This is a genomic window from Hymenobacter latericoloratus (genome assembly GCF_014199535.1).
Lineage (GTDB): Bacteria > Bacteroidota > Bacteroidia > Cytophagales > Hymenobacteraceae > Hymenobacter > Hymenobacter latericoloratus.
In genome coordinates this window covers 114683-172353 of record NZ_JACHNV010000002.1, presented here as the reverse complement: position 1 = coordinate 172353, position 57671 = coordinate 114683, and the positions used below count along the sequence as shown (strand labels likewise).

Genomic DNA, 57671 nt, shown 5'->3' with positions numbered 1-57671 from the left:
TTCGGCGTCGCGGCGCAGGCGGGCAATCTGCTTGTCGAGGTTAAGCACAGAGCCTACTTTGTCGCGCAAGTCGCCGCGCACGGCCAGCAGCCCTACCACGTCGCGGACCTGGTGCTTGCGCTGCAGGTTATACAGCACGTTCAGGCGGCCCTGCAGCTCATCGATGCGGGCGGGGTCGCCTTCGGTGCGGCGCTCTACTACCTCTATTTCGTCGGCAATATCGTGGAGCTCTATCAGGCAGCTATCAAGGCGGTGCTTCAGCTCCCGGGCCTGCTCCGAGTAGGCGGCAATCTGCCCCAGCAGGGTGGCCGCTTCCTTCATGGAGCCGGTAGCGCAATACTCGCTTTCCGAGAGGTGCTGCAGGGCCGAGGTCAGCTTGAACTTGATTTCCTCGGCGTGCTCTAGCTCCTTTACTTCCTGCTCCAGATCGTCCTGCTGCTCGTTGTCGAGACGAGCATCTTCCAGCTCATTGAGCAGAAAGCTGTGGTAATCCAGCTCCTTATTGGCCTGAGCCACCTGGTCCTCCAGCGTTTTCAGATCGGCTTCCAGCTTGCGGTACTGGCGGTAGGCATTGCTGTACTGGGCGCGGGTAGGCACCAGCCCAGCGTACAAATCCAGTAGGTTCAGCTGAAACACGGCGTCGCCCAGCAGCAGCGTATCGTGCTGGGAGTGGATATCCATGAGGTTGGCCCCGATGTTACGCAGGGTGTCCAGGGTCACGGGCGTATCGTTCACGAAGGCCCGGGACTTGCCGGCCGGACTAATCTCGCGGCGCAGAATGCACTGGGTGTCGTAATCGAGGTCTTCGGCTTCGAAAATATCCTGCAGCTGGTAGCTGCTGATATCAAACTGGCCTTCAATCACGCACTTCTTCTCCGTATCGAAAAGCATGCGCGAATCGGCGCGGTTGCCGAGCAGCAGGCCAATGGCCCCGAGCATGATGGACTTGCCCGCCCCGGTTTCACCGGTAATGATATTCAGGAGAGCCGAGGGTTGCAGCTGGAGCTGCTCAATCAGGGCGTAGTTTCGGATGCGCAGGTCAACGAGCATAGCAATCCAACGATGAGGGCCGCACAACCGGCCGTAGCTGACAAAAGAGAAATGCTACGGGCCGGTCACAACCGGGTCTAGTAGCTTTAGCAAAGCTACTAGCTCATTTAGTTAATTGCTAACTTATTTTGCTTAATAATTCGTACCGGTTTTCCTTGCCTACGGTTGCCGCAGGATGGCCTGGTACTTGGCTGAGTTGGTGGGGTCGGTTTCCGAAAGCAAGGTGGCCACCGCTACTTTCTGCTCCTGATCGGGGCTGGTGCGGAAGATATTGGCCATTTCGTCGGCCTTGGTTGAGAAAAAAGCGCGGGCCAGCAAGGTGTTTGGCCGCCGCACCACCGCCTCCTGAATACCGCGCAGCGAGGTAGCAATATTGGCGCGGGCCTCTTCGGGCTTGGTGATAAAAATATCCATGCCCTGCCGGTGGTAGGCGTAGAGCGTGGCTCGGAAAGCCTGCAGCTGCGGGTCCTGGAGGTTGTTGAGCAGATTGTAGCGGTTGGCGTTGTTGCTATCCTTCCACCCTTCGTCGGCCTCGGTGGTGACGTTCTGGGAGGCGGCATTGGTGACAATGGTGCGGGCCCGGTCGTAGTAAGGCGAGCCGCTCAGGGGCGCGAAGCTGTCCTGGTCCATCCCGATGATAACGTAGGCGTAGAAAGACAGCAAGGACGATAGGTTGCCAACAAAGGTATTTTCCGAATAGTCAATCGGGTTTTGGGGCGAGTAATTGAAGATCCAGCCCCGATCCGCGAAGCTCAGCAGATTGGTTTCGTAGCCGGTGCCGTACACGGGCCGGGTGCTCACAATGCGCACGGTGGCGCGGTACGTGCCGTTCTGCGGAATCTCCGTGATGCCCACGAAGAAGCGGCACCGGATCCGCTCCTCGGGCCGGTACGCTTGGTTGGTGAAGGTGCGCGTGTTCAGGAACGTCTGCATGTCGTTGCGCATCTGCTGCACCAGCTGCCGGTCCGAAATGGTTACGTTTTCGGTGGTCACGGTTACTTCGGCCTGCAGCTCCTGGCCCCGGGCGGGGCGCGTGAACAGCACGGCGGCAAGCAACAGACAGAACAGCAGCGGAAGATTACGCATGATGAGACAGACGAGCTAGAACAGTGTGCACAATGTCGCGGGCTACTTCCGATTTCGGCTTCAGTTCAAAGATAGTCACGCGGCCATCGGCTTCCAGCAGGGTTATCTTGTTGGTATCGTGGCGGAACCCGGCGCCGGCATCGCGCAGGGAGTTAAGCACTACCAGGTCGAAATTCTTGCGTTGAAGCTTGCTGAGGGCGTGGGCCCGCTCATTTTCCGTCTCCAACGCAAAACCCACGGAAAATTGTTCGGGCCGCTTGGTTTTGCCCAGGGTAGCGGCAATGTCAATATTCTTTACCAGCTCCAGGGTCAGCGTGTCGCCGGCTTTCTTAATCTTGTTTTCCGCTACGTGGGCTGGCTTGTAATCGGCCACGGCCGCCGCGAATACCCAGATATCGGCCGCAGAAGCCAGCGCTTCGGCGGCGGCGTACATCTCATCGGCGGTCTGCACCCGCTGCGTCCGGATACCGGGGTGGCTGGGGTCGGGCAGGCTGGTTGGGCCGCTGATCAGGTGCACCTCGGCGCCGGCCGCCGCAAAGGTTTCGGCCAGCGCGTAGCCCATTTTGCCGGTGCTGTGGTTGCCTATAAAGCGCACCGGATCGAGAGGTTCGTAGGTGGGGCCGGCCGTAATCAGAACACGCATGCCAGAGGAGTTGGAAGAAAGCGAAAAGGCGGAGGGGCTCCCCCCGGTCAGACCTTAAAGGTAAGGGCTGCCGCTTTTCCTACCCCCTTCCCTTTCGTAAACCTGTTTCAGCCGACTGCTTTCGGCCCGGCTCTAGCTGAAGAACCGCTCCAGCTCAGCTACTATTTCCTCAGGCTCCAGCATGCGGCCAGGGCCGCTGAGGCCGCTGGCCAACTCCCCGGCCGGCGACTCCCACACGGTATTTCCGTACTGGCGCAGGCGCCCCAGGTTAGCCTGGGTGGCCGGGTGCTGGTACATGTCCAGGTCCATGGCCGGCGCCACGAACACCGGGCAGCGGGCCGACAGATACACGGCATCCAGCAAAGTGTCGCAGAGGCCGTTGGCGAGGTGAGCCAGCGTATTGGCCGAGGCGGGCGCTACCACCAGCGCATCGGCCCACAGGCCCAGGTGCACGTGGTTGTGCCACTCGCCGGCCCGCTCATCCTTCAGAAAGCCCTGCAACACCGGATTTTTCGAGAGCGTACCCAGCGTGAGGGGGGTAACGAAAGCGGCGGCGGCGGGCGTCAGAACGACCTGCACCTCGGCACCGGCCTTCACCAGCAGCCGCACCAGCACGGCCGACTTATAGGCCGCTATGCTGCCACTGACGCCCAGCAGAATCTTACGGCCTTGCAGGACGGATACAACAGAACTCATGGGGTCTTACAGCTTATCGGGCCGCCTACCCCTCCTTACTCGGGCGGGGGTAGCAAGGTATGTACAAACAAAACGGATTACACAGATCAGCCCAGTGGCTACCCCTGTGTAATCCGTTGCTTTATCTGGCCTGAACCTGAGTACTACTCCGCTTTGGGCTCCTCCTCAGCCAGGGTGCGGAAGTGCACTTTGCCTTCCAGAAATTCTTCTACGGCCAGGTTGGTGGGCTTGGGCAGACGCTCGTAGTGCTTGGAAATTTCGATTTGCTCGCGGTTTTCAAACACTTCTTCGAGGTTGTCCACGGTGGTAGCAAACTCGGCCAGCTTGCCGTTGAGCTCTTCTTTCAGCTTCACGGAAATCTGATTGGCGCGCTTCGAGATGATGGCAATGCTCTCGTACACGTTGCCGGTCTCGTGGGTGAAGTCCGACATGTTGCGGGTCACAATGGAAGCGGGTACGTTATTCGGAGTCTTCATAAACTGATGAGTTGAGAATGTGCAGAAGGTAGGAGTACTGTGAGCAGGCCGGCAACATGGCAAAATACGGTTCGCTGTCTAAACCACATTCAGCACGATGCAAGCTCATTGTTCGCAGTACACGTTATTTGGCGGCCGTCGATTCGGCAGATTTAATTTTGGCTACTTCGTCGCGGGCGTTTTCGTACATGCGCTCCGCTTCCTTCAGATTTTTGCTTTGCGGAAAGGCATCCACAAAGTTCTGGTAGAAAGCAATGGCTTCCAGGTACCGCTCGCGCTGCTTTTCCTCTACGCTTTCCCGGGCCAGGTCGTGCTGGGCGCTGAGCTTGTAGAAGGCCGCCTGCTCGGCCAGGCCCGAGGCCGGGTACTGCTGCTGAAAGCCCGTGAAAGCCGTTACGGCCGACTGGTAGTAGCGCAGATCATAGTAGAGGCGGGCGGCGCGGAAGTCTTTGTTTTCCAGCTTTTTCTGCAGCTCCTGCGACATCCCCTCCGTCTCGGCCCGGAACCGGCTCTCGGGGAAGCGGTTCAGAAAATCCTGAATGACTTCCAGGGCGGCAATGGTATTGGTCTGGTCCAGCTGGTAGTCGGGCGAGTCGCGGAACAACGACTTGGCCTGCATGAACGCCGATTCCTCGGCGTACTGCGAGTTAGGATAGGTTTCGTAGAACGTCTTGAAGTAATAGGCGCTCAGGGTGTAGTTGCGCTGCTGAAAGTTGGTGTTGGCGAAGTAAAACTGGGCTTTTTCGGCCTCAGGACGCCCTTTCAGCAGAGGATTCAGTTCTTCGAGCAGGGTGCCGGCCTTGAAGTAGTCGCCTTTTTCGTAGTACTGGATGGCGGCTTCATACTTCTTGTTCACGTCGGTACTCTTGAGCAGCTTCTGGTAGCCGGAGCAGGAGCCGAGCAGCAACGCGCTCAATAACAGAACAAAAAAGGCAGGGCGAAAAGACAGCATAAGGGCGCAAAGGTAAGAATAATCGGTGAGGCAAATCAGGTGCCCGTTGCGGGTTGTTGGTGGCCAGGACAGGGAGCCCGGAAAACGTGCGGCAACCGGCGTCCTGCCTGGTTTATTTCTGCGCTGGTTTGGCAGTTGATTTCGGTTTGGTGGAGGCCGGTTTTTTCGGGGTAGTTTTGCGGGCAGAAACAGTTTTCTTCTTAACCGGCGCGGCCTTCTTTTTGGGCTTGGCCGGCGGGGCGAAGTGCTTGCCTAACGTCTGGCGGCGGGTGGGGCGTTCCGTAGCCCGCCACCGGAAATCTTTCAGCTTGGCATCTTCGGGCTTGAGCTCATTGGGCGGAATAAAGCTGGCCTCCGGATTGGTCAGAAAGCTAATGGTCTGCAGCTTGCTGTCGGCAAAGCGCAGGGCCATGGTAGCCGAGAGGCTTTTATTGACCCCCGACACGGCCGTGTCGCCCTCAAGAGCATAGTAGAGGCTCTCGGCGTTGCCAAGCACGTCAATTTTTTTTATCGACTTATCCCGGAAGTAGGCCACCATGTAGCGCCCCTTCACCTGGTTGAAGTTGAGCAGGGTATCCTGCCCGATGCTAAAGGCGTGCCCGTAGAGCCGCATCTGGTCGATCTGGCCCCGGCGCTGCTGAATCTGGATGGAGTCGGCGGTGAGCTGGTTGCGCTGGTTCCAGAGCACCGGGTCGTGGCTGAGGTAGATGACCGAATCCTGCCGGTCGTAGGTCAAGGAGTCGCAGCGGCCCTGCAGATCGGCCCGGAAGATGGCCACCTTGCGGTAGGCATAGATAACGCCGGCCTTGTTCTGGGGTGGGCGCCCCTCCACGCTCACCAGCGTATCGGCGGTGAGGTAGAGCGTATCCCGGTCCGAGATATTGCGCATCACGGGGCGGCTGCCGTACACTTTGGCCCGGCCCTGCGTGCGCCAGTAGCGGCCCACATCACCCCGAATTACGAGGTTATCCTTCTTGGAAGTCATCGAGACGTGGCCCGTAGCTACGCCGTACTGCCGGGCTTCGTCGTAGAACAGCTTGTCGCCGCCGAGCAGGTAATTGGGCGTCTCAATTCGGGCGTTGCGGGCGAAGTTGGACACCTTGGTAATGGTGTTGTAGGTGCCGTTTTCGGCGTAGAGGTTGCCCTGCTTGCCCCGGATGCGCGTCGGCCCGAAGAAGTAGGCAATCTTGCTGACCGTGTTGTACTGCAGCGTATCCGTGTCGATGTTGTTTTCCTTGGTCACCAGCTTCACGTTGCGCTTGAAGCTGAACACCTTGCTTTGGGTGTTGTAGTAGCCAAATTGGCTATCCAGCGTATTTTCGGGGTCCTGAAGGTGGCCGCCGGTGCTGTAGTAGGCCAGGTTCTGGTTCAGGTCGTAGTCGAGCAACTGGGTGGTGAGGGTCATGCGCGGGTCGCGCATGGTCACGTTGCCGGTCATGCGGGCCTTGCGGGTGTCGCCGTCGTAGGTACCCCGGTTGCCCGTGATAGTGATGGTGTCGTTCTGAATGATGCGCACGTTGCTGAAGGCCTCCAGGGCGTTGCGCTCGGTGTACTGGTAGGCCGAGTCGCAGTAGAGCAGCGTGGTACCCTGCCGGAAGCTGACGTTGCCGATGATTTTCCGGATTTCAACTCCGTTGAAAGTGCCCCCGACCAGCTTACCGGCACCGGGTAACAACTCAATGCGCTGACCTTGCGGCGGGGTAGCAGGGGTAGCAGGCCGCGCGGCCGGACGTTGCTGGGCCCAGGTGAGGGTAGGCAGCAGCAGCAGAAGGAGAAAAAGAGACTTCGGGAACGACATTTAACTGCAAAGGTAAAGAAGGGCCGTTGCTAACGGTTTTCTTTGTGGAATAGTACGAATGTTCCACAAAGAACAGCAGTAGGGAGCGGGGCTTGCCCCCGCCCGCCGCCCAAACGATACCATGCGGGTAATTTGCCGAGTGGACGATATCGTTCGGACGACGGGCGGGGGCAAGCCCCGCTCCCTACCTCCCAGTGCAAATTTTAGTTTTTCCTACCCCCCATGCTCGACCGAATCCAAGCCTACATACAGGAACACAACCTCTTCTCCCCCACCGATAAGCTGCTGGTGGCCGTCAGCGGCGGCCTCGACTCCGTGGTGCTGGCCCATGTGCTGCACAAGCTGGGGGTAGAGTTTGCCGTAGCCCACTGCCACTTCGGGCTGCGGGCCGAGGAAGCCGACGCCGACGAGCAGTTCGTGCGCAAGCTGGCGAGGCAGTACGAGGTGCCGTACTTCGTAGAGTTTTTCCAGACCAAAAAGTTTGCCGAGCAGGAAGGCGTTTCGACCCAGATGGCGGCCCGGGCCTTGCGCTACGAGTGGTTTGAGCGCATCCGCCAGGCCCAGGGCCTCGACTACATTGCCACGGCCCACCACCAGCGCGACACGGCCGAAACCATGCTGCTCAACCTCACCCACGGCACCGGGCTGGCGGGCCTGCACGGCATCCGGCCCAAAACCGGCCACCTGGTACGTCCTCTGCTGGCCGTGAGCAAGCCCGACCTCTACGACTACGTGGTGGAAAACCGCCTGATCTGGCGCGAAGACGCCTCCAACGACTCGCCGGTGTACCAGCGCAACCGCCTGCGCCTGGAGGTGCTACCCGTGCTGCGCGACATCAACCCCTCCCTCGACCATACAATGAGCATCACGGCCGAGCGGGTGGGCGGGGCCGAAGAAATCGTGCGCCGCTACGTGGAAGAAACCGCCGCCCAGGCCCGCCGCGACGAAGCCACTACCACTTACCTCGACATCCGAACCCTGCAGAATACAGCTGCTACCGCCGTAGTGCTGCACGAGCTGCTGCGGCCCTTCGGCTTTTCTTACCTGGTCGTGAAAGACATCGTGCAGAGCTTCGGGGCCGAGTCAGGCCGCCGGTTTGAGTCGCCGACCCACCTGCTGGTGAAGGATCGGGAGCAGCTGGTCATTACCCCGCGTACCCTCACCAAGTTTGGCACCCATCAGCTGCAGGCCGGGCAGGAAGCCCTCAAGATTGATGGCTTGCACCTGCGTACCGAGCTGCTGGAAGTAACCGAAGACTTCGAGGTACCCCGCGGCAAAGCCGTGGCCGCGCTGGATGCCGACGTGCTGAAGTTTCCGCTCACGGTGCGCGCCTGGCAGGAGGGCGACTGGTTTATGCCCATCGGGATGAAGGGCAAGAAAAAGCTCTCCGACTTTCTCATCGACCAGAAAGTGCCCCTCAATCTCAAGGACAACGTGCAGGTGCTGGTTTCCGCCGACGGCAAGATTGCCTGGGTTATCGGCTTCCGCCCCGACGACCGGTTTAAGGTGACCGAGGAAACCGAGCGGGTGCTGGTGGTGAAGCGGATGTAATGTGAGGAACTCCCAATGTCACAAAATGGCCCGATTTGTCCTTGATTGCACTACTCAATGATACTTATTTAGGGAACCATTTCATATAACCCTCATAGTATCATGAAAAAATTTCTAGTAGTGGCCGCCCTGCTGGGTGGTGTATCGTTCAGCAGCATGGCTGCAGAATCTTTTGCCTCAAGCGAAACAAAAGCTTTAGTCACACAACCAGCGCGTCCGGAGCCAGCCAATAAAGGCGTAGCGCAGCCCTTGGTATTTCAGTGGGAGTGCTACAACGTAGAATTGAGTTGCGGACTTCACGCGGTAGATTGTGGAGAATACGCCGATGTATATCGTCGGGCAGTAGAGGCCCAACGTACACTCTGTAGATAGAAAATCTGTGCTGTTTGCACATTACGAAGAAAAAGGGCCTTACTATAGGCTCTTTTTCCATTTAACCACGGCATGAACGTCCTATCAACTTTGTTGTGAAAAGACATTTTTTATTCATCCTGATTTTACTTGGTAGCATTACAGCGCACGGCCAAAAAGTAGCACAAGGCCAAAATTATCAAAATATTAAGTGCATATACAATCTCACATTTCAACCTGATTCCACTAACTCTTCTATCTTAAGAAGGGAAAAGTATTTCTTGTTCATAAGTAATGGCAAATCAAAATTTCAAGCTATCAATAGCTTTTTATTAGATTCACTTTTATTATCAGCAAGCGAACACCCTCCCGTCAATTCTAACGTTCAGCTTTCAAGTCTACCAGATCCTTATTTCACTTATACTATTATTAAAGAAAATAATAATATAGCTACTTACGACAACATATACACTACTGACTACAAATACACAGAAACTAATCCATTCCAGTGGACGATAACAACGGAACGCCGTACAATAGCCGGGTACACCTGCCAGCGAGCTACCACCTCCTACGCTGGTCGTACGTATGATGCTTGGTTTACGAAGGAAATTCCGGCAAGTGATGGACCTTACAAATTCATGGGCTTACCCGGTTTAATTATCAAGATTCAGGATACAAGAAAGCATTATTCTTTTGAAATGATTACCCTTAACAGAACCAAACAAGATATAAAACTAATTCCCCTCAAAGCAAAAATCACCCCTACTACTAGAGTCAAATTTCTTAACAGCTGGAGGAATTTTCACTATAATGCCATTGACATTATGGCTCAGAATGGATGGAAGTATGGAGACTATGAAAATCAAAAAATAAAATACAAAGAAAGAATAAAGAGAGAAAATAATTTTATTGAACTTAAATATTAGCAACTATCTATCTACAACACATTACATCAACCGGGTCCAATGCTAGGCAAGCTTCTACTGACGGCAGCTGTACTACTGTGGTTCCGCTTGCATTCTGTTGCCCAAACCACGCTTACCGGCACCATCACCGACGCCCAGCGCCAGCCTATTCCGGGGGCGCTGGTGGAAGTGCAGCCCCTCCCCGCCCTCGACGAGTCGGCGGTGGCGGTAACAGATGAGGCCGGCCGCTTCACGGTGCGCCTGGCATTCACCGCCGATTCGGTGCTGCTGAGTGCACGTAGCCTTAGCTTCCAGGAGCAGACGCGGCGGCTGCGCAACCAATCGCAGGCCATTTCCCTGGCGCTACCAGCCAGCACTACCCAGCTCAAGGAAGTCACCATTAAGGCCCCGCCCATCCGGCGCGAGGGCGACACGCTCAGCTACCGCGTGTCGGCGTTTACGGAGCAGAAGGACCGGGTAATTGCCGACGTGCTCAAAAAGCTGCCGGGCGTGGAAGTGGAGGCCGATGGGCGCATTCTGTACGAGGGCCGGCCCATTCAGAAGTTCTACATCAACGGGGCCGATTTGCTGGAGAGCCGCTACAGCCAGGCCAGCAACAACCTGCCCGCCGAGGCCGTGCAGGACGTGCAGGTGCTCAAGCGCCACCAGCCCATTGCGGCCCTGCGGGGGGTGCAGAACACGGAGCAGGCTTCCCTGAACATCAGCCTGAAAAAGAAGGTGACGGCCACCGGGCAGGCCCGCCTGGGGCTGGGCGCGGCCCCGCTGCTCTGGAACGCCAACCTCTCGCCCATGCTGTTTACGCCCCGGCAGCAGCTGCTGGATACCTACCAGACCAACAACACCGGCCAGGACGTAGCCGCTGAGCTGAAGCCCCTGGGCCTCGATGACTTCCAGCGGCTGCGGGAGCCCGGCCTGCGCAAACCCGAGCTGACGGGCATTCAGGGCCTGGGGGCGCCGCCGCTGCCGGCCAGCCGGTGGTTGTTTAACCGGGTGCACCTGCTGAGCGCCAACCATCTGGTGCCCTTCAGCAAAGAGGCCCAGCTGCGCCTCAACGCCTCCTACCTGACGGATGAGCAGACGCGCACCGGCACCACCCGCACCCGCTACACCCTGCCTGATGGTCGCGCCATCACGCTCACGGAGGATAAGCGCAACGAGCTACGCCCCCGCCAGCTCACAATGGACCTGGCCTACATCCGCAACGTGAAGCAGTACTACCTCAAGAACACGCTCAGCCTCGTGCGCAGCTGGGACGAGCAAACCGGCCTGCTCACGCGCGGCCCGGAAGCTGAGCTGCTGCGCCAGCAGGCCCGCAACCCGTTTACCAGCTTCAGCAACCGCCTGGCCCTGGTGCGGCCCGCCGGCGCGGGGCGCATGGTGCAGGTAAACTCCGTCCTGACGCTGGCCGGTAGTCCGCAGCGGCTGCTGGTGGCGCCGGGGCCCCTGCCGGAGGTTCTGGCGGGTGGGCAGCCCTACGCCCAAGCCAGGCAGGAAGCCCGGCAGCACACGCTCTACACCAGCAACTCGGCGGCCCTGCTGTGGGGGCGGGCACACTGGCATTACACGGCCACGGCCGGCTTCACACAGGAAATTCAGGGGCTGACTTCGGAGCTGGGCGTATCGTCGGGGACGGAGGGGGCCGAGGCGCCTACCCCCGATACGCTGCGCAACCGCCTCCGCGCCCACCAGGCCCGCTACTACCTGCAGCCGGCGCTGGAATACAAAACCGCCCGGTGGCATCTGGAGGCCGAAGCCCCTCTGAGCTACCGCACCTTCCGGGCTACCGACGCTCCGCTGGCCGCCGCCCAGCACCGCCGCTGGCTCGCGCTGGAGCCCCAGATTTCGGGGCGCTACGAGCTGAGCGGGCTGTGGAACGCCCGGGCCGGCGCCGAACTGACCAACCAGCCCGGCAGCCCGGAGCAGCTGTACTACGGCTATCTGCTGCGCGACTACCGCACCCTGCAGCGCAACGCGGCCCCGCTCACCCAGGAGCGGGTTATCAGCTCGCGCCTGGGGCTGTACTACGAAAACCCCTTGACCTCGTGGTTTTACCAGGCCACCTACAGCTTCAGCAGCAGCACCCGCAACCAGCTGCTGCGCAGCCTGGTGCGCCCCGATGGCACCCTGACTACCGTGGCCGTGGCCCGGCGCGCTACGGCGCCCCGGCATACCCTGGCGGCCCAGGCCAGCAAATTCATCAGCCCCTGGAAAACCACCCTGACGCTACAGCTCAGCGGCTCGGCCAGCCAGCAGCCCCTGCTCCTGAACGCTACCCCAGCTACCACCCGCAACCAGTCGGGTACGGTGCGGCTGCGGGCCAATGCGGCGGCTTTCAGCTGGGGGAGTCTGGAATACGCGGGGCTGCTGACGGCACTGCGGAGCCGGGTGGACGCGGCCGCCCAGCCCACCACGCGCCTGCAGGAGCACCGCGCCAGCCTGGCTCTTTACCCTACCGAGCGTCACCAGTTGCTCTTCGCCACCGAATACTACCAGAACGCGGGCACCGGTGCCACCGTCCGCACGTTTTTTGCCGATGCCAGCTACCGCTACACCCTGCCCACGGCCCGCAAGCTCGATGTGGAGGTAAGGGCCAGTAATCTGCTCAACAGCCGGGCTTATCAGTATGCCTTTGTGTACGACTTCGTGCTGGTGCAGAACGAGTATGCGCTGCGGCCGCGGCAGCTGCTGGTTTCGGCGCGGGCTTCTTTTTAGGCTGTGTGAAAAGGGAAGAAACAACGGTCATTCCGAGCTGATCGAGAAATCCTGCGTGCCGACGCTGCCAAAGTAGCTTTCCTGTCGAGCTTGCCGAGACATTTTGCGTGCTTTTCCAGAACCTTGTGCTTGAGCTGGCATGACAGTTACCCTGGCAACGGCGGCACGCAAGATGCGTTGGCTACGCCTCTGCATGACGTTCTAGAGCGGCTCACTCTCTTTAGACCAAAGAAGAAACCGGGCGCAGACCCGATACAGGGCCTACCTCCTTCCGTGAGGCGCAACCTTTACCCCAGAACCTAAGACAGTTGCCAGGGCGGGGTGCAGTTTTGTGGCGTCAGGACTTGCCGGAACGGGTTTTCGGTTAGCTTTACAGCCTCATCCCTTCGTTCACACCCAATTCCTCACCCAATGAAAGTTACCGTAGTTGGAGCCGGCAACGTGGGCGCAACCTGCGCCGATGTATTGGCCACCCGCGAAATTGCCAACGAAATTGTTCTGGTTGACATTAAGGAAGGCTTCGCCGAAGGCAAGGCCCTCGACATCTGGCAGAAAGCCCCCATCATCGGCTACGATTCCCGCACCGTAGGCGTAACCGGCGACTACGCCCGCACCGCTGATTCGGATGTAGTAGTAATTACCTCGGGCCTGCCCCGCAAGCCCGGCATGAGCCGCGACGACCTGATTTCGACCAACGCCGGTATCGTGAAAACGGTAACCGAGCAGGTAGTAAAATACTCGCCCAACGCCATCATCATTGTGGTGAGCAACCCCCTGGACGTGATGACCTACCAGGCCCACCTCACCTCGGGGCTGCCCCGCGAGAAGGTGTTTGGCATGGCCGGCATTCTGGACACGGCCCGCTACCGCGCCTTCCTGGCCGAAGCCCTCAACGTAAGCCCCAAAGACATTCAGGCGGTGCTCATGGGCGGCCACGGCGACACGATGGTGCCCCTGCCCCGCTACACCACGGTCGGCGGCATCCCCGTAACCGAGCTCATCGGCAAAGAGGAGCTGGACGCCATTGTGCAGCGCACGGCCGTGGGCGGTGGCGAGCTGGTGAAACTGATGGGTACTTCGGCTTGGTATGCGCCCGGCGCCGCCGCCGCCCAGATGGTCGAAGCCATTGTGCGCGACCAGCGCCGCGTATTCCCGGTGTGCATTGAGTTGCAGGGCGAGTACGGCATCAACGGTGTGTACCTGGGCGCTCCGGTTATCCTGGGCCGCAACGGTATTGAAAAAGTAATTGAGCTGCAGCTGAACGACGAGGAAAAAGCCCTGCTGGAAACCTCACGTGGCCACGTAAAAGAGGTGATGGACGCCCTCGATAACATGAGCAAGGCATCAGCCTAAAAAGCCCAAGCCTACGCGCAGGCTCCTGCCGAATAAAAGAAGCCCGCTGAGCAATCAGCGGGCTTTTTCTTTGAGGTTCAGGGCCAGGACGGGGGTAGCACTTACCGCTGGCTGGCGCGGAACAGCTTCTGCTTTTCATCTTTAGACAGGCTTTCGTAGCCGGAGCGCGAAATCTTGTCCAGAATCACATCAATTTCATCTTGCTCGGGCTTGGCTACTACTCCTTTTTTGGGCGCAGCAGCGGCCGGCGCTGGCGAGGCGCCACCCCGGGTTACGCGCAGGTTGGGACGGCCCGTCACGAGGCGGGTAAACCAGTCGCCGATGGCCTGCACGGGGCGGCCCAGGTCGCGGCCGGCCTGCAGCTGTTTAATGAAGACGTAACCCAGAATAGCCCCCCCAATGTGGGCCAGCCCACCGCCCTCGTTGCCTTGGTTGATGGCAATAAACGACAGTAGAATCACGACGGCCGCAATGTACTTAATGCGCACGGGCCCCAGCAGGAAAAGCATAAACGTGTACTCCGGCAGCAAAGTGGCCGCCGCCATAATAACGGCCGTAACGGCTGCCGAGGCGCCCAGCAACGACACGCCCCCGGGCCGGTCCAGAGCCGGAATCAGGTTGAAGGCCAGCAGAAATACCACCGCCCCAGCCAAGGCCCCCAGAATATACAGGCTCACGAGGCGCCGGTCGCCGAGGTACTCCCGAATCAAGGCACCAAACCAGTACAGGTTCAGCAGGTTAAAGAGAATGTGCAGAAAGGTTTCGTGGGTAAAGGCATAAGTCAGCACCGTCCAGGGGTGGCGCAGCAACGACACCAGATCGGAGGGCAGCTGCAGTTGCCGCACTACGTTGGGGTAGTAAGCCGCGTACGTGCCGCTCAGCTTCATTACGGTTTCTATCAGTACCAACGCCACAAACACCAGCCCATTCAGCAGCAACAGCTGAATCAGGGCGTTGTCGCGGCGGCTGAAGGCGGTACGGATATCATTGAAAACGCTCATGGGTGGGCAGGGTTAAAGCCGGGCCGGGGGGTAGGAAAGGAAGCGGCACCGGGCGGTAATTTCTACAATTTTCGGGCAAGCGCCGCGCCCGCGCGCCAGGCCTGCCACTTAGTACAGGCGGGTGCGGTTGCGCTGCCAGAACAGCAACACCACCAGCCCCACCAGCATTCCGCCCAAGTGAGCAAAGTGCGCCACATTGTCGCCGGGCACGCGGTGCACCCCGAAGTAGAACTCGTAGAGGCCGTAGAGCACTACGAAATATTTGGCCTTAATGGGAATGGGCAGCGGAAAAACCATCAGCTCCGTGTTCGGGAAGAAGAAGGCAAAGGCCAGCATAATCCCAAACAGCGCCCCCGAAGCGCCCACCATAGGGCTCGCCAAGCTTTGCTGGTACACTTCCCGCAAGGTGGTGACTACCCCTTGAATCAGGCGCTGGTCGTCGGGGGTTTGGTGCAGCTGCCGGATAACGGGCTGGAAGGCCGCCGCGTTTTCCGACACATTGTGGTCCACAAAATCCTGCAGGTGCAAATCGGTAGGCTCTTGCTGAAACACCTCTATGTCGTGCTGCATGCGGCGCAGCTCGTAGGTGCGCAATCCATTGTAAAGAATGCCGGCTCCCAGGCCGCAAATCAGCCAGTACGTCAGGAAGCGTTTGGCGCCCCAGCGCTGCTCCAGCAGCGGGCCCAGGGAAATCAGGCCCAGCATGTTGGAGAAAATGTGCCCGATATTGGCGTGCATGAACATGTAGGTCGCGAACTGCCAGGGCTTGAACTGCGGATTATCGAGGGGGTAGAGCGCCAGAAAATTGAGGCCGCCGAGCTGCAAACTCAGAAAGAACACCGCTACGTTGGCGATGAGCAGGTTGCGGACCATGGGAGTAAACTGAAACATGAATCGCTGATTGACGCTGATTGAGGTGATTTCGCTGATTTTTCGTGCTTACGTGAATCCCGCCGAATGCGCCGACGGCTTCGGCTGCCGTGCCAGAGCTGCAAAGCGGCCCAAGTCCCCGCGACTTTCGCTGCTTACGGTTTCATGACCTTCGCCTCTGACTTCTGCCCATAAAAATCAGCGTCAATCAGCGGTTGAAGAGGGCCTGCACCTGCCCCAGCTCCAGCAGCACAATGGTACGGCGGCCGTCGGGGGTGTAGTTGGGCACCTGGCAGGCAAAGAGCTTGTCCACGAGGGTAGTCATTTCCAGCTCCGAGAGGCGGGCCCCGGCAGCTGTGGTAGCTACGCGCCGGGCCAATACCCGCGCCATCTGCTCGCGGCGGTCCAGCTTTATCGGGCCGGCGGTATTCCGGAACTGCTCAATCAGGCCCTCTAGCAGCTCCTTTTCGTCGCGGGCCGGCACATCGGCCGGAATGCCTTCCACGGCAATGGTGTTCTTCCCGAAATCAGTGAACCGGAACCCCAGGGCCCGCAACGGCTCCTCTACCTCCCGCAGAATGGCAAAGTCCTGGGGCGTGAAGGTGATGGTGCGCGGAAACAGCAGGGTTTGGGAGGCGCTGGTTTCGCGCTCCAGGCTTTGGGCGTACTGCTCAAACAGAATCCGCTCCCGGGCCGCCACCTGGTCAATCAGCATCACCCCCGATTTCACGGGTACCAGCAGATACTGCTGGTGCAGCTGCAGCACCTTGTTGCCGGGTCCCGTGGACGACTCACGCAGGGGTAGCTCCGGGGTGGCCGGGGCGGTACTAGGCGCTTCCTCTACCGGCGGGGGGCTGGCAAAGGCCGCCGCCACGGGCGGGGCAACGGCCGCTGGCTCTGGCACTACAGGCTCGGTCCCGGCCGGCGGCTCCGGTGCGGGCGGGCGGGGCACAGCTAAGCCAGCGGCAGAGGGCACGGGCACGCCTACGGCGGTGGCTTCGTGCTCCACATCCGGCACGCTAATCTGACTCAGGCTCTTGTAGAAATTTTCCAGCTCCCGCTTGGCCTGCTCGGTGGGCCGGGGCGGCAGCTGGCGCTCATACGCGTCCGGGCGGCCGGGCTTCTCGCGCGAGGGGCTGGTGCTGCCCGCCGCCTGCGCCGCCGCCGAGGCCAGGGCATCGGGTTGGAAGTCGTCGGCGAAGGGGTTTTTCTCGTTGCCCGAAAGGCGCAGGGGCTGAATGGCCGCGAAGTTTACGTTACCGTCGAAATCCAGGGACGGGGCCATGTTGTGCAGGCCCAGGCTCTGCTTGATGGCCGAGCGTACAATGGCGTACACCGTCTTCTCGTCCTCGAATTTGATTTCGGTTTTGGTGGGGTGCACGTTGATGTCGATGGCTTTAGGGTCGAGCTCCAGAAACAGCACGTAGAAGGGGTGCGTGTCCTTGGGTAGCAGGCCCTCATAGGCGGTCAGCACGGCGTGGTTAAGGTAGGCCGAGCGGATAAAGCGGTTATTGACAAAGAAGAACTGGTCGCCCCGGCTTTTCTTTGCCGACTCCGGCTTGCCGATAAACCCTTTCACCGTCAGGAAGGGGGTAACCTCTTCCACCTGCGCCAGCTGCTCCTTGTAGCCATTGCCCAGCAAGCTCACAATGCGCTGACTGAGCTTGCCGGCTGGCAGGTTAAACACCTCCAAATCGTTCTGAAACAGCGAGAAGCTGATGTGGGGGTTGGCCAAGGCTACGTGCTGGAACTCGTCCAGGATGTGGCGCATCTCCACCGCATTGCTTTTGAGGAAGTTGCGGCGGGCCGGCACGTTGAAGAACAGGTTCTTGACGCTGATGCTGGTGCCATCGGGGCAGGCTACGGGCTGCTGGCTGCTGATCTGGGAGCCCTCCACCAGCAGCAAAGAGCCCGTGTCCTGGTCGCGCTGCTTGGTCCGGATTTCCACCTGGGCCACGGCGGCAATGGAGGCCAGCGCTTCGCCCCGGAACCCCAGGGTGCGGATGCGGAACAGGTCGTCGGTAGTGCGGATTTTAGAGGTGGCGTGGCGCTCCAGGCTCATGCGCGCGTCGGTGGGGCTCATGCCCTGTCCGTTGTCCACGACCTGCACCAACTGTTTACCGGCTTCCTTTACAATAAGCTGCACCTGGGTAGCGCCGGCATCTACGGCATTTTCCAGCAATTCTTTCACCACGGAAGCCGGGCGCTGCACTACCTCGCCAGCGGCAATCTGGTTGGCTAGATACTCGGGGAGAAGCTGAATAATATCGGCCATATACGCTTAAAATCAGAAGAAAAAACGCCCCGCTGCCGGGGCCCGCCGCGGGGGCTATCCGCCTGATAACAACCGGCGTCGGGAAATTATCCGTAAGTTTGCGGCCAACTTTTGTGTGCGCGACGTGAGACGGTTTTGCTTGCTCATGCGTTGGAAGAGGCAGACGGCAAGAAGAGGAAGGCCCACAGGTGAGGCCCGCCACTCCACCGAAAGCACCTTCCGGCACCCTTTTTGGAAAGGCAAAAGTAGGGCTTTTCAGCTCGTCGTTCATCTTTCATCCCCCTTCAGCACAGACCACCGGAGCCGATGCTCAAAGACTTTCGGATTGGAATCTTCCTGCTAGTACTGGCCGTCACGGGTCTGCTTATCTCCTGGTCGGCCCCGCGCGAAGAAGGCGGGCGGCCCATGTCGGTGGCGGAGCAGAACTGGGTCGACAGCGTTTTTACCTCGCTTACCCCCGACCAGCGGCTGGGCCAGCTGTTTATGGTGGCTGCCTACTCCAACAAGGACCGCAAGCACGCCCAGTACACGGAGTTCCTGATTAAGAATTATAACATCGGGGGCCTGATGTTTCTGCAGGGCGGCCCCCGCCGGCAGGCCAACCTCACCAACCGCTACCAGGCCGCCGCCAAAGTGCCCCTGCTGGTAGCCATGGACGCGGAGTGGGGCCTGGATATGCGCCTGGATTCCAGCATGCACTTCGCCAAAGGCATGACCCTGGGCGCCATGGACGACGACCAGTACGTGTACCAAATGGGCCGCGAAATTGCCCTGAAGATGAAGACGCTGGGCGTGCACGTGAGCTTCTCGCCGGTTATCGACGTCAATTCCAACCCCAGCAACCCGGTTATCGGCAACCGCTCTTTTGGCGAAAACAAGGAGCAGGTGGCCAAGCGCGGCATCAGCTACATCCGGGGCCTGCAGGACCACGGCGTGATGGCCGTGGTGAAGCACTTCCCCGGCCACGGCGACACCGACGTGGACTCGCACGTAGCCCTGCCCGTCATTAACTCCGACATGGCCCGGCTCACGAACGTGGACCTGTATCCGTTCCAGAAGTCGTTTGAGCAGGGCGTGATGGGCGTGATGGTGGGCCACCTGTACATGCCCCTGTTCGATACGGTCCGGACGCTGTCGGCTACCATCTCCAAAAACCTGGTAACCGGCCTGCTGAAGGAGAAAATGAACTACCGCGGCCTCGTGTTCACGGATGCGCTGAACATGAAGAGCGTCTCGACCCTCTACAAGCCGGGCGAGCTGGATGCGCTGGCCCTGGCCGCCGGCAACGACGTGCTGCTGTTTTCGGAGGACGTGCCCATGGCCCTTCAGAAAATCAAGGAGTTTATTGCCGAGGGCAAAGTTGACCAGGCCGACATTGATCAGCGGGTGCGCAAGGTGCTACGGGCCAAGTACTGGGCCGGCCTCAACCGCTACCAGCCCGTGGACGTGCCCAACCTGATGCAGAACCTGAACCGGCCCCTGAGCCGCATGGTGCAGCAGCAGATTTATGAGCACGCTACCACGGTAGTCAAGAACGAGGACGACCTCCTCCCCTTCCTGCGCCTCGATACCCTGCGGATTGCGGCCGTTACCATCGGCTCGGATGCGCCCACCTACAAGGAAATCATGGGCAAGTACCAGAACGGACCGGTGTACGCCGTGCCGAACCGCTACGCCGTCGATTCGACGTTTGCCCGCATTGCCGGCCGCCTCGCGCCCTACAACGTGGTGGTGGTGAGCCTGCACAATATGAACAACACGCCCACTCATAACTACGGGATTGGGGAAGGGGCGCTGAAGTTCCTGAAAGACTTGCAAGCCAACCCACGCATCAAAACGGTGGTAGTGGCGTTCGGCAACGCGTACTCCCTGAAATACCTGGAGGGCAACCGCAATTTGGTGTGCGGCTACGAGGACAATTACGCTTCGCAGCTGGTGGTGCCGCAGGTGCTGTTTGGGGCCCTGCCGGCCAAGGGGCGCCTACCCGTCACGGTTTCCGAAAACCTAAAGGCTGGCACCGGCCTGCCTACCCCCGACTTCCGGCGCCTGCGCTACGGCACGCCCGAAGAAGCGGGCCTCGACTCGCGCATTCTTTCCCAGATCGATAACGTGGCGCTGGAAGCCGTAGCCTACGCTGCCGCGCCTGGCTGCCAGGTACTGGTGGCCAAGGACGGCATGGTGGTGTTCGACAAAAGCTACGGCTACTGCACCTACGACAAGTCGCAGCCCGTCAACAACAGTACCCTCTACGACCTGGCCTCGGTCACGAAGGTAGCAGGCACCCTGCAGGCCATTATGTACCTCAAGGACCAGGGCAAGCTCAACCTCGATGAGCGGGTAGCCACCTACCTGCCCGAGCTGAAATCGACCAATAAAAAGGACATGACGGTGCGCGAGGTGCTCATGCACCAAGCGGGCCTCAAGCCCGGCATCCCGACCTGGGAAAAGACTGTTACCAAAGCCGGCCCCAAGCCTACCTTCTACGCCAGCACCGAATCGCCGCAGTTTTCGCGGGAGGTAACGCCCGAGCTGTACAGCCTCAGCACTTCTGATGATTCCGTTTGGACCTGGGTGCAACGTTCCGGCCTGCTGCCCAAGGTGAAGGGCAAGTACCCGGTGGAATACTCCGACCTGAGCTTTATCATTCTGAAGCGGGTAGCCGAGAAAGTGCTGAAAGAGCCCATTGACGGCTTCCTGCAGCGCACGTTCTACCAGCCCCTGGGCCTGGGCACCATGACCTACAACCCGCTCAGCAAATTCCCGAAGTCGTGCATAGCGCCCACGGAGAATGATACCTACTACCGCCGCACCCTGCTGCAAGGCACCGTGCACGACCAGACGGCGGCCATGATTGGGGGGGTAGGCGGCCACGCCGGCCTGTTCTCCAACGCCAACGACCTGGCCGTGCTTATGCAGATGAACCTGCAGAACGGCCGCTACGGCGGGCAGCGCTACTTCCAGACGCCGGTAGTCACGGAGTTTGCCCGCAGCACCGAAGCCGGCAACCGCCGCGGCCTGGGCTGGGACAAAGGCGACCCGAGCAAGCCCGAAGGCCCTACCAGCAACCTTTCGCCGGCCAGCACCTTCGGCCACACCGGCTTCACGGGCACCTGCGTCTGGATGGACCCCGAAAACAAAATCCTCTACATCTTTCTTTCTAACCGCGTGTACCCCGATGCGGGCAATAACAAGCTGCGCCAGTACAACATCCGGACCCGCATTCACGACGTGATATATAAGTCGCTGCAGAAAACCTAGCGTTACTTGATCTTGCGGGCAGCTAGCTCAACGTGCAGATAGGCTTGCCCACCCATATCAACCTGGTCTGTGTTCACCGTTTGGTATTCAGCAGCCTGTATCAGGAGAGGCCGGTTTTGCGATTTACCGCCGGGCCCTGAACTGCCAATCCAGTATAGACGAAAAAAGCCTTTTTCATCCGTTGCAGCCGTTTTGATGTTGCACACAGCTTCCCGGTAGTCACCATACCGTATTTGAACTACGGCCCCAGCGATGGGCTTACGTGTGCTGCTGTCCACCAGCCGGCCTACCAGACTGGAAGCGGTAGTATCATAGTAGGCAGTCGTGAACGAGTAGAGTCTGCTGCCGCCTATTGCATAGATTTTAGGCGTGTAAGAAGGCGGAGGACAGGTAGCACATGTTTCTATTCCCAACTCATTCGCCACATCAACATCAAACCAGGCTTGTTGCGCATGCGCTGCCAAGCAGCAGAAACCGGTAGCGGCCAGAGCTACGCATACTTTTTGCAGTAGTCGCATGTAGGAATAAGCAGGTCAGGAATAGAATTAAGAGTAAGGTAATAAATAAGGCTTGCCGCGTAGGCAACCTCCCTACCCCTTCCGGTGCCCTTAGCAGCCCGCGACCTTCGGTCCGGGCTTTTTCTTGCTACCTTTTCGCGCTTTTTCAACATCTGTCGTTCAGGCTGGTTTGGCAAAGCAAAAGCTCACTCCCCTGCTCCCCGCTCCCATGAACATCGGCATTGTTTGTTACCCTACTTTCGGCGGCTCGGGCGTCGTGGCCACTGAACTTGGCAAGGCCCTGGCCCTGAAGGGGCACCGCGTGCACTTTATCACCTACAGCCAGCCGGTCCGCCTCGATTTCTTTAACGAGAACCTGTTCTACCACGAGGTCTATATTCCGCCCTACCCCCTATTCCAGTTCCCTCCCTACGAGCTGGCGCTGGCCTCGAAAATGGTGGACATTGTGCAGAACGAAAAGCTGGACGTGCTGCACGTGCACTACGCCATTCCGCACGCCTCGGCGGCCTACATGGCCAAGCAGATTCTGCTCACCCGGGGCATCCGGATTCCGGTGGTAACTACCCTGCACGGCACCGACATTACGCTGGTGGGCAAGGATGCCAGCTACGAGCCGGTGGTAACGTTCAGCATCAACCAGTCGGACGGGGTCACGGCCGTGTCGGCGGATCTGCGGCGCGAAACATACGAGTACTTCGCCGTGGAAAAGGACATTGAGGTAATTCCGAACTTTATCAATCTGGAGCGCTTTCAGAAGCTGAACAAGGGCCATTTCCGCACGGCCATTGCCCCGGAAGGCGAAAAGCTGCTGGTGCACACCTCCAACTTCCGCTCCGTGAAGCGCATCGATGACGTGGTAAAGATATTTGCCGGCGTGCGGGCCCAGATTCCGGCCAAGCTCCTGCTGGTCGGCGACGGCCCCGACCGACCCCGCATTGAAAAGCTCTGCCGCGAAGTGGGCTACTGCAACGACATCCGGTTCCTGGGCAAGCTCGAAGCCGTGGAAGAAGTGCTCAGCGTAGCCGACCTGTTCCTGATGCCCTCCGAAAAGGAAAGCTTTGGCCTGGCTGCCCTGGAAGCCATGGCCTGCGAAGTGCCCGTTATCAGCTCCGACGCCGGCGGCATTCCGGAGCTCAACGAGCACGGGGTAACCGGCATGGTCAGCCACATCGGCGACGTGGAGGACATGGTACAAAACTCGCTGTACGTGCTTCAAGAGGAAAACCTACCCCGCTTCAAGGCCGCCGCCCGCGCCCACGCCGAAACCTTCGCGGTGGAGAAGATTGTGCCGCTGTACGAGGCCTGCTACCAGCGCGCTATTGATGCCACGTTGGTGCTCGGGTGAAGAGCGGCAGTGTGCCAGGGCGAGCAGCGCGACGCCATCCGTCCTGACCAGCGTGCTACCCCCTGAAATGGGACAAGCCCTTGACGTATGGTAGCGTCAAGGGCTTGTCACGTTATTGGGCTGGTCACAAAAGAGAGGAAGGATGGCGTCGTCGTGCCTCCTCGCCATGACACACTGCCGCTCTTCACTTAAAAATTAAAACATAGCTACGGCTTCGCGCTTTACGGCGAGCAGGGCCGTGGCCGTGGGGTCGAACTGGTTGGTCATGAGGCCCTCCAGGATGTGGCGCGCCAACTCCGGGCCGCGGGCTTCCTGAGGATTGGGCAGGGCCTGATAGTGAGTGCTGATAAGGTTTACCACGCTTTCCTGGGCCTGCTTTACGGCGGCCCAGGTTTCGGGCTGCATGTAGAGCTGCTGACTGAGGTTATGCTCCATCTCGGCCCGGATTTCCTGCAGCAGCAGGCGGTGGTAATCCGTAGCCGAAAGGCCGGCGCTGCTCACGCGCACCAGTAGGTTGTTGGGCGTGATGCGCTCCAGCAGCATGGTTACGCGCTCCAGGGCCTGCAGGCGCAGGGGCAGGGTGGTTTTGCTGGCTTCGAGGCGCATTTCGACCAGGCGGCGCTGCTGCTCCTTTTCCAGGAATTGCTGAAACAGAAAGTAAATGGCACCCGCCACAAGGAGGGCCGGCAGAATAATCTTGAGCAGATCGAAGAGGTAGGCGGTAGAATCCATGCGGAAAGGGTTGGGCCGGACAGAGGAGGTAGGGCGCCGGGGATGCCGGCGCCGAAACGAGGAATGAGCGGATCAGTAAGCGGAAATGGCAGCTGCCGGAGGTCCGCAAATATAGTGTGAACCGCCAGCCGCTACCCGCTGTTATACCTTCAATCGGAGCTTGAGTTTCGAGCAGGTCCCGCGTCCGGGGTTCGGATGCCTCAGGTGACTGCCGCGAGCTTCGTATATTTGTCGCCTTACTTCCCTAACGACGAACTCACTATGGCAACGGCCGTCTCCACGAAACTTGCTCCCATCAGCCTCACTCCGCGCGCACTGGAAGAGGTTCGGAATATTCTGATTGAGAAAAACGTGCCCGCCGAATACGGGCTGCGCGTTGGCGTGCAGGGCGGGGGCTGCTCGGGCATGAGCTACCTGCTCGGCTTCGACAAAGCGAAGGAGCAGGACGAAACCTTCGACCTCGACGGCGTGCTGCTCATCATGGATAAGAAACACGCCATGTACGTGCTGGGCATGGAAGTTGACTTCCAGGATGGCCTGAATGCCCGCGGCTTTGTATTCAACAACCCCCAGGCCAAAAGCACCTGCGGCTGCGGCTCCTCGTTTTCAGCCTAGCTTTTTTTGCTACCCAGGTGGCGTACCAAAAAGCCCCGATCAGCTGGTCGGGGCTTTTTGTTTATCTACTGAACGCAGCTGACGGCACGGAGGCAGTGTATATCAGAGTTGCTGGCTACTTTAGGCCGCTCTTCCCTCCTACTCCTTCTTTTCCTCTGATGCGTTCCTTCCTTGCCCTGGGCCTTTTGCTGGCCGCTGCCGGAGTACAAGCCCAAGCGTTCAGCCCCGCCGAAATTGCCCGCTGGCAGCAGCAAGCCAAGCAGGTAACCATCACGCGCGACACCTGGGGCGTGCCGCACGTACAGGGCCGCACCGACGCCGACGCCGTGTTCGGGCTGCTGTACGCCCAGTGCGAGGATGATTTTCCAAGGGTAGAAATGAACTACCTCGATGCCATTGGGCGGCTGGCAGAGGTGGAGGGCGAATCGGCCCTGTACCACGATTTGCGCGCCCGCCTGTTCATGGACAGCACCCAGGCCATGAGCCTGTATAAGAAAAGTCCGGGCTGGATGAAGCAGTTGCTCAATGCCTTCGCCGACGGCACCAACTACTACCTCTACACCCACCCCACCGTGCAGCCCAAGCTGCTACGGCGCTTCCAGCCCTGGATGCCGCTGATGTTCAGCGAGGGGAGCATTGGGGGCAATATCAGCGTGGTGCCCCTGGAGCGGCTGAAGAACTTCTACGGCAGCCGGAAATCTACCTCCTGGCAGCGGCCCGATTTTGAGAAGGCGGAGCGGGAACCGGTAGGCTCCAACGGCTTCGCGGTGGCGCCGGCCAAAAGCGCCAGCGGCCACGCCCTGCTGCTCATCAACCCGCACACGTCGTTCTATTTCCGCCCCGAGGTGCAGGTGAGCAGCGAAGCGGGCCTGAACGCCTACGGGGCCGTAACGTGGGGGCAGTTCTTCGTGTATCAGGGCTTTAACCAGCACTGCGGCTGGATGCACACCTCCAGCTTTGCTGATTCCATGGATGAGTACCTGGAAACCATTGAGCTGAAAGACGGCAAGCCCTACTACCGCTACGACCAGAAATTGCGGCCCGTGCAGGTAGCTACCGTTTCCATTCCCTACCTGCAGGATGGCAAGATGGTGCGGCGGCAGTTCACTACCTACCGTACCCACCACGGCCCGGTGGTGGGCCAGCAGGCCGATAATAAGTGGGTGACGGTGCGCATGATGGATACGCCGCTGCAGGCCCTGGAGCAGTCGTACCTGCGCACGAAGGCCACCGATTATGCCAGCTTCCGAAAGGTGATGAAGCTCAACGGCAACGCTTCCAACAACACCGTATTTGCCGACAGCAAGGGCACCATCGCCTACTGGCACGGTAACTTCATGCCCCGCCGCAACCCGCAATTCGACTGGAGCCAGCCCGTGGATGGCAGCAACCCCCAAACCGACTGGAAAGGTCTGCACAAAGTAGAGGACATCGTGCAGGTGATGAACCCGGCCAGCGGCTGGATTCAGAACTGCAACGCTACCCCCTTCACCGTTTCGGGCCCCAGCAGCCCCGATAAGAGCAAGTACCCCGCCTACATGGCCCCCGACGCGGAGAATTACCGGGGCATCAATGCGGTGCGCGTGCTCAGCCGCAAGCAGGTGTTTACTCTGGATACGCTGATTGCCGCCGCCAAAGACCCTTACCTCCCTGGTTTCGAGGAACTGCTGCCGGCGCTGGCGAAGGATTTCCAGTTCGTGACCGACAGCCCTAACCCGCCGGAAGGGGAGGTAGTGGAAGCTATGAAGACCCTACAGGCCTGGGACAAGCGCTACGGCAAAACTTCCGTAGGCCAGACGCTGGCAACCTACTGGGGCGAGCGGCTGCTGCGCCTGGCCCGCCCGCGCGTGCCGGCCGGGCAAGTACTGGATTACATCAGCCTCGTGAAGTTTACCATTGCCAACACCACGCCCCAGGAGAAGGTAACGGCCCTGCAGGAAACCGTGGACGAGCTAACCCGCGACTTTGGTACCTGGCGTATGCCCTGGGGCGAGGTAAACCGCTTCCAGCGCCTCACCGGCAACATCCAGGAAACCTACGACGACCAGAAGCCCAGCCTGCCGGTAGCGTTTACCTCCTCGGCCTGGGGGTCGTTGGCGGCCTTCGGCTCGCGGGCTTACCCTGGCACCAAAAAGCGCTACGGCAGCGTCGGGAACAGCTTTATTGCCGTGGTGGAGTTCGGGCCGTGCGTTAAAGCCCGCTCCGTACTGGCTGGCGGCAACAACAACCAGCCTACCTCCCCGCACTTCACCGACCAGGCCGCGCTGTACGCCGAGGAGAACTTCAAGGAAGTATGGTTCTACCCCGAAGACGTAAAGCAACACGCTGAGCGCACCTACTCGCCGGGGCAGTAGTAATACGTATAGGGACGGTAAATAAATAAACCGTCATGTCGAGCTGGTCGGGACATGACGGTTACTATTACGCCCGAAATGATGGTCTAAATCGACCTGATGGCTTAAGAAAGAGCCCCCAGGTGCCTCGTTAACACGTCAGGGCGTTATTCTTTTCTACTTGAAATACCTGGCGTACTCGGCGGGCATGGCATCCAGGGGCTTGATGAGGATGTCCTTGTAGAACACCTCGGCGGCCTCGCTTTGCAGCTGAATTTTGCCGTGCGTCAGCGGCTGGCGCTGCCCGTTTACAACGGCCCCGGAGTTATTCACGGCCAGCACGACGTGGCCGTTCACGATGTGTACGCTTTGGCCGTTTACGTTGATGAGCTCCAGTTCATTCCATTGGCCGTTCGGTACTTCATAATTCGCCGAAGCCTGGCAGAAATTGCGGCCACCCTGTCCCATGGTTATGGGCGCGGCCGTGGGGTTGTAGCGAAGCGTATCGTTGGTTTTGTTGTAAGCGGCCCGGATGTCGGCGGTGGAGTTGGCAATGCACCAGAAGTCGCCCATGGCGTTGCCCTTCTGGTATTCCGACACCTGAAACTCCTGGCTGAGCATCCAGCTACGCCAGTAATCGACCCCACACTCGCCCTGGCTGTTGTACAGGATGCCGCTGTCGAGGGGCTCATCCAGCCGGGGAGTCCATTTCTTGGTTCCCCACTTCACCTTCAGCTTGAGGGCGTAGTTGCGGAAATCCTGCCTGGTGAACACGCAGCCGTATATCTCGCCGCTGATGCGCAGTACCGGCTCACCTTCCTGCATTACTACGGAAAAGACGTTTGCTTCATTTTTGCCGTAGCCGATGGGCGCCAGCGGCTTGCCCTGGGCGTCGGTGGGCTGCTGGCCCCGGTAGCCCACCTGGTGGCGGTAGCTCTGAAACGTCTGCCACTTGCGCAGGTCCTTATCCAGCAGGGGCTCCCAGCCTTTGGGCGCCACCGAGGAGGTAGCGGCCAGCAGCAGGATGGCCCCGCAAACCAGGGTAGTATATTTTCTCATCGGGCGAAATAGATAGCAGATGGATAATGCGCCCAATCTACTGATTTCAAGCTACGATGCACCAGTAACCTACCCCCACCGAAATCGTCTGCTACTTCCTGACAGGCTTGAGGCTGATAGCCGCGCCGCCCCCGGGGGCCAACTGCAGTTTCAGCGTGGTTTTGCTATTGACTTTCTGCCGGCGAATCTGGTAGGCTTGGGGGTTCTTGTCCCAGCTGGCCCCTTTGCCATCGGCGTAGATAGTGGCTTCGTACGTGGTGCCGGGCGTGAGGAAATCGAGCGTAATCGTTTGGGTACGGGCATTTTCGTCGGTGATGGAGCCTACGTACCACTCCTCGGTGCCTTTGGCTTTGCGGGCCGTGGTGAGGTAGTCGCCGGGTTCGGCCGCCAGTATGCGGGTGTCGTCCCAATCTACCGCTACGTCCTTGATGAACTGGAAGGCGTCGGGGCGCTGCTCGTAGGCTTCGGGCAGGTCGGCGGCCATTTGCACGGGGCTGTACAGGGTCACGTACAGGGCCAACTGCTTGGCTAGCGTGGTGTGCACCTGCTTGCCCTGGTTACGCTGCGGGTTCCAGCTTTCCAGCTTGATCTGGAAGATGCCAGGCGTGTAATCCATGGGGCCGCCCATGAGGCGGGTGAAGGGCAGAATGGTTTCGTGCTCGGGCGGGTTGCCCGAGCTCCAGGCGTTGAACTCGTTGCCGCGGGCCGCTTCCGAGGCCAGCCAGTTGGGGTAGGTGCGGTGCAGCCCCGTCGGCCGCACCGACTCGTGCATGTCCACCATCAACTGGTTTTCGCCGGTTTTCTGGGCCGTGCGGTTGTAGTGGTTCACCATCCACTGACCGTCGTGGTGCTCCCCGCGCGGAATGATGCGGCCCACGTAGCCGGTTTTCACGGCGTCGTAGCCGTACTGCTTCATGAAGCGGTAGGCGGCCTCCTGGCGGCGCTCATAGTTGGTGACGGAGGAGCTGGTTTCGTGGTGCATCATCAGCTTCACGCCCTTGCTGGCGGCGTACTGCTGCAGCTCCTGCACGTTGAAATCGGGGTAGGGCGTCACGAAGTCGAACACTTCTTCTTTCCAGTTATTGGCCCAGTCTTCCCAGCCTACGTTCCAGCCTTCTACCAGCACGCTCTGCAGGCCGTGCTTGGCCGCGAAGGCGATGTAGCGCTTCACATTGGCCGTGTTGGCGCCGTGGTGGCCGTTGGGCTTGAGCTTGCTCCAATCGGTGCCGGAGAGCTTGATGTTGCTGGTGTCGGCGTAGTTCCAGCTGGCTTTGTTTACGTGCATCTCCCACCATACGCCCACGAATTTCTGGGGCCTGATCCAGTCGGTAGTCGGGAATTTGGTAGGCTCGTTGAGGTTGAGGATCAGCTTGCTGGCCAGCACCTCGGGGGCTTTGTTGCTGACGATGATGGTGCGCCAGGGTGTATGCTCAGGGGCTTGCAGGTAGGCAGCCGCGCCCGTCGCGGAAGGCACCAGGTGGCTGCGCAGCCCGAAGCGCTGGGTATCCACGTCCAGCATCATGGCGGGGTAGTTCACCAGCGCGGCCTCGTGAATGTTCACGTACAGCCCGTCGTCGGACTTCAGCATGAGCGGCGTCTGGATGCGCTTCGGGTCCGATTTAAGCTGAATAGGCTCAATGGAGGCGCTGTTGACCTCGCTCAGGCGGGTAGTGCTGTAGGTGTACTCGTTGGAGTCGTAGTCGCCCGGAATCCAGAAGGCTTTATGGTTGGCGGGCAGGTTGAACTCGGTTTTTTCTTCCTGCACCGTGAAATACTGCAGATTCGGCTGCTGCGGAAACTCGTAGCGGAAGCCCAGCCCGTCGTCGTAGAGGCGGAAGCGCACTACCAGTTGGCGGTTATTGCCGGTGGCTTGCTGCAAGGTCACGGCCAGCTCCTTGTAGCGGTTGCGAATCTGCTGTACCTCGCCCCACACGGGCGTCCAGGTATCGTCGTGCTGGCTGGAGTCAACCCGCGCAACGGCCAGGCCCTGGTCCAAAGCAGGCAGCCCTTGCAACAACATGCCCAAGCGGCTTGGCTTGAGCACCGCCCTACCCCCTAGCCGCAGCTGATACGTTGGCTCACCGGCAGGGCTGAGCTGGAAGCTCAGGGTGAGTTTGTTGCCGGGCGAATGAACGGTTTGGGCTTGGGCAGAAAAACCCATAAGGCCCGTAAACAGCAGGAAGGTAAGACGTTTCATGAACGAAGCAGGAATGAACAGGAAAGGTACGCCGCCGCCGCCCAAGTCTGCTAGGCCAGTATTGGCCGCTACTGGTCTTGTGTTACCCACCCGGCCCTACACCTATTTAGGCTTCTTATAAAGCGTTTCGAAGGCTTGGTACACCGCCCGGTGCAGAATGGTGGCGTGGGTTTCCTCCGGAAACGGTACATATTCAATACGGCTACCCTTAGCCGACGCGGCCCGCAGAGCCGCCACCATAGCTTCGGTGGCTTTCTGCATCTCCGGGCCTTCGTTGCCAAGCGCCACAAACACGCTGACGGGCGCCGCCGCTGCAGCCGGCTTGAGCAAGCCGGGCGCTTGCGCTACCAACGATTCATCATCCCACCACAGGCTGGGGCTGGCAATGATGTAGGTAGTAAACAGCGCGGGCTTTTTCAGCAGCACTTCCATGGCAAACAACCCACCTAACGACTGCCCTATCAACGTTTTTTGCCCATTGGTACGGTAAGTTTTCTCCACGTAAGGCTGCAGGTCCTTTTCCAGAAAGCGCATAAAAGCTGCCGACTTGCCAGCGGTAGGAAAATCTTTTCGGTCCTTTTCATTGCGGGTGGGAAAGGTGAAGTCCCGCCGCCGGTCAACGGTAGCAATACCCACGATGATGGACTTGGGCAGCGCATCAATCCAAGGAAAAGTCAGAAACTGCGCCAGCCCAACGATATGAATAAAATCCTCATCGGCGGACCCATCCAACAGGTACATCACGGGGTAGGTAGCCTTGGAGTCATTTTCGTAGCCTTCGGGCAGGTAGATGTTCAGCACCCGCTCCTCATTTAGCTGCCCCGATTTGATCCTGTCGATGTGGCCCAGCACGAATGGTTCGCGCTTCGACGGCTGGCTTTGCCCGTGAGCCGCCGGCGGCCCCAGGAGCAGCAGCAGAAGCCCGCAACAGGCCAGGGCTGACGTGCAAAGGTTGGAGAGAAGCATACGTCTAAGCTAGCATAGAAACGGCCTAAAGGTACAAGCCCCCTCCTGCTTTAAGCTGGCTACGAAAGCCCTTGGACTTCGCCCTGACAGGCCGGCAAATCAGAAGTCCAGCCGCCGCCCTTGCTCCGGAAACACCAGTTTCCGCTGGAGCTGGTTGGCTTCGGTGAGCTGCCGCGTTGCGAGAGGTACTCGGTGTAGTCCTGAGGTGGAAGGCAACCGGGGTCGGATAAGCGGTTTTCCTATACCGACAGGCGCACCCGCGAGAGCTGCGAAATATCCGTGAGCTGCGCTTCGCGAAACAGCATAAGCCAGGTAAGTAGGGTTGCCGGCCCAGCTGACCAGCGGCTGGGCCTGGCCCAGATTATCCATTTCCGCCGGCAATCCGTTGAGGACACGGAGCAGCCTGGGCCACTGAGCCAGGTGCGCTACCCCTGCTATGCCACCAAACCCTTCTGCCTCCCTCTTTCAGCGCGAAATGCTTTTGCAGCAGCTACACACCCAGCCGCTGTGGGATGTGGTGGTGATTGGGGGCGGCGCCACGGGTTTGGGCGTGGCCCTGGATGCGGTTAGCCGGGGCTTCAAAGCCCTGCTGCTGGAGCAGGCCGATTACGCCAAAGGCACCAGCAGTCGCAGCACTAAGCTGGTGCACGGCGGCGTGCGCTACCTGGCCCAGGGCGACGTGGCGCTGGTGCGGGAAGCGTTGTATGAACGGGGCCTGCTGCTGCAAAATGCGCCGCACCTCGTCAAAAACCTCGATTTTGTTATTCCGAACTACACCTGGTGGGGCGGCCCATTTTATACCATCGGGCTGAAGCTGTACGACCTGCTGGCGGGTAAGCTGAGCCTGGGAGCTTCCCGGCTTCTGAGCAAGGCCGAAACCCAGCGGCGCCTACCTACCATCAGGCCGGAAGGCCTGCGCGGCGGCGTGCTCTACCACGATGGGCAGTTTGATGACGCACGCCTGGCCGTTAATCTGGCCCAAACGGTTCTTGAGCACGGCGGCACCGTCCTTAACTACGTGCAGGTGCATGGGCTGTTGAAAGATGACCGCGGGAAGATAACGGGGGTAGCCGCCACCGACCTGGAAACCGGCGCTACCTATCAAGTGCGGGCCCGGGCCGTCGTAAATGCCACCGGCGTATTCGTGGATGATATTCTGCAGCTGGATGAGCCCGGCGCGCCCAAGCTGGTGCAACCCAGCCAGGGCGTCCACCTCGTGCTTGAGGCCTCTTTTCTGCCCGGCCCCAGCGCCCTCCTGATTCCGAACACCGAGGACGGGCGGGTGCTGTTTGCCGTGCCCTGGCGCGGCCGCGTGGTAGTAGGAACCACCGATACGCCGTTGCTTAAAGCCAGCCCGGAACCCCAGGCCCTGGACGAGGAAATCGACTTTATTCTGCGCACGGCCAGCCGCTACCTCACCCGAGCGCCCAAGCGCTCCGACGTGCTCAGCATCTTCGCGGGGTTACGGCCGCTGGCCGCGCCCCAGCGCGGCTCCGCCTCCACCAAGGAAATTTCGCGCAGCCATAAAATGCTGGTTTCCCGGGCGGGTTTAGTTACCATCACGGGCGGCAAATGGACCACTTACCGGCGCATGGGGCAGGATGCCGTGGACCGGATAATTGCCCTGGGTCGGCTTCCGCCGGCCCCAAGTCAAACCGCCCACTTGCCTATTCACGGTGCCACCCCTACCCCCGAGTGCCGCGGCCACCTCGCGGTGTACGGCTCCGACCTACCCGCCTTGCAGGAGCTCATTGCGCAACGCCCGGAGCTTGGCAGGCCCCTGGATGAGACGCTGGAATTCCTGCGGGCAGAAGTGGTGTGGGCCGCCCGCTACGAAATGGCGCGCACCGTGGAAGACGTGCTGGCCCGCCGGGTGCGGGTACTTTTTCTGGATGCTGCCGCCGCTATCCGCATGGCTCCGCAGGTAGCCACCCTGCTGGCCCAGGAGCTCAGCCGAACCGAACAGTGGCAGCAGCAGCAGGTGGAAGCCTTTACAGCCCTGGCCCGGCACTATCTGCCCGAGCAGCCCACTGGTTAAGCCAACTGGTAGGGGTAGCCGATGGCCTGCAGATCCGTTTGCAGCTGGGGCCAGTCTTCCAGCGGGTCAATCAGCTCTTTCACCAACTCCCGGGTCAGGGGCTCATGCTGGTAGATGCGGGCCACGGCCTCAGCATCTATCGGGTCCCGGTCGGTTTCGTCGATGTAGTACTCGTTGGCCCACTCGGCGTAGGTTGCCGGGTTGCCGTCGAGGATGTAAAGCAGCTCGTCGGAGCCATCGTCCTCACCGGACAAAAGGCCGGTTTGCCAGCCGTGGGCCGGCGTGAACCAAAGGCAGAACGTGGTACCAATGGAGCTGACCGGCTCGCCGAACATAAACTCATCAAACACCTCCGGCAGGCCGCGCGTCAGCTGGGCTTTGTCGGGTTGGTCGTAGCCCTCAAGGTAGCCGTTGATGCAGCAGCCCTCCTCGCGGAACAGCACCAGCATCTGGTCGCCTTCCCCGTCGTTCATTTCAAACAGCGCCTCGCCCTGGTCCCAGTTGGGGTCAAAGGTATAGTAGCGGTACTCCAGGTCCTGGGAGTTGATGGCATCAAGCACGGCCAATGACTGACAGAGGCGGCGCAGGCCCGCCATATCGGGCAGGGCGGCGTAATTCTGAGTGGAAAGCATAGCGGAGAGGGTCAGGGGTAGGCTTAGTACGTTTTGGTCATGTCCTGGGGTACTACCAGCACAAAATCGGCCTTCTGCTGATTCTCTTTCTCCAGCTTGCCAAGCTGTTCCTGGGAAACCGTGCTGATGCTCAGCACCTTCAGCTTGGGGTTGTGCTGGCGCAGGTAGGCCAAAATACCGTCGTGGTTGTCGGAGTGGTAGGCGCCGTTGAGGTGGAGCAGCAGGTGGCCTTCGGGGCGGGCCTGGTGGAGGAAATGGGCCATGGTGGCATCCTTGAGGGCCTGGGCCTGAATGATGTTCTGCACCCCGGCGGCGTGCGCGGCGTCGCCCCCGAACATCTTCGCCATGTTTTTATAGCCGGGCAGCTCGTAGTCCACCGTCAGCGGCAGGGGCGCCATCCAGGCTTTTTCCGAAGCCGGCAGCTCGTTGAGCGCCGTGAGGCTGCCTTTGGCTACCTGGGAGGCGTAGCGGCGCGGCACGTTGGTACCCACCACCCGAAACTTCTGCTGCCGGGCCAGCTGCAGCAGGGGCTTGTAGTCGGTGGTGTAGTTGGGCCAGGGGCGGCTTTGCTCCTCAAACTCCTTGTCCGACAGCTCGCCGGTGGTGTATTGGTCCACCAGGGGCTGCACGTCGCGCTCAAACATTTCCAGGCCCAGCACCAGCTGGCCCTGTTTCAGGCGCAGTAAATCCTTGGTCAGCTGCAGCGTCAGCCAGTGGGCCAGGGGGTCGTTGTGCTGCTCCCCGAAGAACACCACGTCGGCGGCGGCCAGCTCCCGGAGCATCTTGTCGTAGCCCGTGGGTTTGCCAGCGGCCGTGAACAGCCGGTAGGCCGGCTTGTCGTCGGCCCGCAGGACCAGGGAGGTTAGCAGCACAAGCAGGGGCAGGAGCAGGAATTTTCGGATCATAAGAAAGCAAGGCGGCCGGCAGAAGCTGGGGTGCAAGGTAGCAGAAAGCCCCGGCAGCTGCTCTGCAACAGCTACCGGGGCCTCCTCTGTTCAACTCTGGTTCAGCCAGCTACTTGCCTAGCCTTTATAAAACATCCACTTCGAGAGCTCCCCGTAGGTTACTTTCTTGCCGTACATCAGAATGCCCACGCGGTAGATGCGGGCCGCTACCCAGGTAGTGCCAATGAACCCCAGCACGAGTAACGAACCGGAAAGCAGCAGCTGCCACATCGGTACGCCAAAGGGCAGGCGCATGACCATGGCAATGGGCGAGGTGAGCGGAATCATGGAGAGCCAGAAGGCCAGCGGCCCGTTCGGGTCGCCGTTGATGATAACGTTGATGCTCATGATATAGCTCAGGATCAAGGGAATGGTAATCGGAAACATGAACTGCTGGCTGTCGGTCTGGTCGTCCACGGCCGCCCCGATGGAGGCGAACAGGGCCGAGTAGAGCAGGTAGCCCCCCAGGAAAAAGAACAGGAAGCCCCCGATGATGGTCCCTACGGGCAGGCCATTGAGGAAAGCCCAGGGGTTGCTGGCGGCGGCGGGGGTAGGCGCCACGGCGGCGTTACCGGCGGGGGCATCGGCGGCGGGCGCCTTGCTGTACTCCGCGGCCTGCTGCACACCCGACACAGCTGCCGCGGGCGGCGACTTCGCCTCCGACTTCATTAGCAGGGGTGCGGCCAGCGTGGTCAGGCCCCAGGATAAAGCCATCCAGAGGGCAAACTGCGTGAGCACCACGGCGGCAATGCCCAGAATCTTGCCCATCATCAACTGAAACGGCTTGACGGAGGAAATCATGACCTCCATAATCCGGCTCGATTTCTCCTCTCCCACCCCGCGCATCACCTGCACGCCGTAAATGAAGATGAACATGTACACCAGAATAGAAAGCACGTAGGCCGCGCCCGTGGTAGCGCCCACGTTGTTTTTGCGGCCGCCCACCTGGGTCAGGTCCACGGCGTCAAGCTCAATGTTGGCCTTCAGGTTGTCGATGGTGGCTTGGTTGAGGCCGGAGCGGCTGAGCTTCAGCTCGCCCACGGCCTTATCCACGGCCTTCTTGATTTTGCTCTGGCGCTTCAGATTTACGTTGCCGTTGGCCAGCAACTGAATGCCCTTGCTGTCGTCGAGGGTGAAGCTGGCCGGAAAATACAGCAGGGCATCCTGCTTGGGCTTGGCTTTCTTGAAGGCCTCGGTGGCCTCCTTCAGGTTGCGGCCGGTGGCGGCCACAAACCGGATGTCGTCGGTGCTGGTCAGGCGCTGCAGAATCTGCTGGGAGCTTTCGTCGCGCACGGCCACCACGTCGGCCTCCGAAGAGCCCGAGAGCAGGGCAATGCCCACCATGGAGCCGGCCAGCAGCAGGGGCCCCAGCAACGACATGATGAGGAAGCTTTTCTTACGAACCCGCGTAAGATATTCGCGCTGAATGATAAGCCAGATTTTATCCATGAGAGGGAAGCTGTAGTCGTATGTTCAACAGAAGAAAGGTAGGGTACTGGCCTGGGCCACTTAGGCCGTAACCGGCTCGGCCTCAAGCAGGCTTTCGGGCATGGTTTCGCGCACGCGCCGGATGAAGATGTCATTGATGCTCGGAATCAGCTCCTGGAAGGCGTGCACCTCCACATTGCCGATAAGGTAGCGCAGCAAGTCGTTGGGGGTAGTGCCGGCGTGCAGCTTTATCACGTCGTAGAAATGGCCGTTTTCGCGCTCCTTATGCTCCAGCACCTCAAAATCGGGGTGCATCACCATCAGGCGGCCCTTGCCTTCTACCTCGTAGGTCTGGGTTTTGAACTGGTCTTTGATGGTGCGCACGGGTCCATCAAGCACCTTACGGCTGCGGTTGATCAGGGCAATACTGTCGCACATTTCCTCCACCGATTCCATGCGGTGCGTGGAGAAAATGATGGTCGCGCCCCGGTCGCGCAGGGCCAGAATTTCGTCCTTGATCAGGTTGGCGTTGATGGGGTCGAAGCCCGAGAACGGCTCATCCAGAATAATCAGGCTGGGCTCGTGGAGCACGGTCGCAATAAACTGCACCTTCTGCTGCATACCTTTGCTGAGGTCCTCCACGTTCTTTTCGGCCCAGGGCTTGATGTCGAAGCGGGTAAGCCAGCTTTTGATGCGGTCCGTGGCATCGGCGCGGCTCATCCCGCGCAGGCGCGCCAAGTACAGCAGCTGCTCGCCTACCTTCATTTTTTTGTACAGCCCACGCTCCTCGGGCAAATACCCAATCTGGGCAATGTGGCTGGGGTTCAGCCGCTCACCCCGAAACCGGATTTCGCCGGAGTCGGCGCCCGTAATCTGGGTGATGATGCGGATAAGCGAGGTTTTGCCGGCGCCGTTGGGACCCAGCAGCCCGAAGATGCTGCCTTCCGGAATATCAAGACTAACGCCATTGAGAGCAACGTGCGCGGCGTAGGCCTTATGCACGTCAATGGCTTGAAGAATAGGTTGCGCGGCCATCAGAGGGTAGAGGTTTGATCTACAGCGAATGTAGAATTTTGGCTATGTAATCTAGAATCTATTTCAACGAACGGGCCGCTTTAGGCCTCTAACTCCCGCAGGGCCTCTTCCAGCCGGTCGAGGTGCTGCCCGTAGCGGCGCTGGTGCTCAACTTTCCCTACTACGTAGGCGGCGTAGATAATGCCCAGCACCACCACTACGACCGCAACCGCCACAGCCAGGTGCAGGCCCCAGTCGGAGCCAGAAGGCTGCAGGTATTCCAGCAAGTCGGTCTGCCGAACTACCAGCACTGTAAGCGCTACCAGTATCAGGGTCACTACCCCCACGTAGTCGTGCAAGCGCATCAGGTGCCGAAACCGGGAAATCCGGCTTTTTAGGGACTGGTACAAGTCATCATGCTGCTGTTCCATTTCCCGCAGCACCTGCAGCCGCTGATACACTATCCCCCCTACTACTGCCAGCATTACCATCAACATCACCACAAACCACTGCAGACTAGCAGAATTACGGGCAAAAAAGAAGGCGTTGAAGCCGTTTAGCCCAAAGGCCATTACTACCCAGCTCAGCTCCCGGGAGGCATTTTTTTTCAATCGAAGCAGCGGATTTGCGGAAGAAGAAGAGGTAAGCATAGCGCGTAGTTTTTGTTCGGTTAAAGCAGTTTGGGCTAGTTCAACTGGCTGCTGCTGCCAGCGGCGGCGAAAATCATCGAGTTCCATCAGGCGGGTTGGGTTAGCAGGTGGCGAAGCTTGTCTTGCACGCGGTGCATTTTCACGCGCACATTATTCTGGGTGATGCCCAGGATGTCGGCCATTTCCTCGTAGGTGCGCTCTTCCAGGTACAGCAGCACAAAGGCCTTTTCCACATCCGAGAGCCGCTCAATGGCCTGGTACAACTGGCCCAGGTCGTCGGCATCGGGCCCGGCCTCCGGAGCCATGGCTACCTCGGGTAGGGCGGCGCCGAAGCGCTCTGGGGGTGGCTTGCGGGTCCGCAACCGCAAATCGGAAATTGCCACGTTCAGGGCCACCCGGTACAGCCAGGTGCTGAGCTTGGCCGAGGCCCGGGCCTGGTACGTCGGCCACGCCCGCCACAACTGCAGCACAATGTCCTGGTACAGGTCCTGCTGGTCGTCGGCATCGGTGCAGTACATGCGCACCACCCGCCGCAGCAGGGGCTGGTAGCGTTGGAGCAGGTGCAGGAAATCCGGCGTGAGAGCAGCAGGCATATGGTGGGGAAGTTTGCCTGATTTATCGTAGAACCCTCCTGCGCATTACAGCCGCCCCCAAACTTTTTTTCTACCCCGCTCCCACGCCGAAAGCCTCCCAACAATCAACGCCTATCCCTCGCAAACGGCACCTGCCCTACCCCCTCCACCTGCTCAAACCTCTCCGGCAGAAGCCCCAAACAAAAAAGCCTGCCTTCCCGGAAGCGGGAAGGCAGGCTCTAAACAAAGTCAGCGGAATCTGTCTAAATCCGTGCTTATTGGAAATACTCCTTCACTTTCTCGAAGAAGCCTTTTTCGTTTTTGCCGGGGTTGGGCGTGAAGTTGCGGGCATCGCGCAGCTTTTCCAGCAACTCGCGCTCCTCGCTGGTCACGTTCTTCGGCGTCCAGACGTTCAGATGAATCAACTGGTCGCCGCGGCCGTACCCATTGATGTCCTTGATGCCCTTGCCGCGCAGACGCAGGATTTTGCCAGGCTGAGTGCCGGGGTCCACCTTGATTTTCACCTTGCCTTCAATGGTCGGCACCTCAATACTGGCCCCCAGGGCGGCATCCACGAACGAGATGTACTGCTCGAACATGATGTTGTTGCCGTCGCGCTTGAGCACTTCGTGCGGCTCTTCCTCAATCTGAATGAGCAGGTCGCCGGGCACGCCGCCCCGCTCCGGGAAGTTGCCTTTGCCGTTCATGCTCAACTGCATGCCCTCGGCAACGCCGGCCGGAATGTTAATCGGAATAACCTCTTCGTGCAGCTGGCGACCGTCGCCGTGGCATACGTCGCACTTGCTGGTTACCACTTTGCCCTCGCCTTCGCAGGTAGGGCAGGTAGAGGCGCTTACCATCTGGCCGAGCATGGTTTGCACCACGCGCTTCACCTGGCCCTGGCCGTTGCAGGTACCGCAGGTTTTCAGATCGGTGCCGTTTTTGGCGCCGGTGCCCGAGCAGGTGTTGCACGCCACGTAGCGCTTCACCTTAATTTTTTTCTCAACGCCGTTGGCTACTTCTTCCAGATCAAGCTTGAGCTTGATGCGCAGGTTAGAACCCTTGCGCACGCGCCGCCCGCCCTGCTGGCCGCGGCCGCCCCCGCCGAAGAAGCCCTCGAAGCCACCACCGCCAAAGATGTCGCCGAACTGGGAGAAGATATCCTCCATGTTCGGGCCGCCGCCATTACCGCCGCCGGCCTGGTGGCCGAAACGGTCGTAACGGGCGCGCTTCTGCTCGTCGCTGAGGACCTCGTAGGCCTCGGCAGCCTCCTTGAACTTGTCCTCGGCGGTTGGGTCGTCGGGGTTTTTATCGGGGTGATATTTGATGGCCACCTTGCGGTAGGCCTTCTTTATCTCGTCGCCCGAAGCGTTTTTGGCTACGCCCAACACCTCGTAATAATCTCGCTTCGTTGCCATTGCAGTAGTGAGTAATAAGTATTCCGTATTGAGACAGATATCGGGCAGCTTTCAGCGAACAGCGTTTTGCTACTCAATACCCATTCCTCAATACTATTGGCCCAGTACCACCTTGGCGTGGCGGATTACCTTGTCGCCGAGGTAGTAGCCTTTCTCCACCTCATCCACAATTTTGCCCTTCAGGTCTTCCGACGGGGCCGGAATCTGGGTGATGGCCTCGTGCAGATCGGGGTCGAAAGCGCCTCCCTTAGCCTCCATGGGGGCCAGGCCCTTCTGGTTCAGGGTTTTCTGGAGCTTGTTGTAAATAATGTCGATGCTTTCGCGCACGGCGCCAGCATCTTCCGTGTCCTTGGTGTGATGGCGGGCCCGGTCGAAATCGTCCAGCACGGGCAGCAGGGCCACCATCAGCTCCTGGTTGGCAGTCTTGAACAGGTCGGCGCGTTCCTTGGTGGTACGGCGCTTGTAGTTTTCAAACTCGGCGGCCAGGCGCAGGTATTTGTCCTTCAGATCGGCCAATTCGGCATCAGCTTTGGAGCCCTGCTCCGGGGTAGCCTCCGCGCCCTCTACTTCCCCAATTTCGGGAGCATTGGGCTCTTCGGACAGCTCGCCGGGGGCGTGGTCAGCCGGGGCGCTGGTCTGGTCGAATTGCGTTTCGTCGGGTTGTGGAGTTTTATCGTCAGCCATTTTCGCTTGAAATCGTCGGAATGGGTTGAATCGGGAAGACATAGAGGCTACGCTGGGCGCAAGGAACTTGCCAAAGCTTGATTAGCTGTCATTGTGGCACAGAAACCTCCGGCGGCCCGCAGTTAGTTCAGCCGGAGTGTCGGATTCCGGGTAGCTCGACGGTAGCCCAAGGTTTATAAAGTGACAAGGGGTAGCAAACCCTGCCTTTTACTCCTGCGCGTGCAGGGCCTGCCAGATCATATCCTTCAGGGGCTGGATATTCTTGTTGGTCAGGCTGGAAATGAAGATGGTGGGCAGGTCGGTGGGCAGCGTGGCTCGGATTTCGGCTTCCAACTCCTCGTCCAGCATATCCGACTTGGTAATGGCCAGCAGACGCTTCTTGTCCAGCAGCTCCGGGTTGAATTGCTCCAACTCACTCAGCAACACTTGGTATTCAGCATTGATGTCAGGTGAGTCGCAGCTGATCATGAACAGCAGAATGGAGTTGCGCTCTACGTGGCGCAGGAAGCGGTGGCCCAGGCCCCTACCCTCCGCAGCACCCTCAATGATGCCCGGAATGTCGGCCATCACAAACGACTTGTAGTCGCGGTAGGCTACTACCCCCAGGTTCGGCGTCAGGGTCGTGAAGGCGTAGTCGGCAATCTTGGGTTTCGCGGCCGACACAACAGAGAGAAGCGTGCTTTTGCCGGCGTTGGGGAAGCCTACCAGCCCCACGTCGGCCAGCAGCTTCAGCTCCAGAATCACCCACTCATCAATGCCGGGCTCGCCGGGCTGGGCGTAGCTGGGCGCCTGGTTGGTGGCCGACTTAAAGTGGTCGTTGCCGAGGCCGCCCCGGCCGCCGGGCGTGAGAATAAGGCGCTGGCCGTGCTCCGTGATTTCTAGCTTTTTCTCACCAGTTTCCGCGTCGCGGGCAATAGTGCCGAGGGGCACCTGCACGATAATATCTTCGCCCTGGGCACCGGTGCGCAGGTTTTCGCCGCCGTTTTCGCCGGGCTTGGCAATCAGGTGCTTCTGGTACTGCAAGTGCAGCAGGGTCCAGAGCTGAGAGTTGCCCTCCAGAATAATATGACCACCCCGGCCACCGTCGCCGCCGTCGGGGCCGCCGTTGGGCAGGCCCTTGGCCCGGAAAAAGTGGTGCGAGCCCGCCCCGCCCTGGCCCGAGCGGCAGTTGATCTTGACGTAGTCGATGAAGTTATTAGAAGCCACTGAGTTGAATTAAGAATTAGGAATTAGAAATTAAGAATTGGGACGTTCTTACCTTCTAATCAGGATGCCTACAAAACAGCTGTCATCCTGAGCGCAGCGAAGGACCTTATCACGGTAGAACAAGGGCGATATAGCGCCGTTCAACTGGTATAAGGTCCTTCGCTGCGCTCAGGATGACAGAGGGGTCTGCCGCTACGAAAGCCGTAGCAGCGGCAAAGTTACGCTTTTACTTCGTCGGTTGCCTGGCGGCTGCCTTCGGTAGTGGCGGGCTGGTGCTCATCCAGAATGGCGCAGATCTGGCCGAAGATGTCTTCGATGGCGCCAATGCCGTTCAGGGCGTGGAATTTCTGCTGCTGAGCATAGTAGCCGGCTACCTGCGCGGTTTCGGTGTTGTATACCGTTACGCGCTTGCGGATTTTTTCTTCGTTCTGGTCGTCGGGGCGGCCCGAGGTTTTGCCGCGCTCCAGCAGGCGCTTTACCAGTTCCTGCTCGTCCACTTCCAGGGCTACCATGCACGAAACGCCGGTATCGTGCTGGGCCAGCAGCTGATCGAGGCTTTCGGCCTGGGGCACAGTACGCGGGAAACCATCGAAGATGAAGCCGGCGGCTTGCTTGTTGGCTTTCAGGGCGCTGTCAATCATGCCGATTACTACCTCATCGGGAACGAGCAGGCCTTCGTCCATGAGCTTTTTGGCGCGCAGGCCCAGCTCGGTGCCCTGAGTAATCTGGGCGCGGAGCAGGTCGCCGGTAGAGAGGTGAACCAGGTTATAGCGGGCAATCAGCTTCTGGCTTTGCGTTCCTTTGCCGGCGCCCGGAGGGCCGAAGAGCACGAGATTCAGCATGAGTAGCGGGGAGTTACGCGGGGAAGGAGAAAATACAGGGGGTTAGGCAATATAAGCAACGGGAGGGAAAGCCTTTACGGACGCCAGCGAATTTTAGCTGGGCTACCCGGCAGTAATTTCCCTACACGGCTTTGTACACATCGGGGTAGTTGCGGCCCAGGCCGTCGTAGTCGAGGCCGTAGCCCACAATGAAGTCGTTGGGGATGCTCAGGCCCACGTAGCGGATGGACAGCTCATGCTGCAGGCACTCGGGCTTCAGAAACAGGGTAGCCACCTCCAGGGACGCGGGCTGCTTTTCGGCCAGCGTATCGAGCAGCCGGCGCATGGTATGGCCGGTGTCCACAATGTCTTCCAGAATAATGACCGGGCGGCCCTGCAGGTCTTCCGTAAGGCCGAGCAACTCCCGCACTTCGCCGGTGCTGCTGGTGCCCTGGTAGGAGGCTACTTTGATAAAGCTCACTTCGCAGTCGAGCGTGATGTGCTTTAGCAAATCAGCCACGAACATAAACGAGCCGTTGAGCACCGCCACGAACAGGGGCGTCTGGCCGGCGTAGTCCTGGTTGAGGCGGGCGGCTACGGTCTGCACCGCCTCGGAGAGTTGAGCAGCCGACAGGTAGGGCTCGAACTGCTTGTTATGCAGCGAAATATGGTCCGGGGTCATCCGTTTGGGGTTGGGCCGTAGGTGAGCGGGCGGGCAAAGGTAGTAGAAAAAAGCCGCCCTCCTGGTGAAGGAAGGCGGCCTGAGTGGTTGAGCTTACGCAATCAGCGGGTAAAACCGGAGGACTGCGTAGCCCGCGCTACCGTGGGGCGCTGCGCCATTCTGGTTTCGTGGGTTTTCTTACCTGACTCTTGAGTCAGGGCCCGCTCGGGAGCGGCAATGTGCGGGGCAATGACCAACGACACAATGCTCATGAGCTTGATAAGGATGTTCATGCTCGGGCCGGAAGTGTCCTTGAACGGGTCCCCTACCGTGTCGCCGGTCACGGAAGCTTTGTGGGCGTCGGAGCCTTTGTATTCCATTTTACCGTCAATCATCACGCCTTTCTCAAACGACTTCTTGGCGTTGTCCCAGGCCCCGCCGGCATTGCTCTGGAACATGGCCATCAGCACCCCGGACACCGTCACGCCGGCCAGGGTACCGCCCAGCACTTCGGGCCCGAAGGCAAAGCCCACAATCACCGGCACAATTAGGGCAATGGCACCGGGCAGCATCATTTCCCGAATGGCGGCCTGGGTGGAAATAGCCACGCACTTTTCGTACTCGGGCCGGCCGGTGCCTTCCATAATGCCCGGAATTTCGCGGAACTGGCGGCGTACTTCCTGCACCATGCTCATGGCCGCGCGCCCCACCGCCGAAATAGCCAGGGCCGAGAAGATAAACGGAATCATGGCGCCCACGAACAGCCCGCCCAACACCCGCGCATCGCTGATATCAATGGCCGAAATGTTGGCCGTGCCCATGAAGGCCGCGAACAGGGCCAAAGAAGTCAGGGCAGCGGAAGCAATAGCAAAGCCTTTGCCAGTGGCGGCGGTGGTGTTACCGACAGCATCGAGAATGTCGGTCCGTTCGCGTACTTCCTTGGGCAGCTCGCTCATTTCGGCAATACCGCCCGCATTGTCGGCAATGGGGCCGAAGGCATCAATGGCAAGCTGCATGGCCGTGGTAGCCATCATGCCGGCCGCCGCAATGGCCACGCCGTAGAGGCCCGCGCACTCGTAGCTGAGCACGATGCCCGCCGCCAGCACAATAATGGGTAGCACGGTGCTTTCCATCCCCACCGCCAGCCCCCCAATAACGGTGGTGGCGTGGCCGGTGCTGCTCTGGCGCACGATGCTGAGCACCGGCCGCTTGCCCATGGCCGTGTAATACTCCGTAATAATGCTCATCAGCGTGCCCACGACCAGCCCCACCACCACGGCGTAGAACACGTCCATGGCATCGAAGGTGATGCCCCGAATGGTGAGGTCCTCGGCGGGCAGAATCCACTGAATGATGAAGTAGGAAGCCACCGCCGACACCAGTACCGACACGTAGTTGCCTAAGTTGAGGGCGCCCTGCACGTTGCCGCCTTCCTTCACGCGCACCATCAGAATACCCACCAACGAGGCCACAATACCCATGCCGGCAATAACCATGGGCAGCAGAATGGGCGAAAGGCCCTGAAACTGGTCGCCGCGGGCTACTACCTCCCGGCCCAGCACCATGGTCGCCAGAATGGTGGCCACGTACGAGCCGAACAGGTCGGCGCCCATGCCGGCTACGTCGCCCACGTTGTCGCCTACATTGTCGGCAATGGTGGCGGGGTTGCGGGGGTCGTCTTCGGGGATGCCGGCTTCTACCTTGCCTACGAGGTCGGCGCCCACGTCGGCGGCTTTGGTATAGATGCCGCCCCCTACCCTGGCAAACAGCGCAATACTCTCAGCGCCCAGCGAAAAGCCCGTCAGGACCTCCAGGGCCGTTTCCATCTCGATGCCGTTGGCCGTACCGCCCCGGCTCACCACAAACATCTGGTAGAAGACAAGGAATAGGGAGCCCAGGCCCAGCACGGCCAGCCCGGCTACCCCCATCCCCATCACCGAGCCTCCCGAAAACGACACGCTCAGGGCTTGGCTCAGGCTGGTACGGGCCGCCTGGGCCGTGCGTACGTTGGCCTTGGTGGCAATTTTCATCCCGACAAAGCCCGCCAGCGCTGAAAACACGGCCCCAATGATAAACGCCACCACAATGACGGGGCTCGACTTCTCGCCGGTGCTACCCAGGTAAAACAGGAAAGCCGAGGCAATGAGGCCGAAGAAAATCATCACCCGATATTCCGCCTTCAGGAAAGCAATGGCGCCATCGGCAATGTAGCCGGCAATGGTTTGCATCCGTTCATCACCGGCTGGTTGCCTACCCACCCAGCCCGAGCGAAGCCACGTAAACAGCAAGGCCAGCACCCCCAGGGCCGGCACTACGTAAAGAATATTCATCATAAGCGGTGGGAATAGGTTGAGGTGGTTGGGAGAGTGAAACTGGGAAAGAACGATTGGACGGGTAAAATAGAAGTTATTCCCTAATCCTCAAGCCTTAAGGAATATTCCTACCCCCTTCACAAAGCCAAACCCGGCCGGCGCAGCCGAGGAAAACCTCCGCTACCCCGGCCGGGTCACTCAACCTTATCGGGCGGCCTACAGCTCGCGCATCAGTACCTGGTACAGGGCCAGCATGCTGTCGATGTCGCGCTTGTCCACGATTTCGTCGGGTGAGTGTACGTTGTCCTCGGGGGCCCCGATGAAGCACCAGTCCCAGGGCTGGGCCCCGTGCTGCAGCTCCTTGGCATCGGAGCCGCCGCTGCCTTCCACCTCTAATTGGTGCGGAATGCCGGCCTCGCGGGCAATGCGCCGGATGCGCTCCACGTAGCTGCGGCGCGGAATCAGGGAGTCGCGCAGGGAAATGGCTACCCCCTCGCCCGGGCGTACACCTTCCGTCACCCAGGTGATGTCGGATATAAGCGCCTGCCGCACGCCGTAGGTTTCGTAGATGTAGCGGGCCAGGTAGGCTACCGAGCCGCCGCCGTGCTCTTCCCAACATGAGAAAGCCACGATACCATCCTGCAGGGTTTCGCAGAGGCGCAGGGCGTTCCAGACCCCCAGCCGGTTATCGAGGTAGCAGCTCTGCACGGTGGTGTCGGTTTCGCGGAAGTCGCAGCGGAAGGTAAGCTCGGTACCGCGCTCAATGTCGCGGTGAAAATCGTAGCTCAGGGCCCCGGTTTGCTCGTTTACCACCAGCGTACACTCAATCTCGCCATCCTTATCCCGGCCTACCAGCCGGTAGCCGGTTTCGGCGTCGGGCCCGCCGATGGGCACGAGCTGCCGGCCGTAGCGTACCGTAAATCCAATACTATCCAAGTGAGCGAATACGGCAGTACGCGGTCTTCCAAATATTAGAATAATGCAATCCTGGAACTCTCCACCGGCCAGCACGGTTGGGGGAGTGCTCCACGAAGCTTGGTGCTGACGAATGTAGTGAAGCAGGAATTCTGTCAGGGGAGCTTCGTGGCCGGAAGGCGCGGCTATCTGGCACAGGGCTTGTAAAAGCTGCATATAGTGTATCTTATTTGTCCAAAACTAGGTCAAATGTTCTACTTTAGCTGTTGTATTGGGCAGTATAGGATATTTCCTGATTTGTGGTTGAAGGCTGCCCTTTGTTATTCCTATGTTTAAACGACTCCAATTTGTCCTGTTACTGTTGCTACTACCCCTGGCGGTATGGGCCCAGCAACCCGACACGGCGCGCCCCGCGCCCCTACCCGACTCGGTACGGCAGGTGCAATTGGAAAACATAGACGTGGCTCCGGGTGCCATTGATACCAAAAGCTGGCTGCTGCTGGACAAGGACATCCAAACGGAACTGGAGGGGGCCGTGTTCAACCTCTACAATTTCAAGTACGATAAGGCCGAGCGCCAGTTCCGGAGCCTGCGCCGCCGTTACCCCAACCACCCCATGCCCTACTTCCTGATGGGGCTGAGCACGTGGTGGAAAATCATGCCGTCCAATATTGCCAACACGCAGTACGACAAGATTTTCTTTGCCTACATGGATACGGCCGTTACGAAGGGCGAGGCCATGTACCGAGCCGATAGCCGCAACTACGAGGCCTGTTTTTTCCTGGCCGCCAGCTACGGTTTTGATGCCCGCCTGCACGCTGAGCGCCACGACTGGCGCAAGGCTACCGTGGGCGCCAAACGCTCCCTCGACTACCTCGATAAAAGCAAGGAGGCCAACGGGCTGAGCCCGGAGTTTTTGTTTGGGCAGGCTCTGTTCAACTACTACGCCGTCTGGATTCCCGATAATTATCCGCTGCTGAAGCCCGTGCTGCTGTTCTTTCCCAAGGGCAACAAAAAACTGGGGCTGCAACAACTCCGGAACGTGGCCGATAATGGCTTTTATGTGGGTCCGGAGGCACGGGTGTTTCTCATGCGCATCCTCATGAACGAGGAGGACAAGCCCGAGGAGGCCATGCCCATTGCCCGCTACCTGGCCACTACCTACCCCGACAATGGCTACCTGCAGCGCATTTATGCCAATGCCTGTTTCCGGCAGGGTGAGTTCCGGGAGTGTGAGCGGGTCAGCCGCGACATTCTCGACAAGCTGAACCGGGGCCTGCCGGGCTACGAGGCCAACAGCGGCCGCTACGCCACCTACTTTCTGGGCTACCTGATGCAGAACCGCTACAAGGACCTAGCCAAGGCCAAAGAGTACTACCAGCGCTGCATTGTGTTTGCGGAAACCAACGGCGAAACCAAGTACGGCTTCTACGTTTTTGCCAACCTCGCCCTGGCCCGCCTCGCCGACCGCGGCAAGGATGCCGCTGCGGCCCGCCGCTATTACAGCGTTGTGCTCGATAAATCTGACCACAATTCGGAACAATACAAGGAGGCCAAAGCGTATCTGAAAACAAAGCGGAAGTAGGAAAGCCTGCCACGCGCACCGTATGGAACTCAAGGACCTGTTTTTAACGCCGCTTTACCTGGGCTTATTCTACGGAATAGCCTTTGCTGTGCGCAAGCGGTTTACCAATCCCCTTACCCGGAAGTACTTTATTCCGGCGCTGTCCGTGAAGTTTCTGGGGGCCATTGGCCTGGGTCTGATTTACCAGTTTTACTACGGGGGCGGCGACACGTTCAACTACTACTTCCACACGAAGGTGGTGCACGAGGCGTTCGGCGAATCATTCAGCACGGGTCTGAAGCTGCTGACGGCCCAGCACCCGCCGGATGCCGATATGCTGCGCTACACGGGCCGCATGTACTGGTACGATGCCCCCACCGAATACGCCGTAGTGCAGGTGGCTAGCTTGTTTTCGCTGTTTTGCTTTAACACCTACACCGTTATCGGCCTGTGCTTTGCCTTCACCAGCTTCTGCGGGATGTGGGCCATGTACGTCACCTTCATTCGGATTTTCCCCCTGGCCTACAAGAAGCTGGCCATTGCCGTTTTCTTTCTGCCTTCCGTGTTTTTCTGGGGCTCGGGCCTGATGAAGGACTCCTTGTGCATTGGGGCCTTGGGCTGGGCTTTCTATGGTTTTTACCACGCCCTCATTCTGAAGAAAAACCTTCCAACGGCCGTAGTGCTGGGCGCGCTGGGCGCTTACATCCTTCTATCAGTGAAGGTGTACATTCTGCTGTCGTTTCTGCCGGCGGCGCTGCTGTGGGTCTTCAACGAGAATAACCAGCGCATAAAATCCGCGGCGCTGCGGATGCTGCTCAAGCCCCTGTTTCTGTTGCTGGGCGCCGGCGCCGGCTACCTGGGGGCCACTGGCCTGACTGCCGGCGACGAAAAATACGACGTGGAAAAGATTGGCGAACGGGCCAAAATCAACCAAGTGTACCTAACCAGCTATGCCACCAACGGCTCGGCCTACAACATCGGCGAGTTCGACGGTAGCCTGGGCTCGACGCTGAAGGTAGCCCCGCAGGCCATTGTGGTTTCTATCTTTCGGCCGTTCCTGTTTGAGGTCCGCAACCCCGTGATGCTGCTTTCAGCTCTGGAGGCCACCCTGTTTATCTGGCTGACGGCATCGTTGTTTTACCGGACTGGTTTACTTAAAGGCTTATCTCTGATAGTTGGTACGCCTATTCTGCTGTTCAGCTTCCTGTTCGCTATTGTATTTGCCATTGGGGTGGGCATCAACAGCGGGAACTTTGGCACCTTGGTGCGCTACAAAATCCCGCTGATGCCTTTCTACTTGGGAGCCCTCTACATCATGCAGGCCAAGTCGCAGAAGAAAGTTCGCCCGGGAGGCGCTGTGCGCCCTCAGCTGAATAGTGCCAGAAAATTGGGCCGATTGGCTACTACCGAGTAGCGCGCCACAATAGTGGCGCGGGCGGCCGTGCCCATGCGCGTGCGCAGCTCGGGGTTCTGTAGCAACCGCCGCAGGGCCGCTTCCCACTCGGCGGGAGTAGCGCAGATGTTGCCGTTTACGCCCTCTTCTACCACCTCCGTGTTCATGCCTACCGGCGAAACCAGAGCCGGCTCTCCTAAGGCCATGTATTGCAGGGCTTTGAAGGCGCATTTGCCCTTGGCCCACAAATCGTCTTCCAGGGGCATCAGCCCGACATGGAAGGTCAGCAAGTCGGCAATTTCGGTTTCCTTGCGCCAGGGCTGGTACACCAAGCTGCGCAACGGCAGGTTGGGCGGCTGGTTGGAAATCACCCGAAACTCGAAGTCGAACTCCTGCTCCAGCCGGGCCAGCACGGGCACTACCTGCTCAATGTATTTAAGGGTAGAATGGGTGCCCGTCCAGCCGATAACCAGCTTGCCCGGCGCCTCCTGGTTGCGGACCTGGTTGTGCAAGTGCTCCGTGTCGATGGTAGTGGGGTTGATAACGGCGTTCGGGTTGAACTGGCGCGCGTAATCGCGCAGGTAGGCGTTGCCGCAGCTCACTTTGTAAGCCCAGCGGCAAATGCTACCCACTTTGTGGTGCCACTTCACGCCGGCCACTATTTTGTTGGCCTCCGATGTGTTCGGAATCCAGATGGCGTCGTCGAAGTCATAGATAATCTTCTTGCCCAGCACTTTGGCAATCAGCCACTCAAATACCGGCGGCCCAATGGGGGAAGCTTCGCGGTGAATAAAGATGTAGTCGTACTTCGGCACCGAAAACAGCAGCAGAAAACGGCGCAGGAACCCGGCCAGAATACCGGCTACCTTTTGCGCCTGATGCCCCGGCTTGTAGAGAATAGCCCAGGTAGCATCCGAAATAAAAGAAGCTACGTGGTACTGAGTACCAGCGGCCCGGAGGAAGCCGAAGTACTGCTCAAAGCGGAACCGTTGGGAAGGAGCTTTGCCGGTAGGATAGGGAACCAGAAAAAGAATACGCATAACAAGAAGAAGCCAGGCCGGGGGCAGTGGGGCCGTACTGTGGTGAGTAGAAGCCGCAAAGGTACGGTAACTACCGCCGCTGACACCAGCCTGCGGGCTCAATAGGGCACAAGCAATGCCCCTCCTTAGTATCTTTGGTGGTTAGCTGCTGCGTGGGCTTCTCTGCACTACCCCACATTTGCTACGCTCCTGCCTATGCCCGTTAGTCCGCCTGCCCCGCTGCTCTCCGTGGTTAGCCCTGTGTATCAGGCAGAGCAGGTGCTGGACGAGTTGATCGGGCGCCTGGAAGCAACCCTGGCCGCGCTGCCGGGTTCCTACGAAATTATCTTGGTTGATGACGGCAGCACGGATGCCAGCTGGGCCGGTATCTGCCGGCACGCGGCCCGCACGCCGCAGATCCGTGGCCTGCGGTTGTCGCGCAATTTTGGCCAGCACCACGCCATCACGGCCGGCCTCGATCTGTGCCAGGGCGAGTGGGTAGTAGTGCTGGACTGTGACCTGCAGGATCAGCCCGAGGAAATTACCCGCCTGTGGGACAAAGCCCAGGAAGGGTACGACGCCGTGTGTGCCCGCCGCGGCCGCCGCACCGACTCGGCCTTCACCGTCTGGCGCGCCCGCGCGTTCTACGCCGTGCTTTCCTACCTCACCGGCCAGACGCAGGACCCCGAAGTAGGTAACTTTGGCATCTACCACCGCCGCCTGATTGCCACCGTCCGGCAGCTGCGCGAAAGCACCCGCTACTTCCCGACGATGGTTCGGTGGGCGGGTTTTCGGCAAGCCACGCTACCCGTGCAGCACGGCCGCAGCGAGCGGCCTACCTCCTACTCGCTGGGCCGGCGCCTGCAGCTGGCCCTCGATATTATGCTTTCTTACTCCGATAAGCCGTTGCGCCTGGCAGTGTACTTCGGCTTGCTGCTGGCCGGTGTGGCCTTTGGGTTGGGCGTGATTATGCTGATCCGGGCCCTGCGCGGCCAGATTGTCGTGCTGGGCTATGCCAGTCTGATCGTGTCGCTGTGCTTTTTTTCGGGCGTACTGATTACGGTGCTGGGGGTAGTAGGCTTGTACGTGGGCAAAACCTTTGAAGGAGTGCGGGCCCGTCCGTTGTATGTTGTCGCCGAGGGTACCCCACGCCTATGATTCCGTCGCCGCTTCCTCCTGATTTTATTCCTTTCAACAAGCCGTACCTGGTTGGGCCTGAGCTGGAGTATATTGCCGAAGCCGTTGCGCTGGGTAAGCTGTCGGGCAATGGCGTTTTCACCCAGCGCTGCCATCAGTTTTTTGAGCAGACGTACGGCTTTCAGAAGGCACTGCTGACGACGAGCGGCACGGCGGCCCTGGAAATGGCGGCCCTGCTGCTTGATCTGCAGCCCGGCGACGAGATTATTCTGCCTTCCTTCACGTTTACCTCTACGGCCAACGCCTTTCTGCTGTGCGGGGCTACCCTGGTCTTCGCCGACAGCAGCCCCGAGCATCCCAACCTGGATGCGGCTACCGTGGCCCGCTTGCTTACCCCGCGCACCCGAGCCGTGGTGGTGGTGCACTACGCCGGGGTAGCCTGCGACCTGGACGCGCTGCTACCCCTGATCCGGCAGCACAACCTGATTTTGATTGAAGACGCAGCCCAGGCCATTGAATCATACCATGCTGCGCGGCGGCTGGGCACCATTGGGCACTTGGCCGCCTTTTCCTTCCATGAAACCAAGAATATCAGCGCCGGGGAGGGTGGGCTGTTGGCCATCAATGATGCCCGGTTTGCTGAGCGGGCCGAAATTCTTTGGGAGAAAGGCACCAACCGCGCCGCCTTCTACCGGGGCGAAACGGCCAAATACGAGTGGGTGGATGTTGGTTCGTCCTTTCTACCCTCCGAAATGACCGCCGCCTTCCTGTGGGCCCAGTTGGAGAACCGACACTGCATTTCACAGCGGCGGCTTCAGCAGTGGCACTGGTACCGGGAAGCGCTGGCTCCACTAGGAGCTTTGGGCGTGGGGCTGCCCGTGGTTCCAGCTTATGCCGCGGCCCACAACGGCCACATCTTCTACTTGCTATGCCGTACACTACCCGAGCGGCAGGCGCTGATCAGCCACCTCGCCGCGCGGGGCATTCTGGCGGTATTTCACTACCAGCCACTCCACAGCAGCCCTTTTTTCCGGTCGTTGTACAGCGGCGCGCCCCTGCCGCACGCGCAGCGCTACGCCAACTTGCTGGTCCGGCTGCCGCTCTTCTTCGAGCTAACCCACTCAGAGCAGCAACGGGTTATTGAGGCAGTGCTGACTTTTTACGGCGCGCGGTAGCCAGCACCGCTGTATATACCTGAGCCAACTGTCCGTAGGTAGCCTCCGGCCGAAACTTGTGCCGTACGTACCGGCGTCCGGCTGCCGCAAACCGGGTCTGCTTGTCACGGTCAGCGGCCAGCGCCCGGATGGCTGCCGCCATGGCGGCTACGTCCCGGTTGGGTACCAGCAGGCCCGAAACGCCGTTCTCAAACAGCTCCGCTGGTCCTCCGCAATCTGTGGCAATGAGGGGGGTGCCAAAATACAGGGCATCGAGACAGGTCAGGGAAAACGACTCTGACTCCGAGAAGTTCAGCAGGATATCGGCGCCCTTGATGGCCTGCTCCACATCGGCCACGAAGCCCCGGAAGGTTACCACTCCAGCCAGGCCCTGGTTTTGCGCGGCGGCTTCCAGTTGCTGCCGGAACTCGCGGTTTTTCTCCAGGCCCATGTCGCCACCGGCAAAGGTGAGCCGTAACCGTCTGTTGTGAGTATAGGCTTGCCGGAAAGCCTCCAGAGCAAAATTCTGTCCCTTCCCCTGAATATAGTTGCTCAGGTACAAAAGCTGAACCGTATTATCGGGGCGGCTAGCTGGTACCAGAGGCGGGGGGTAGCGCTCCACCCCCGGAATGGGGTCAAAGACTACCTGCACCCCTGCCGACGGGCCGAAGTAGCGGCGCACTGCCTCCGACACGCACAAGACCCGGTCAGCAAACCGCTCACCCAGCCAGCGCCACGTACGAGCCAGTGGTTGCACCAGGCTTTGCGGCAGAAAACGTACGTGCGTTACTACCCGCACCCGGCCCCAGCTCAGGATCTTGGCCACGTACCCCGTCAGATTGTAGAAGTCGTTGAGGTGGATAATACTGGCTCCCCGCTGCTGAGCTAGGCGGAACAGACGCCACCCATTCAGTAGCAGCATGGGGCCATAGAGCAGCAAGTCAGCTTTACGGCGACTGATTTCCGTGAAGGGTAGCTCGTGCACCGCGTAGCCATCCTGCTCCAGCACCGCCCGGGCCGTGCTACGGGTAGGCACTACGTACTCAAACTGAAATTGCTCCCGCAACGGACCGGTGGCGTGGCGCATGGCATTCAGCGCCCCGGTTACCGCCCGGGAGTTATCCACTACAAGAATCAGGGGCTTTTTCAACAGGACCTTGCCTTAAAAAACGTATTGCTGCCCGATAAATACCTATCCTATTCGGCCAGCACCTCATCAATGAGCTTCTGCCAGCGGCGAAAGGTATTGGCGTGGGTAAAGTCGTTGGAGCGAAGACGAGCCGCCTGGCCCAGCTGCTGACGCTTGCCAGCATCCGCAAGCAGAGTACGCAGGGTTTCCACCCATATTTTCTGGTCGGCGGCCAGCGTAGCGGCATCGGTCAGCATCGGCATCAGCAGACCGTATTTGGCCCACTCAGCGGTTCTGATAGGCCGGGCCGGTGTATCGGAATCGGGGGCCAGCATTTCGCGCGGTCCGGTGGGACAATCGGTGCTCACAACGGGTACGCCGCAGGTCATGGCCTCGCCCAGGGCCAGCGGGAACCCTTCCCAGGCCGAGGGAAACACGAAGGCAGTAGCCGGCCGGATATACTGAAAGGGGTTATGCTGCAAACCCACGAAATATACGTCGAATTCCGGGGTGAGCGGCGTTTCAGCCCAGGCTTCGTACACCCGCAAACCCAAACTGCGAGCATGCTCTACCAGTTCTACCCGCAATTCCCCATCACCGATGAAAACCAGCTTAGCCGGCTGCGTTTTGTGCAGCTCCGCGAAAATATCGAGCAGAGGCTTTTGATTTTTCTGAATGGCCAGGCGGCCGGAGGTCACCAGAATTGGCCCCGACTCATATACCGCTTGCATGGCCGGCGGCAACGGCTCCTGAGCCCGCTCCCACACGCTTTCTACCTCAAAGGAATTATTGATGGCGCTGAGCTTGCCTGGGGCTACCCCATAGTCATTTATCATTTCGGGAATGATGTCACGACTGACGCATACGATTCGGTCGGCCCGCTTGTAGAGCATGGGCATCAGCACGTCCTTGCGTAGCCACCCCGTAAGGCCGCTGATGTTACGGTCATGGGTTTTGGAACCTTGTATCAGCAGAATTACTTTTTCCTGGCCTTTGCTAAGCAGGTTCACGTAGTCGGCTCCCTCTAGATGACTGATGCAGATGTCAGTCCGAAGCCGTTTTTTTAGGCGTTTCAGTTCCCGGACACGGCGGAAAAAGTTGGACACCTTTTGCACCGGCCCGCCGCCGCCCGCTACCTGCAGGCTCTCCAGGCGGTTACCCGATGGGTACAGGTTGTCGAGGTCGAGGTCGAATACTGCCTCGGTGACGTTGTAGTACTTGCTCAGCTCCACACTATGGTCGTGAAAAGCGCGTTGCGCGCCTCCCAGCCCTAAGTTAGGAATGACCATTAACAGGTTCTTACGCATAGAATTCATACAATTCAGCTTCTGCCGCCGTGGGGTGTGCCTTACAGCCTAAGCTTGGGGTAGCAATGCCTGCATACGCTGGCGGAATTCGTCGGGCTTTACATAGAAGCCACCTGAATACTTGTTCTCGCTGGGCTCCCCAATCAGACTATCATACTGGTAGCCCAACTGCGCGGCCATCAACATATAGTGGAAGGGGTAGTACTCACCGGGCGGGAATACTTCCAGCAGCCCCATGGCCTGCTTACCCCTGAACATCATGTTTACCAGGCCAGCGCCATGAATCCCGATTACGTAACGCGCCTCACTAAGCAGCCGGGCCTGCTGCGCTAGGGTCATCGTATCAAAATCCACCACCTCAAACCCTTCGGCCTGGCAGATGGCTTCAATCTCAGCGTTGTTCTCAATAAAACGAAGGCGCTTTGGGCTGCGCGTAATGAATATGCGCCGATTACTGGCCGAAGATGGAGCTAGATCCTGCGGCTGCACCAACTCCCGGATTCGCTCGTAGTACGAGGCAGTGTGGGTCAGCGGCTTGCAGAAATACGTTTTTTTACTGCGGATATATTCGCCTTCCTTCTGAATTACCCAGTTCCGGTTTTTGAGGTAGGGATGCTGTAAGAAATATTGGAAAAAGGACTTTTTGTACAGTGCTTCCGCAATCAGCAACGGGGTATCGTAGGGCAACTGCAGTTTCTCTTCCAGAAAAAACAGTTTAGCCAACACATCATTATAGAAGTGGTAATAGTTTTCCTCACCCGTATCGCGCAGAGAAACCAGCACTTCGTGTGCAGGAAGTGCCGCTTTATTTAATTTCAGAATCTGCAAAGAAGGCTTGGGTAGGTAGGTAGCCCGGCTAAACCCAAGAGAAGGATAAATCAGCTTATTATCAGCCGAAAGTGCCCAGCCGTGTTTAGGCTCTATAATGCATTCCCGGTCGTACACGAGCAGATACTCATCCTGCGTCCAGTTTTCGTAAAGTGAAATCTGATGCTGTAAGCGAGCATCCAGATGCTGCTTGGGCACGGTAGTAATCCGGAACGGATAATCGTCGCGCTTAATTACGAATTCCTTATCAGCAAATATTTTCTCCGGAAATAATATTTTATCTACCGTGTTGATACGTATTGCATTATAGCGTAAGTGCGCTTTTTTTAGCAATACAATTGGAAACACTTTTTTTAAAATCTTTTTCATTTTACCGAACTTCAAAAACTTCGTTATATAACGGCTTATAAAGCATAACGAACCTTATCGCCTACTTAATAATATCAAGCAACACTTTTATCTCAGCGCCATTACCAGAAATTCACTATTGGAATTTAAACGGCAGCTACTTATTTGAGTATTGAGTTATAACGCACCTCCGGAAAGCCTGAGCTGCTATATGAGGTGCTTTACGGAAGCCAGAAAACGGCGCCGCCATAGCACAGTCGGATCGTGCTGTACGGCCTTCCACAAGTACTGAAGCGTTTCGGCCCGATGAGTCTTACTTAAGGCCATCGTCAGGGTAATAAACGTGTAGCGGTCAGCCACAAACTTGGAAAGCTGCCCGGGGAAGCGACGGCTGAAATCAGGGTTTTGGCTTACTAGCTGCGCAAACAGCTCGTCGCGGGTGCGTACAGCTTCCGGGGCTATGGTATTCAGACTGCGGCCAGCATGTTCACGCAGGCAAAAGGTCTTCTGCCGCACCGGATGAAACGTGTACTTACTGGCTAGGCGCAGCCACAGTTCCCAGTCTTCGGCACTGGCCAGCCGCCGGTCCTCCTCAAAAGGGTTTGCCAGGGCAATATCGCGCCGCACGAATACTGTGTTGCAGGCCAGGGGGTTGTCATGCAGCAGGGCCTCGTTGGTGCTGCCCGCAAACTCACAGACCTCACTAATAACCCGGTTCTGCTCGTCCAGCCGCTCGTAGCCAGTATGTACTACCTCGACCAGACCGTGCTGATCAAGAAAGTCCCTGACTACCTGCAGGTGGTTGGGGTACATCTCGTCGTCAGAATCGAAAAAGTTGATGTACTGGCCCTGAGCCCGCTGGGCACCGTAGTTACGGGCGGCGCCCCGCTCCCCGTTCTGCTTATAGTAGTAGTGTACGCGCGGGTCCTTGATGCTGGCCACTACGTCCCGCAAGTTGTCGCGGCTGCCATCATCTACCAGAATCAGCTCAAAATCCTGGTACTTCTGCCTTAAAATGGCCTGCACGGTTTCCGGGATAATATCGGCCCGGTTGTAGCACGGCACAACAATGGAGAAGAAGGGAGCCTGAGAAACTGAAGAAGCCACTGGAGAAGGGGTAATACCGTTAAAAAAGCCGACGGGAAGCGTTTCTGGTGCGAAGCAAGCTTAGAGCGACTTGCCCCGCAGCAGCTTACCATACTGCTGTAGCATGTGCCGGCGGTGCTCTGGGTTGCCGCGCATCAGCAAGAAGTTCGCCATTTTCGTCAGGTAATAGGCCTTGGTGGTCGCCCAGCCGTATTCGCGCTGCAGAAATGTGTCTTCATTCTGCAGAATCATATTACCCTGATTAAGCCGCTTCTCCTTTTTGGTGCTCTGTGAGAAGTGGTGCATTACCCGGGCCTGAGGAACGTACTTAACCGTGTAGCCCAGCTTGCGCACTGTGTAGCTCCACTGCAGATCCTCGGCGTACATAAAAAAGTCGTCGGCTAGATGACCGCCGGGCATTTTTTCAATTACCTCCCGCTTCAGGTGATAGTAGGTTCCCCACACCCAGTCGGGGTAGAGCGGTTCATCATACGAGAAGAAAGCCCCCTGTAAAATGCGTCCGCGCTGCTCCGCCGACATGAATTTCTGCAGGCGCAACAGTTCCACAAGCTGCAGACTGATGGAGGGGAAACGGCCGCAGGAGTGTTGCACCCGACCATCCGGATACTCCAGGCGGGCCGTAAC

The 57671-nt window shown here is 59.2% G+C and carries 45 protein-coding genes and 1 pseudogene (2 of these 46 running past the window's edge); 13 read left to right on the top strand and 33 right to left on the bottom strand.

The genetic code is table 11. The features are described from left to right. From recN to GGU46_RS06345, 6 genes and pseudogenes are all read right to left on the bottom strand, one after another. On the bottom strand, positions 1-1050 hold the 5' portion of the coding sequence (gene recN, locus GGU46_RS06375; protein WP_183402733.1) for a DNA repair protein RecN. The gene continues 624 nt to the left of window position 1, outside the view; only the first 1050 of its 1674 coding nucleotides appear in the window; the start codon lies at positions 1048-1050; the stop codon falls past the left edge of the window. 159 nt (positions 1051-1209) lie between these two features. Beyond that, on the bottom strand, positions 1210-2136 hold the full coding sequence (porD, locus tag GGU46_RS06370; RefSeq protein ID WP_183402732.1) for a type IX secretion system protein PorD: 927 nt from the start codon (positions 2134-2136) through the stop codon (positions 1210-1212). After that, positions 2129-3475: pseudogene (locus tag GGU46_RS22055) on the bottom strand (bifunctional phosphopantothenoylcysteine decarboxylase/phosphopantothenate synthase). Before GGU46_RS22055 ends, porD begins: the two are co-directional and overlap by 8 nt. Before the next feature lie 143 nt (positions 3476-3618). Continuing rightward, positions 3619-3951, bottom strand: a complete 333-nt coding sequence (locus GGU46_RS06355; RefSeq protein WP_183402729.1) for a DNA-directed RNA polymerase subunit omega — start codon at positions 3949-3951, stop codon at positions 3619-3621. Between the two features lie 124 nt (positions 3952-4075). Further along, positions 4076-4903 carry an outer membrane protein assembly factor BamD gene (locus tag GGU46_RS06350; RefSeq protein WP_183402728.1) on the bottom strand — a complete coding sequence of 276 codons (828 nt, stop codon included), beginning with the start codon at positions 4901-4903 and terminating at the stop codon, positions 4076-4078. 112 nt (positions 4904-5015) lie between these two features. Further along, positions 5016-6701, bottom strand: a complete 1686-nt coding sequence (locus tag GGU46_RS06345) for an OstA-like protein (protein ID WP_183402727.1) — start codon at positions 6699-6701, stop codon at positions 5016-5018. Between the two features lie 222 nt (positions 6702-6923). Between GGU46_RS06345 and tilS the strand changes: the two genes are divergently transcribed. From tilS to mdh, 4 genes are all read left to right on the top strand, one after another. Then, the gene (gene tilS, locus GGU46_RS06340; RefSeq protein ID WP_183402726.1) at positions 6924-8252 is read left to right on the top strand and encodes a tRNA lysidine(34) synthetase TilS; all 1329 of its coding nucleotides are present in this window, start codon (positions 6924-6926) and stop codon (positions 8250-8252) included. A 467-nt stretch (positions 8253-8719) separates the two neighbouring features. Beyond that, a complete protein-coding gene (locus GGU46_RS06335; RefSeq protein ID WP_183402725.1) occupies positions 8720-9532 on the top strand; it encodes a GLPGLI family protein in 813 nt (270 codons plus the stop codon). A gap of 87 nt (positions 9533-9619) precedes the next feature. After that, a complete protein-coding gene (locus tag GGU46_RS06330; RefSeq protein ID WP_183402724.1) occupies positions 9620-12244 on the top strand; it encodes a TonB-dependent receptor in 2625 nt (874 codons plus the stop codon). 411 nt (positions 12245-12655) lie between these two features. After that, a complete protein-coding gene (gene mdh, locus GGU46_RS06325; RefSeq protein WP_183402723.1) occupies positions 12656-13597 on the top strand; it encodes a malate dehydrogenase in 942 nt (313 codons plus the stop codon). 101 nt (positions 13598-13698) lie between these two features. Here the strand turns inward: mdh and GGU46_RS06320 are convergent, their stop codons facing one another. The 3 genes from GGU46_RS06320 to mutL form a co-directional block, all read right to left on the bottom strand. Then, a complete protein-coding gene (locus GGU46_RS06320) occupies positions 13699-14598 on the bottom strand; it encodes a rhomboid family intramembrane serine protease (RefSeq protein WP_183402722.1) in 900 nt (299 codons plus the stop codon). 108 nt (positions 14599-14706) lie between these two features. Next, positions 14707-15489 carry a rhomboid family intramembrane serine protease gene (locus GGU46_RS06315; RefSeq protein WP_183402721.1) on the bottom strand — a complete coding sequence of 261 codons (783 nt, stop codon included), beginning with the start codon at positions 15487-15489 and terminating at the stop codon, positions 14707-14709. Between the two features lie 187 nt (positions 15490-15676). Further along, entirely contained in the window at positions 15677-17743 is a 2067-nt protein-coding gene (gene mutL, locus GGU46_RS06310; RefSeq protein WP_183402720.1) for a DNA mismatch repair endonuclease MutL, read from the bottom strand. A gap of 306 nt (positions 17744-18049) precedes the next feature. Between mutL and GGU46_RS06305 the strand changes: the two genes are divergently transcribed. Continuing rightward, positions 18050-21001 carry a glycoside hydrolase family 3 N-terminal domain-containing protein gene (locus GGU46_RS06305; RefSeq protein WP_183402719.1) on the top strand — a complete coding sequence of 984 codons (2952 nt, stop codon included), beginning with the start codon at positions 18050-18052 and terminating at the stop codon, positions 20999-21001. Between the two features lie 2 nt (positions 21002-21003). On the opposite strand, the gene GGU46_RS06300 is transcribed toward GGU46_RS06305, so the two are convergent. Then, positions 21004-21519 carry a carboxypeptidase-like regulatory domain-containing protein gene (locus GGU46_RS06300; protein ID WP_183402718.1) on the bottom strand — a complete coding sequence of 172 codons (516 nt, stop codon included), beginning with the start codon at positions 21517-21519 and terminating at the stop codon, positions 21004-21006. A gap of 208 nt (positions 21520-21727) precedes the next feature. On the opposite strand from GGU46_RS06300, the gene bshA reads away from it, so the two are divergent. Further along, on the top strand, positions 21728-22864 hold the full coding sequence (gene bshA / locus GGU46_RS06295; RefSeq protein WP_183402717.1) for an N-acetyl-alpha-D-glucosaminyl L-malate synthase BshA: 1137 nt from the start codon (positions 21728-21730) through the stop codon (positions 22862-22864). Positions 22865-23059: 195 nt separating this feature from the next. Here bshA and GGU46_RS06290 read toward each other — a convergent pair whose 3' ends face one another. Beyond that, positions 23060-23596 (bottom strand): DUF7935 family protein, encoded by a 537-nt coding sequence (locus GGU46_RS06290; protein WP_183402716.1) that lies wholly within the window; start codon positions 23594-23596, stop codon positions 23060-23062. 261 nt (positions 23597-23857) lie between these two features. On the opposite strand from GGU46_RS06290, the gene GGU46_RS06285 reads away from it, so the two are divergent. Both GGU46_RS06285 and GGU46_RS06280 read left to right on the top strand, forming a co-directional pair. Beyond that, positions 23858-24211 carry a HesB/IscA family protein gene (locus GGU46_RS06285; RefSeq protein ID WP_045687449.1) on the top strand — a complete coding sequence of 118 codons (354 nt, stop codon included), beginning with the start codon at positions 23858-23860 and terminating at the stop codon, positions 24209-24211. A 158-nt stretch (positions 24212-24369) separates the two neighbouring features. Then, the gene (locus tag GGU46_RS06280; protein ID WP_183402715.1) at positions 24370-26565 is read left to right on the top strand and encodes a penicillin acylase family protein; all 2196 of its coding nucleotides are present in this window, start codon (positions 24370-24372) and stop codon (positions 26563-26565) included. A 156-nt stretch (positions 26566-26721) separates the two neighbouring features. Here the strand turns inward: GGU46_RS06280 and GGU46_RS06275 are convergent, their stop codons facing one another. The 3 genes from GGU46_RS06275 to GGU46_RS06265 form a co-directional block, all read right to left on the bottom strand. Then, a complete protein-coding gene (locus tag GGU46_RS06275) occupies positions 26722-27603 on the bottom strand; it encodes a 3-keto-disaccharide hydrolase (RefSeq protein WP_183402714.1) in 882 nt (293 codons plus the stop codon). 91 nt (positions 27604-27694) lie between these two features. After that, positions 27695-29800: a glycoside hydrolase family 97 protein gene (locus GGU46_RS06270; protein WP_183402713.1), complete on the bottom strand. Its 2106-nt coding sequence runs from the start codon at positions 29798-29800 to the stop codon at positions 27695-27697. 102 nt (positions 29801-29902) lie between these two features. Further along, complete coding sequence (locus tag GGU46_RS06265) at positions 29903-30766, bottom strand: alpha/beta hydrolase (protein WP_183402712.1); 864 nt, start codon at positions 30764-30766, stop codon at positions 29903-29905. 436 nt (positions 30767-31202) lie between these two features. Between GGU46_RS06265 and GGU46_RS06260 the strand changes: the two genes are divergently transcribed. Further along, positions 31203-32804 carry a glycerol-3-phosphate dehydrogenase/oxidase gene (locus GGU46_RS06260; RefSeq protein WP_183402711.1) on the top strand — a complete coding sequence of 534 codons (1602 nt, stop codon included), beginning with the start codon at positions 31203-31205 and terminating at the stop codon, positions 32802-32804. Here the strand turns inward: GGU46_RS06260 and GGU46_RS06255 are convergent. From GGU46_RS06255 to GGU46_RS06195, 13 genes are all read right to left on the bottom strand, one after another. After that, positions 32801-33436, bottom strand: coding sequence for a hypothetical protein (locus tag GGU46_RS06255; RefSeq protein ID WP_183402710.1), 636 nt, complete (start codon positions 33434-33436; stop codon positions 32801-32803). The genes GGU46_RS06260 and GGU46_RS06255 overlap by 4 nt on opposite strands. Positions 33437-33459: 23 nt before the next feature. Further along, the gene (locus GGU46_RS06250; RefSeq protein WP_183402709.1) at positions 33460-34341 is read right to left on the bottom strand and encodes a ChaN family lipoprotein; all 882 of its coding nucleotides are present in this window, start codon (positions 34339-34341) and stop codon (positions 33460-33462) included. A gap of 117 nt (positions 34342-34458) precedes the next feature. Beyond that, entirely contained in the window at positions 34459-35829 is a 1371-nt protein-coding gene (locus GGU46_RS06245; protein WP_183402708.1) for an ABC transporter permease, read from the bottom strand. Positions 35830-35889: 60 nt separating this feature from the next. Further along, complete coding sequence (locus GGU46_RS06240) at positions 35890-36843, bottom strand: ABC transporter ATP-binding protein (protein WP_183402707.1); 954 nt, start codon at positions 36841-36843, stop codon at positions 35890-35892. 80 nt (positions 36844-36923) lie between these two features. Next, complete coding sequence (locus tag GGU46_RS06235) at positions 36924-37472, bottom strand: hypothetical protein (RefSeq protein WP_183402706.1); 549 nt, start codon at positions 37470-37472, stop codon at positions 36924-36926. A gap of 86 nt (positions 37473-37558) precedes the next feature. Beyond that, entirely contained in the window at positions 37559-38065 is a 507-nt protein-coding gene (locus GGU46_RS06230; RefSeq protein WP_183402705.1) for an RNA polymerase sigma factor, read from the bottom strand. 254 nt (positions 38066-38319) lie between these two features. Further along, positions 38320-39462, bottom strand: coding sequence for a molecular chaperone DnaJ (gene dnaJ, locus GGU46_RS06225; protein WP_139924208.1), 1143 nt, complete (start codon positions 39460-39462; stop codon positions 38320-38322). A 93-nt stretch (positions 39463-39555) separates the two neighbouring features. Further along, complete coding sequence (locus GGU46_RS06220; protein ID WP_183402704.1) at positions 39556-40146, bottom strand: nucleotide exchange factor GrpE; 591 nt, start codon at positions 40144-40146, stop codon at positions 39556-39558. 207 nt (positions 40147-40353) lie between these two features. Then, on the bottom strand, positions 40354-41352 hold the full coding sequence (gene obgE, locus GGU46_RS06215) for a GTPase ObgE (protein WP_183402703.1): 999 nt from the start codon (positions 41350-41352) through the stop codon (positions 40354-40356). Positions 41353-41570: 218 nt separating this feature from the next. Beyond that, the gene (locus GGU46_RS06210; RefSeq protein WP_183402702.1) at positions 41571-42194 is read right to left on the bottom strand and encodes an adenylate kinase; all 624 of its coding nucleotides are present in this window, start codon (positions 42192-42194) and stop codon (positions 41571-41573) included. Positions 42195-42315: 121 nt separating this feature from the next. Next, the gene (hpt, locus tag GGU46_RS06205; RefSeq protein ID WP_183402701.1) at positions 42316-42855 is read right to left on the bottom strand and encodes a hypoxanthine phosphoribosyltransferase; all 540 of its coding nucleotides are present in this window, start codon (positions 42853-42855) and stop codon (positions 42316-42318) included. Between the two features lie 101 nt (positions 42856-42956). Next, positions 42957-45167, bottom strand: coding sequence for a sodium-translocating pyrophosphatase (locus GGU46_RS06200; protein WP_246398894.1), 2211 nt, complete (start codon positions 45165-45167; stop codon positions 42957-42959). Positions 45168-45362: 195 nt separating this feature from the next. Further along, positions 45363-46277: a M20/M25/M40 family metallo-hydrolase gene (locus GGU46_RS06195; protein WP_183402700.1), complete on the bottom strand. Its 915-nt coding sequence runs from the start codon at positions 46275-46277 to the stop codon at positions 45363-45365. 112 nt (positions 46278-46389) lie between these two features. Between GGU46_RS06195 and GGU46_RS06190 the strand changes: the two genes are divergently transcribed. Both GGU46_RS06190 and GGU46_RS06185 read left to right on the top strand, forming a co-directional pair. Further along, a complete protein-coding gene (locus GGU46_RS06190; RefSeq protein WP_183402699.1) occupies positions 46390-47646 on the top strand; it encodes a tol-pal system protein YbgF in 1257 nt (418 codons plus the stop codon). Positions 47647-47668: 22 nt separating this feature from the next. Continuing rightward, positions 47669-49039 (top strand): hypothetical protein, encoded by a 1371-nt coding sequence (locus tag GGU46_RS06185; protein WP_183402698.1) that lies wholly within the window; start codon positions 47669-47671, stop codon positions 49037-49039. Here the strand turns inward: GGU46_RS06185 and GGU46_RS06180 are convergent. Further along, the gene (locus GGU46_RS06180) at positions 48991-50058 is read right to left on the bottom strand and encodes a glycosyltransferase (RefSeq protein WP_183402697.1); all 1068 of its coding nucleotides are present in this window, start codon (positions 50056-50058) and stop codon (positions 48991-48993) included. The genes GGU46_RS06185 and GGU46_RS06180 overlap by 49 nt on opposite strands. 195 nt (positions 50059-50253) lie before the next feature. Here GGU46_RS06180 and GGU46_RS06175 point away from each other — a divergent pair, with 195 nt between their 5' ends. Both GGU46_RS06175 and rffA read left to right on the top strand, forming a co-directional pair. Then, a complete protein-coding gene (locus GGU46_RS06175; RefSeq protein ID WP_183402696.1) occupies positions 50254-51195 on the top strand; it encodes a glycosyltransferase family 2 protein in 942 nt (313 codons plus the stop codon). After that, a complete protein-coding gene (rffA, locus tag GGU46_RS06170) occupies positions 51192-52349 on the top strand; it encodes a dTDP-4-amino-4,6-dideoxygalactose transaminase (protein WP_183402695.1) in 1158 nt (385 codons plus the stop codon). Before GGU46_RS06175 ends, rffA begins: the two co-directional genes overlap by 4 nt. On the opposite strand, the gene GGU46_RS06165 is transcribed toward rffA, so the two are convergent. The 5 genes from GGU46_RS06165 to GGU46_RS06145 form a co-directional block, all read right to left on the bottom strand. Next, complete coding sequence (locus GGU46_RS06165; protein WP_183402694.1) at positions 52312-53478, bottom strand: glycosyltransferase family 4 protein; 1167 nt, start codon at positions 53476-53478, stop codon at positions 52312-52314. The two genes, rffA and GGU46_RS06165, sit on opposite strands and share 38 nt — an antisense overlap. A gap of 47 nt (positions 53479-53525) precedes the next feature. Beyond that, positions 53526-54773: a glycosyltransferase gene (locus tag GGU46_RS06160; protein WP_183402693.1), complete on the bottom strand. Its 1248-nt coding sequence runs from the start codon at positions 54771-54773 to the stop codon at positions 53526-53528. A 39-nt stretch (positions 54774-54812) separates the two neighbouring features. Then, entirely contained in the window at positions 54813-55976 is a 1164-nt protein-coding gene (locus tag GGU46_RS06155) for a glycosyltransferase family 61 protein (RefSeq protein WP_183402692.1), read from the bottom strand. Between the two features lie 171 nt (positions 55977-56147). Then, the gene (locus GGU46_RS06150; RefSeq protein WP_183402691.1) at positions 56148-57047 is read right to left on the bottom strand and encodes a glycosyltransferase family 2 protein; all 900 of its coding nucleotides are present in this window, start codon (positions 57045-57047) and stop codon (positions 56148-56150) included. 60 nt (positions 57048-57107) lie between these two features. Beyond that, positions 57108-57671 carry the 3' portion of a glycosyltransferase family 2 protein gene (locus GGU46_RS06145; protein WP_183402690.1) on the bottom strand. It continues 336 nt past the right edge of the window, so only the last 564 of its 900 coding nucleotides appear in the window; its start codon lies off the right edge, out of view; its stop codon occupies positions 57108-57110.

Bases quoted from the DNA above. Each gene is read 5' to 3' on its own strand.
- GGU46_RS06210 (WP_183402702.1), bottom strand. From the start codon at position 42,194: ATGCTGAATCTCGTGCTCTTCGGCCCTCCGGGCGCCGGCAAAGGAACG.
- GGU46_RS06350 (WP_183402728.1), bottom strand. From the start codon at position 4,903: ATGCTGTCTTTTCGCCCTGCCTTTTTTGTTCTGTTATTGAGCGCGTTG.
- GGU46_RS06290 (WP_183402716.1), bottom strand. From the start codon at position 23,596: ATGGATTCTACCGCCTACCTCTTCGATCTGCTCAAGATTATTCTGCCG.
- GGU46_RS06250 (WP_183402709.1), bottom strand. From the start codon at position 34,341: ATGATCCGAAAATTCCTGCTCCTGCCCCTGCTTGTGCTGCTAACCTCC.
- GGU46_RS06315 (WP_183402721.1), bottom strand. From the start codon at position 15,489: ATGTTTCAGTTTACTCCCATGGTCCGCAACCTGCTCATCGCCAACGTA.
- porD (WP_183402732.1), bottom strand. From the start codon at position 2,136: ATGCGTAATCTTCCGCTGCTGTTCTGTCTGTTGCTTGCCGCCGTGCTG.
- GGU46_RS06200 (WP_246398894.1), bottom strand. From the start codon at position 45,167: ATGATGAATATTCTTTACGTAGTGCCGGCCCTGGGGGTGCTGGCCTTG.
- GGU46_RS06280 (WP_183402715.1), top strand. From the start codon at position 24,370: ATGCGTTCCTTCCTTGCCCTGGGCCTTTTGCTGGCCGCTGCCGGAGTA.
- GGU46_RS06320 (WP_183402722.1), bottom strand. From the start codon at position 14,598: ATGAGCGTTTTCAATGATATCCGTACCGCCTTCAGCCGCCGCGACAAC.
- rffA (WP_183402695.1), top strand. From the start codon at position 51,192: ATGATTCCGTCGCCGCTTCCTCCTGATTTTATTCCTTTCAACAAGCCG.
- mutL (WP_183402720.1), bottom strand. From the start codon at position 17,743: ATGGCCGATATTATTCAGCTTCTCCCCGAGTATCTAGCCAACCAGATT.
- GGU46_RS06275 (WP_183402714.1), bottom strand. From the start codon at position 27,603: ATGAGAAAATATACTACCCTGGTTTGCGGGGCCATCCTGCTGCTGGCC.
- hpt (WP_183402701.1), bottom strand. From the start codon at position 42,855: ATGACCCCGGACCATATTTCGCTGCATAACAAGCAGTTCGAGCCCTAC.
- GGU46_RS06230 (WP_183402705.1), bottom strand. From the start codon at position 38,065: ATGCCTGCTGCTCTCACGCCGGATTTCCTGCACCTGCTCCAACGCTAC.
- GGU46_RS06245 (WP_183402708.1), bottom strand. From the start codon at position 35,829: ATGGATAAAATCTGGCTTATCATTCAGCGCGAATATCTTACGCGGGTT.
- GGU46_RS06220 (WP_183402704.1), bottom strand. From the start codon at position 40,146: ATGGCTGACGATAAAACTCCACAACCCGACGAAACGCAATTCGACCAG.
- GGU46_RS06255 (WP_183402710.1), bottom strand. From the start codon at position 33,436: ATGCTTTCCACTCAGAATTACGCCGCCCTGCCCGATATGGCGGGCCTG.
- GGU46_RS06185 (WP_183402698.1), top strand. From the start codon at position 47,669: ATGGAACTCAAGGACCTGTTTTTAACGCCGCTTTACCTGGGCTTATTC.
- GGU46_RS06235 (WP_183402706.1), bottom strand. From the start codon at position 37,472: ATGCTTACCTCTTCTTCTTCCGCAAATCCGCTGCTTCGATTGAAAAAA.
- GGU46_RS06175 (WP_183402696.1), top strand. From the start codon at position 50,254: ATGCCCGTTAGTCCGCCTGCCCCGCTGCTCTCCGTGGTTAGCCCTGTG.
- GGU46_RS06300 (WP_183402718.1), bottom strand. From the start codon at position 21,519: ATGCGACTACTGCAAAAAGTATGCGTAGCTCTGGCCGCTACCGGTTTC.
- GGU46_RS06180 (WP_183402697.1), bottom strand. From the start codon at position 50,058: ATGCGTATTCTTTTTCTGGTTCCCTATCCTACCGGCAAAGCTCCTTCC.
- GGU46_RS06305 (WP_183402719.1), top strand. From the start codon at position 18,050: ATGCTCAAAGACTTTCGGATTGGAATCTTCCTGCTAGTACTGGCCGTC.
- GGU46_RS06195 (WP_183402700.1), bottom strand. From the start codon at position 46,277: ATGCAGCTTTTACAAGCCCTGTGCCAGATAGCCGCGCCTTCCGGCCAC.
- GGU46_RS06345 (WP_183402727.1), bottom strand. From the start codon at position 6,701: ATGTCGTTCCCGAAGTCTCTTTTTCTCCTTCTGCTGCTGCTGCCTACC.
- GGU46_RS06190 (WP_183402699.1), top strand. From the start codon at position 46,390: ATGTTTAAACGACTCCAATTTGTCCTGTTACTGTTGCTACTACCCCTG.
- mdh (WP_183402723.1), top strand. From the start codon at position 12,656: ATGAAAGTTACCGTAGTTGGAGCCGGCAACGTGGGCGCAACCTGCGCC.
- GGU46_RS06240 (WP_183402707.1), bottom strand. From the start codon at position 36,843: ATGGCCGCGCAACCTATTCTTCAAGCCATTGACGTGCATAAGGCCTAC.
- GGU46_RS06270 (WP_183402713.1), bottom strand. From the start codon at position 29,800: ATGAAACGTCTTACCTTCCTGCTGTTTACGGGCCTTATGGGTTTTTCT.
- GGU46_RS06355 (WP_183402729.1), bottom strand. From the start codon at position 3,951: ATGAAGACTCCGAATAACGTACCCGCTTCCATTGTGACCCGCAACATG.
- GGU46_RS06160 (WP_183402693.1), bottom strand. From the start codon at position 54,773: ATGAATTCTATGCGTAAGAACCTGTTAATGGTCATTCCTAACTTAGGG.
- dnaJ (WP_139924208.1), bottom strand. From the start codon at position 39,462: ATGGCAACGAAGCGAGATTATTACGAGGTGTTGGGCGTAGCCAAAAAC.
- GGU46_RS06260 (WP_183402711.1), top strand. From the start codon at position 31,203: ATGCCACCAAACCCTTCTGCCTCCCTCTTTCAGCGCGAAATGCTTTTG.
- bshA (WP_183402717.1), top strand. From the start codon at position 21,728: ATGAACATCGGCATTGTTTGTTACCCTACTTTCGGCGGCTCGGGCGTC.
- tilS (WP_183402726.1), top strand. From the start codon at position 6,924: ATGCTCGACCGAATCCAAGCCTACATACAGGAACACAACCTCTTCTCC.
- GGU46_RS06285 (WP_045687449.1), top strand. From the start codon at position 23,858: ATGGCAACGGCCGTCTCCACGAAACTTGCTCCCATCAGCCTCACTCCG.
- GGU46_RS06265 (WP_183402712.1), bottom strand. From the start codon at position 30,766: ATGCTTCTCTCCAACCTTTGCACGTCAGCCCTGGCCTGTTGCGGGCTT.